This is a genomic window from Nocardiopsis xinjiangensis YIM 90004 (assembly GCF_000341145.1).
In the GTDB taxonomy this organism is placed as follows: domain Bacteria; phylum Actinomycetota; class Actinomycetes; order Streptosporangiales; family Streptosporangiaceae; genus Nocardiopsis; species Nocardiopsis xinjiangensis.
Genome location: NZ_ANBE01000029.1, coordinates 1 through 50,171 on the forward strand (window position 1 = coordinate 1; position 50,171 = coordinate 50,171).

General features: G+C 70.4%; 42 protein-coding genes and 1 pseudogene. 21 read left to right on the forward strand and 22 right to left on the reverse strand.

The window, feature by feature from the left end:
* The 5 genes from sucB to D473_RS0114390 all read left to right on the forward strand — a co-directional run.
* A partial coding sequence (gene sucB / locus D473_RS0114370; RefSeq protein WP_017609760.1) for a 2-oxoglutarate dehydrogenase, E2 component, dihydrolipoamide succinyltransferase occupies positions 1-1,516 on the forward strand: 1,516 nt, incomplete at its 5' end.
* A gap of 175 nt (positions 1,517-1,691) precedes the next feature.
* On the forward strand, positions 1,692-2,255 hold the full coding sequence (locus tag D473_RS0114375; RefSeq protein WP_017609761.1) for an NADPH-dependent FMN reductase: 564 nt from the start codon (positions 1,692-1,694) through the stop codon (positions 2,253-2,255).
* A gap of 424 nt (positions 2,256-2,679) precedes the next feature.
* The gene (gene lipB / locus D473_RS0114380; RefSeq protein WP_017609762.1) at positions 2,680-3,384 is read left to right on the forward strand and encodes a lipoyl(octanoyl) transferase LipB; all 705 of its coding nucleotides are present in this window, start codon (positions 2,680-2,682) and stop codon (positions 3,382-3,384) included.
* 93 nt (positions 3,385-3,477) lie between these two features.
* Positions 3,478-4,425 carry a lipoyl synthase gene (gene lipA, locus D473_RS0114385; protein ID WP_017609763.1) on the forward strand — a complete coding sequence of 316 codons (948 nt, stop codon included), beginning with the start codon at positions 3,478-3,480 and terminating at the stop codon, positions 4,423-4,425.
* 208 nt (positions 4,426-4,633) lie between these two features.
* Positions 4,634-5,359, forward strand: coding sequence for a DUF4191 domain-containing protein (locus D473_RS0114390; RefSeq protein WP_017609764.1), 726 nt, complete (start codon positions 4,634-4,636; stop codon positions 5,357-5,359).
* A gap of 134 nt (positions 5,360-5,493) precedes the next feature.
* Here the strand turns inward: D473_RS0114390 and D473_RS0114395 are convergent, their stop codons facing one another.
* The 5 genes from D473_RS0114395 to D473_RS0114415 all read right to left on the reverse strand — a co-directional run bounded on the left by D473_RS0114395 (position 5,494) and on the right by D473_RS0114415 (position 10,299).
* Positions 5,494-5,754, reverse strand: a complete 261-nt coding sequence (locus tag D473_RS0114395; RefSeq protein WP_017609765.1) for a helix-turn-helix domain-containing protein — start codon at positions 5,752-5,754, stop codon at positions 5,494-5,496.
* Positions 5,754-6,407 carry a DUF2975 domain-containing protein gene (locus D473_RS0114400; protein ID WP_152436856.1) on the reverse strand — a complete coding sequence of 218 codons (654 nt, stop codon included), beginning with the start codon at positions 6,405-6,407 and terminating at the stop codon, positions 5,754-5,756. The genes D473_RS0114395 and D473_RS0114400 overlap by 1 nt, the downstream gene beginning before the upstream one ends.
* A 150-nt stretch (positions 6,408-6,557) precedes the next feature.
* Positions 6,558-7,976: an LCP family protein gene (locus tag D473_RS0114405; protein ID WP_017609767.1), complete on the reverse strand. Its 1,419-nt coding sequence runs from the start codon at positions 7,974-7,976 to the stop codon at positions 6,558-6,560.
* Between the two features lie 189 nt (positions 7,977-8,165).
* Positions 8,166-9,602 (reverse strand): LCP family protein, encoded by a 1,437-nt coding sequence (locus D473_RS0114410; RefSeq protein ID WP_017609768.1) that lies wholly within the window; start codon positions 9,600-9,602, stop codon positions 8,166-8,168.
* A gap of 187 nt (positions 9,603-9,789) precedes the next feature.
* Entirely contained in the window at positions 9,790-10,299 is a 510-nt protein-coding gene (locus tag D473_RS0114415; protein WP_017609769.1) for an RDD family protein, read from the reverse strand.
* A gap of 327 nt (positions 10,300-10,626) precedes the next feature.
* Here D473_RS0114415 and glnA (D473_RS0114420) point away from each other — a divergent pair, with 327 nt between their 5' ends.
* Positions 10,627-12,051, forward strand: coding sequence for a type I glutamate--ammonia ligase (gene glnA, locus D473_RS0114420; protein ID WP_026126954.1), 1,425 nt, complete (start codon positions 10,627-10,629; stop codon positions 12,049-12,051).
* 127 nt (positions 12,052-12,178) lie between these two features.
* Here the strand turns inward: glnA (D473_RS0114420) and D473_RS0114425 are convergent, their stop codons facing one another.
* Positions 12,179-12,667, reverse strand: a complete 489-nt coding sequence (locus tag D473_RS0114425; RefSeq protein WP_017609771.1) for a glutathione peroxidase — start codon at positions 12,665-12,667, stop codon at positions 12,179-12,181.
* Between the two features lie 137 nt (positions 12,668-12,804).
* Here D473_RS0114425 and D473_RS0114430 point away from each other — a divergent pair, with 137 nt between their 5' ends.
* Positions 12,805-15,873 carry a bifunctional [glutamine synthetase] adenylyltransferase/[glutamine synthetase]-adenylyl-L-tyrosine phosphorylase gene (locus D473_RS0114430; protein WP_017609772.1) on the forward strand — a complete coding sequence of 1,023 codons (3,069 nt, stop codon included), beginning with the start codon at positions 12,805-12,807 and terminating at the stop codon, positions 15,871-15,873.
* 122 nt (positions 15,874-15,995) lie between these two features.
* Here the strand turns inward: D473_RS0114430 and D473_RS0114435 are convergent.
* From D473_RS0114435 to D473_RS0114445, 3 genes and pseudogenes are all read right to left on the reverse strand, one after another.
* A pseudogene (locus D473_RS0114435) lies at positions 15,996-17,495 on the reverse strand (alpha-amylase); the annotation flags it as partial.
* Between the two features lie 246 nt (positions 17,496-17,741).
* Positions 17,742-18,080: a hypothetical protein gene (locus tag D473_RS0114440; RefSeq protein ID WP_017609774.1), complete on the reverse strand. Its 339-nt coding sequence runs from the start codon at positions 18,078-18,080 to the stop codon at positions 17,742-17,744.
* A gap of 134 nt (positions 18,081-18,214) precedes the next feature.
* On the reverse strand, positions 18,215-18,838 hold the full coding sequence (locus tag D473_RS0114445) for a DUF11 domain-containing protein (RefSeq protein WP_026126955.1): 624 nt from the start codon (positions 18,836-18,838) through the stop codon (positions 18,215-18,217).
* A gap of 222 nt (positions 18,839-19,060) precedes the next feature.
* On the opposite strand from D473_RS0114445, the gene D473_RS0114450 reads away from it, so the two are divergent.
* The 5 genes from D473_RS0114450 (at position 19,061) to D473_RS0114470 (ending at position 23,897) form a co-directional block, all read left to right on the forward strand.
* Positions 19,061-19,636 (forward strand): dihydrofolate reductase family protein, encoded by a 576-nt coding sequence (locus tag D473_RS0114450; RefSeq protein WP_017609776.1) that lies wholly within the window; start codon positions 19,061-19,063, stop codon positions 19,634-19,636.
* 246 nt (positions 19,637-19,882) lie between these two features.
* The gene (gene glnA / locus D473_RS0114455; RefSeq protein WP_026126956.1) at positions 19,883-21,244 is read left to right on the forward strand and encodes a type I glutamate--ammonia ligase; all 1,362 of its coding nucleotides are present in this window, start codon (positions 19,883-19,885) and stop codon (positions 21,242-21,244) included.
* Positions 21,245-21,414: 170 nt separating this feature from the next.
* Complete coding sequence (locus D473_RS0114460; RefSeq protein ID WP_017609778.1) at positions 21,415-21,684, forward strand: metal-sensitive transcriptional regulator; 270 nt, start codon at positions 21,415-21,417, stop codon at positions 21,682-21,684.
* 136 nt (positions 21,685-21,820) lie between these two features.
* Positions 21,821-23,194, forward strand: coding sequence for an MBL fold metallo-hydrolase (locus D473_RS0114465; RefSeq protein ID WP_017609779.1), 1,374 nt, complete (start codon positions 21,821-21,823; stop codon positions 23,192-23,194).
* A 112-nt stretch (positions 23,195-23,306) separates the two neighbouring features.
* Positions 23,307-23,897 (forward strand): rhodanese-like domain-containing protein, encoded by a 591-nt coding sequence (locus D473_RS0114470; protein WP_017609780.1) that lies wholly within the window; start codon positions 23,307-23,309, stop codon positions 23,895-23,897.
* A gap of 161 nt (positions 23,898-24,058) precedes the next feature.
* On the opposite strand, the gene D473_RS28550 is transcribed toward D473_RS0114470, so the two are convergent.
* From D473_RS28550 to D473_RS0114485, 4 genes are all read right to left on the reverse strand, one after another.
* Positions 24,059-25,612: a LuxR C-terminal-related transcriptional regulator gene (locus D473_RS28550; RefSeq protein WP_338044153.1), complete on the reverse strand. Its 1,554-nt coding sequence runs from the start codon at positions 25,610-25,612 to the stop codon at positions 24,059-24,061.
* Between the two features lie 41 nt (positions 25,613-25,653).
* Positions 25,654-26,997, reverse strand: a complete 1,344-nt coding sequence (locus tag D473_RS26685) for an ATP-binding protein (protein WP_083918014.1) — start codon at positions 26,995-26,997, stop codon at positions 25,654-25,656.
* A gap of 52 nt (positions 26,998-27,049) precedes the next feature.
* Entirely contained in the window at positions 27,050-28,237 is a 1,188-nt protein-coding gene (locus D473_RS0114480) for a globin domain-containing protein (RefSeq protein WP_017609782.1), read from the reverse strand.
* Between the two features lie 198 nt (positions 28,238-28,435).
* Positions 28,436-28,915 carry an RrF2 family transcriptional regulator gene (locus D473_RS0114485; protein WP_017609783.1) on the reverse strand — a complete coding sequence of 160 codons (480 nt, stop codon included), beginning with the start codon at positions 28,913-28,915 and terminating at the stop codon, positions 28,436-28,438.
* Positions 28,916-29,191: 276 nt separating this feature from the next.
* Between D473_RS0114485 and panB the strand changes: the two genes are divergently transcribed.
* Positions 29,192-30,046, forward strand: a complete 855-nt coding sequence (panB, locus tag D473_RS0114490) for a 3-methyl-2-oxobutanoate hydroxymethyltransferase (protein ID WP_017609784.1) — start codon at positions 29,192-29,194, stop codon at positions 30,044-30,046.
* Positions 30,047-30,280: 234 nt separating this feature from the next.
* Positions 30,281-31,321: an LLM class F420-dependent oxidoreductase gene (locus tag D473_RS0114495; RefSeq protein ID WP_017609785.1), complete on the forward strand. Its 1,041-nt coding sequence runs from the start codon at positions 30,281-30,283 to the stop codon at positions 31,319-31,321.
* 67 nt (positions 31,322-31,388) lie between these two features.
* Here the strand turns inward: D473_RS0114495 and npdG are convergent, their stop codons facing one another.
* On the reverse strand, positions 31,389-32,087 hold the full coding sequence (npdG, locus tag D473_RS0114500) for an NADPH-dependent F420 reductase (protein WP_017609786.1): 699 nt from the start codon (positions 32,085-32,087) through the stop codon (positions 31,389-31,391).
* 50 nt (positions 32,088-32,137) lie between these two features.
* The gene (locus tag D473_RS0114505) at positions 32,138-32,329 is read right to left on the reverse strand and encodes a hypothetical protein (protein WP_026126957.1); all 192 of its coding nucleotides are present in this window, start codon (positions 32,327-32,329) and stop codon (positions 32,138-32,140) included.
* 128 nt (positions 32,330-32,457) lie between these two features.
* Between D473_RS0114505 and map the strand changes: the two genes are divergently transcribed.
* The 4 genes from map to D473_RS0114525 all read left to right on the forward strand — a co-directional run bounded on the left by map (position 32,458) and on the right by D473_RS0114525 (position 36,965).
* On the forward strand, positions 32,458-33,309 hold the full coding sequence (map, locus tag D473_RS0114510) for a type I methionyl aminopeptidase (protein WP_169336008.1): 852 nt from the start codon (positions 32,458-32,460) through the stop codon (positions 33,307-33,309).
* A 237-nt stretch (positions 33,310-33,546) separates the two neighbouring features.
* Positions 33,547-34,380 (forward strand): M55 family metallopeptidase, encoded by an 834-nt coding sequence (locus tag D473_RS0114515; protein WP_017609788.1) that lies wholly within the window; start codon positions 33,547-33,549, stop codon positions 34,378-34,380.
* Between the two features lie 152 nt (positions 34,381-34,532).
* On the forward strand, positions 34,533-35,918 hold the full coding sequence (locus tag D473_RS0114520; RefSeq protein WP_017609789.1) for a M20/M25/M40 family metallo-hydrolase: 1,386 nt from the start codon (positions 34,533-34,535) through the stop codon (positions 35,916-35,918).
* A gap of 66 nt (positions 35,919-35,984) precedes the next feature.
* Positions 35,985-36,965: a S66 peptidase family protein gene (locus D473_RS0114525; protein WP_017609790.1), complete on the forward strand. Its 981-nt coding sequence runs from the start codon at positions 35,985-35,987 to the stop codon at positions 36,963-36,965.
* Positions 36,966-37,119: 154 nt separating this feature from the next.
* On the opposite strand, the gene D473_RS0114530 is transcribed toward D473_RS0114525, so the two are convergent.
* Positions 37,120-38,049 carry a polysaccharide pyruvyl transferase family protein gene (locus D473_RS0114530; protein ID WP_017609791.1) on the reverse strand — a complete coding sequence of 310 codons (930 nt, stop codon included), beginning with the start codon at positions 38,047-38,049 and terminating at the stop codon, positions 37,120-37,122.
* 147 nt (positions 38,050-38,196) lie between these two features.
* Between D473_RS0114530 and D473_RS0114535 the strand changes: the two genes are divergently transcribed.
* Positions 38,197-40,173 (forward strand): acyl-CoA dehydrogenase family protein, encoded by a 1,977-nt coding sequence (locus D473_RS0114535; RefSeq protein ID WP_026126958.1) that lies wholly within the window; start codon positions 38,197-38,199, stop codon positions 40,171-40,173.
* Positions 40,174-40,241: 68 nt separating this feature from the next.
* Here the strand turns inward: D473_RS0114535 and D473_RS0114540 are convergent, their stop codons facing one another.
* The 6 genes from D473_RS0114540 to D473_RS0114565 all read right to left on the reverse strand — a co-directional run bounded on the left by D473_RS0114540 (position 40,242) and on the right by D473_RS0114565 (position 48,268).
* Entirely contained in the window at positions 40,242-40,841 is a 600-nt protein-coding gene (locus D473_RS0114540) for a hypothetical protein (protein WP_017609793.1), read from the reverse strand.
* Positions 40,842-40,966: 125 nt separating this feature from the next.
* Positions 40,967-41,578 (reverse strand): TetR/AcrR family transcriptional regulator, encoded by a 612-nt coding sequence (locus D473_RS0114545; RefSeq protein WP_017609794.1) that lies wholly within the window; start codon positions 41,576-41,578, stop codon positions 40,967-40,969.
* Between the two features lie 70 nt (positions 41,579-41,648).
* A complete protein-coding gene (locus D473_RS0114550) occupies positions 41,649-42,821 on the reverse strand; it encodes an acyl-CoA dehydrogenase family protein (RefSeq protein ID WP_017609795.1) in 1,173 nt (390 codons plus the stop codon).
* On the reverse strand, positions 42,818-44,848 hold the full coding sequence (locus D473_RS0114555; protein ID WP_017609796.1) for an ATP-binding protein: 2,031 nt from the start codon (positions 44,846-44,848) through the stop codon (positions 42,818-42,820). Before D473_RS0114555 ends, D473_RS0114550 begins: the two co-directional genes overlap by 4 nt.
* Before the next feature lie 70 nt (positions 44,849-44,918).
* Positions 44,919-46,520 (reverse strand): acyl-CoA carboxylase subunit beta, encoded by a 1,602-nt coding sequence (locus D473_RS0114560; protein WP_017609797.1) that lies wholly within the window; start codon positions 46,518-46,520, stop codon positions 44,919-44,921.
* The gene (locus D473_RS0114565) at positions 46,517-48,268 is read right to left on the reverse strand and encodes an acyclic terpene utilization AtuA family protein (protein WP_017609798.1); all 1,752 of its coding nucleotides are present in this window, start codon (positions 48,266-48,268) and stop codon (positions 46,517-46,519) included. The genes D473_RS0114560 and D473_RS0114565 overlap by 4 nt, the downstream gene beginning before the upstream one ends.
* A gap of 150 nt (positions 48,269-48,418) precedes the next feature.
* On the opposite strand from D473_RS0114565, the gene D473_RS0114570 reads away from it, so the two are divergent.
* Both D473_RS0114570 and D473_RS0114575 read left to right on the forward strand, forming a co-directional pair.
* The gene (locus D473_RS0114570; protein ID WP_017609799.1) at positions 48,419-48,904 is read left to right on the forward strand and encodes a hypothetical protein; all 486 of its coding nucleotides are present in this window, start codon (positions 48,419-48,421) and stop codon (positions 48,902-48,904) included.
* Positions 48,905-48,983: 79 nt separating this feature from the next.
* On the forward strand, positions 48,984-49,577 hold the full coding sequence (locus D473_RS0114575) for a hypothetical protein (RefSeq protein WP_017609800.1): 594 nt from the start codon (positions 48,984-48,986) through the stop codon (positions 49,575-49,577).
* Positions 49,578-50,171: the final 594 nt, after the last annotated feature.

The following is a 50,171-nucleotide window of genomic DNA, read 5'->3' on the forward strand; positions in this document are numbered from 1 at the left end:
GGAGACCGGCGCCCCGGCCGAGCCCGCCGCCGAGAGCGAGCCGGAGCCGGAGCCGGAGCAGGCTTCCGAGCCCGAGCCCGAGCCGGAGCCCGAGTCCGCGCCGGAACCCGAGCAGCCGGCGGAGCCCGAGCCCGCCTCGAGCTCCCCCGAGGGCCCCAAGACTTCCGTTTCCATGCCCGGCCTCGGTGAGAGCGTCACCGAGGGAACCGTCACCCAGTGGCTGAAGAACGTGGGTGACACCGTCGAGGTGGACGAGCCGCTCCTCGAGGTCTCCACCGACAAGGTGGACACCGAGATCCCGTCCCCGGTCGCCGGCGTCCTCAGCAAGATCCTCGTCGACGAGGACGAGACCGTCGACATCGGTGCCGAGATCGCCGTCATCGGCGGCGAGGGCGGCGAACCGCCCATGGACTCCGAGGCGCCCGCGCCGGCCCGCGCAGAGCCCACGCCCGAGCCCAAGAGCGAGCCCGCGGCCGAGACGAAGAGCGAGCCCGAGCCCGCCGCCCCGGCCCCCGAGGACCGCAAGTCCGAGGAGAAGGAGACCGAGAGCGCCCCGTCCGTGGACGTGGGGACGCTCAGCGGTACCGGGCAGTCCTCGGGTACCGACGCGCCCACCGAGGCTTACGTGACGCCGCTGGTGCGCAAGCTGGCCGCCGAGCACGGTGTGAACCTGAGCCGGGTCGAGGGAAGCGGTGTGGGCGGACGTGTGCGCAAGCAGGACGTGCTGCGCGCGGCCGAGGAACAGAAGTCGACCGCCGCCCCGGCAGCCTCGTCGGCTCCGCGCAAGGTCGCCGCCGACACCTCGCTCCGCGGCAAGACCGAGAAGCTCTCGCGTCTGCGCCAGTCCATCGCCGACCGCATGGTCGAGTCGCAGCGCGTGGCGGCCACCACCACGCAGGTCGTCGAGGTCGACGTCAGCAGGATCGCGAACCTGCGCAAGCAGGCCGCCGACCGCGACGGCTCCGCTCCGGACTTCTTCGCCTTCTTCGCGATGGCCACCATCGAGGCACTGCGTGTGCACCCGAAGCTCAACGCGGTCGTCGACGGTGAGAAGCAGCAGGTGACCTACCACGATGTGGAGAACCTGGCCGTGTCGGTCGACACCGAGCGCGGCCTGCTCGCCCCGGTGGTCAAGGACGCTGCTTCCCAGAACCTCATGGATCTGGCCCGTACGGTCACCGACCTGACCGAGCGCGCGCACACCGCCGCGCTGGGCCCGGACGAGCTCACCGGCGGCACGTTCACCATCACCGAGACCGGTGCCACCGGTGCGCTGTTCGACACCCCGATCATCAACCAGCCGCAGGTGGCGGCCCTGGGCACCGGCGCGGTCGTCAAGCGCCCGGTCGTGGTCGAGGACGCCATGGGCGGCGAGGTCATCGCGGTGCGGTCGATGGTCTACCTGTCGCTGGGCCACGACCAGCGCCTGATCGACAGCGCCGACGGCGGCCGTTTCCTCCAGGCGGTCAAGGAGCGCCTGGAGAAGGGCGCCTTCGACAGCGAGCTGGGCCTGTAGGTCCGTTCCCGTCGAGCTGACGCGGGGCCGGGCACCGTTCGCGGTGCCCGGCCCCGCGTCGTCGTGCGGGTACCCCGGAGGTGAGGACGGTCACGGCCACCCGAATTGACCTGAAGTTAAGTTGAGGTCTTAACGTGGCCACGTTGCCCACAGCAGGACGAAGGATCCTTTACTCATGAACGACCTACGGATCGCGGTGATCCTGGGCGCCAACCGCAACGGCCGAACAGGACCTGCGGTGGCACGCTGGTTCCTGGATCGTGCATCCGAACACGAAGGCGTCGACCTGGACATCGTCGACGTCACCGATCTCGGCCCCGGGGACGGGCACGGAACGCCTCTGGCCGGCTTCGCGGAACGCGTCGCGGCCGCGGACGGCTTCGTGGTCCTCACACCCGAGTACAACCACGGATACCCAGGGCCGCTCAAGGCCGCGATCGACTCCGCACGCCGGGAATGGTTCGCCAAACCGGTCGCCTTCGTCTCCTACGGCGGGATCTCCGGAGGCCTGCGCGCGGTGGAGCAGCTGCGAGCCGTCTTCTCGGAACTGCACGTGACCACGGTCAGGGACACGGTGAGTTTCCACGACGCCCAAGCGATGTTCGACGCAGACGGGGCCCCGACGACGCCGTTGAAGGGCGCGGAGGCCGCCGTGGAGGCTCTCATGGGCCAACTGTCCTGGTGGGCGGTGTCCTTGCGGGAGGCGCGGAACAAGCGCCCCTATCCGGGCCTGGACTGACCATTCCCCCCGCGGCGACCACGGAACGGCGGACGGGGCGGTGCCGAGAACGGCACCGCCCCGTTTTTACCCCACCAATCACCATCCCCTGATGATCCCCATCATCAAAGGCCTGCGGGCGGGGCCACGTCGGTCGAACGACAACCAGTGGCCCCGGGTGACTCCGCGCTGACGCGGAGTTCCATCTCCCACACTCAAAGTAGAAGAACCCGGGGTCCCCCCGCAGGGCTTTGGCCGAAAAAGACAAAAAAATCTGTGGGGCAGCAGAGGGCCATGGGATCTGAGGGTCACGGGTTCCGCGCGCGAGGCGGCCGAAAACACCTCGACCGTGCGTGCTATTCCCCGGAACGCCCCATTCGGCAAGGTGCGCCATCCGACATCCTGGGATGACCCTCGCGTTCTGCCGGGGCGTAAGGTGGGTTGTGTGAGTGATCTCGTTTACGCATGGCTGGGCGACGTCCCTGTCCCGTACCACCAGGGATGGGATCTCCAGAGGCGGCTCCACGAGGGCCGCGTCGCCGACCAGGTGGCCGATACCGTCCTGTTCCTCGAGCACGAACCCGTGTACACGGCAGGCAAACGCACCGGGAGGTGGGATCGTCCGATCACCGATCCCGGAGCCCCCGTCGTGGACATCGATCGAGGCGGGAAGATCACCTGGCACGGCCCCGGACAGCTGACGGTGTACCCCATCGTCAAGCTGCCGGATCCCGTGGACGTGATCGCCTACGTCCGGGTCCTGGAGGAAGCGGTGATCCGCACCATCGCGGAGTACGGCCTCACCGGGCACCGGACCGAGGGCCGGACCGGGGTGTGGCTCGATCCCGACCCCGAGCGCGGCCTGATCGAACGCAAGATCGCCGCGATCGGCTGCCGGATCGCCCGCGGCGTCGGTATGCACGGACTCGCGTTGAACTGCGACAATGACATGTCGTGGTTCGACCGCATCGTCCCGTGCGGCATCTCCGACGCAGGGGTGACCTCCTTGACGGCCGAGCTGGGGCGCGACGTCACCGTCGCCGAGGTGCGTCCGCTCCTGGAACGGCATCTGGCCGACGTCCTCGGCGCGGACGGGTTCAGCCACACCGACGGCGCCGAACTGCTCTCCGGCGCCACCGCCCGTGGATGACACACCACACCATGAGCTGTCCCCACCGGGACACCGCCCCCACCCGGGGCACGAGGGTCCCCGTCACGGGGCACAGAAGGGAACGGGTTCACGTTGACCATCGCTCCTGAGGGCCGCAAGCTGCTGCGCGTGGAGGCCCGCAACAGCGAGACCCCCATCGAGAAGAAGCCGCCGTGGATCAAGATCAAGGCGAAGATGGGCCCGGAGTACTCCGAGCTACAGGCCTTGGTCAAGAAGGAGGGCCTGAACACGGTCTGCCAGGAGGCCGGATGCCCCAACATCTACGAGTGCTGGGAGGACCGCGAGGCCACCTTCCTCATCGGCGGTGACCAGTGCACGCGCCGCTGCGACTTCTGCCAGATCGCCACGGGCAAGCCCAGCCCTCTGGACCGCATGGAGCCCACCAAGGTCGCCAACTCGGTCCGGACCATGGGACTGCGCTACGCCACAGTGACCGGCGTGGCCCGTGACGACCTCGAGGACGGCGGGGCCTGGCTCTACGCGGAGACCGTCCGCAAGATCCACGAGCTCAACCCGGACACCGGCGTCGAGCTGCTCATCCCGGACTTCAACGCCGACCCCGACCAGCTCGCCGAGGTCTTCGGTTCACGTCCGGAGGTGCTCGCGCACAACACCGAGACGGTGCCGCGGATCTTCCGCCGTATCCGTCCCGGGTTCCGCTACGAGCGCTCCCTGGACGTGATCACCCAGGCCCGCAACGACGGCCTGGTGACCAAGTCCAACCTGATCCTGGGCATGGGTGAGACCCGCGAGGAGATCAGCGAGGCCATGCGCGACCTCGTCGAGGCCGGCTGCGACCTGCTCACCATCACCCAGTACCTGCGTCCGTCCAAGCTCCACCACCCCATCGACCGGTGGGTGAAGCCGGAGGAGTTCGTGGAACTGGGCGAGGAGGCCGAGGAGATCGGTTTCGCCGGTGTCATGTCCGGTCCGCTGGTGCGCTCGTCCTACCGTGCCGGCCGCCTGTACAAGCAGGCCAAGGCCAAGCACGAGGCCGAGAACGCCAAGACCGAGGCATAACGGGCCTTTCGCCCGAGTCGTGATCAAGCTGGAACGGTGGCCCGCGGGCCACCGTTCCGCATTCCACGGCACGTCCACTTATCCTGGGGTGGAGGCGCCCACACGCGGCGCCGATGCGCCATAGGTTGACCGCAAAGAGGAGGCAAGGCGGAACAGGAACGCGTGTGTTCCCGTCGGCGCGGGCCGACGTACCCCGCCTGACAGCACGATGGCCAAGAAGCCCAAGGGTTCCGAGAACACGACCAACGCGCAGGGCGGCGAGAAGGAGCCGGGCCGCCTCAAACAGATGGGGATGGTCGCCAAGATCGTCCGCCAGCAGAGCCCGCGGACGATCCCGATCGCGGTGATCGTCGCGTTGCTGATCTTCGCCGTCTTCGTCGGGATCGGCATCTGGACCGGATCCTGGATCCTGTGGCCACTGACCGGTCTGCCCCTGGCCTTCCTGGTCGGTTTCATCATCTTCACCCGCGCGGCCCAGCGTGTGCAGTACCAGATGCTGGAAGGACGCATGGGCGGCGGCATGGTGATCCTGCAGAACATGCGCGGAAACTGGTCCGTCGAGCCCGGTGTGACCGCCAACAAGCAGATGGACGTGGTCCACCGCGTCGTGGGCCGCCCCGGGGTGGTCCTGGTCGGCGAAGGCGACCCGGGCCGGCTGCGCCCACTCATCGCCGGGGAGAAGAAGCGTGTGGCCCGCGTGGCGCACGACACCCCCATCTACGACGTGAAGGTCGGCACCGGCGAGGACCAGGTACCCGTCGCCAAGCTCCAGAAGACGTTGGTGAAGCTGCCGCGGAATCTGGACAAGGCCGGGACCGCCCAGCTGAACTACCGGCTCAAGGCTCTGCCCGCCTCGACGCAGATGCCCAAGGGCCCGATGCCCAAGGGCGCCAAGATGCCCAAGGGCATGCGGGGCAACCAGGCCAGCGGCTGACCTCCTCTCTCCACCCGGTCTTCCACAGAGTCCGGCGGGGCCGTCGCACCCACGCGGTGCGGCGGCCCCGTCGTCGTTTCCGGACGCGCGTCTTCTTCGTTGACGTGCCGCCGTGGCCTGCTGAGGGGACTCGGTCAGGGCTCGATGTTCGCCCCCTCGGCCTCGGTGCCGAGGCCGGGTCCGTGGCTGATGAGGTCGCCGGGCTGGCAGTCGAGCTCCCGGCAGAGCGCGGCGAGTGTGGAGAAACGGACCGCCTTGGCCCGACCGTTCTTGAGGACGGACAGGTTGACGACCGTGACGCCCACCCGTGCGGCCAGTTCGGTGAGGGTGATCCCCCGTTCGGCCAGGAGCTCGTCCAGGTGGACCCGGATACCCGTGGCCTCCTCCGAGGGCATCAGACCAGCCCGTCGACGTCGTCACGCATCTGGCTGCCCCTACGGAAGACCTCCGCGAGAGCGACCAGGACCAGGGAGAGCAGGACCCCGGCCAGCGGCCCCGAGCCCGGATTCAGCGTGAAGCTGACGAGGGCCACCTCGCTGGGTTCGACCACCCCGTGCCGGAGCGCGATGCCGCAGAACGCCCCGACCATCGGCAGCAAGAGCGATCCGAACAGGACCAGGGCCGCCAGGGTGTAGACGCGGCGCACGTTGGCCGGGACGAAGGGGTCGCCCTCTCGGAGGCTCCGCAGCAGGTTCAGTACCACGAGGACCACGGCCAGGGCGAGCGCGTTCCACAGCAGGACCGGCGCCGCGAGCAGGAGGCGTTGCCTGAGACCGGGATCCTGGAAGAGGAGGACCACCTCCTCGCTGCTCCGGATCTCGGCGTCGTCCGCGAGGACGGTCACCTCGGGTACGGCCGAGGGTACGTGGGGCGTGTGGTGCGCGGGCACCTGGTTCAGCCAACCCGTCAGGCCGGAGGGAACGGCGAACAGCGCCCAGACGAGCGTGACGAACGTGGACAGGGAGACCAGGAAAGCCACCGCTAGCAGGACCCCCTGCATGATCACCGAGTCCGCCCGCGTCCAGCGGAGCCGCATCAGGAATGCCACATGAACCCCTTGCTATCGTTTTTCGATAATAACGATAAACGATAAACACGAAGCCGCAACCCCGGGCGCGACAAAGGGCGGCGACCCGTGGAGGTCGCCGCCCTCAGTTCGTGTTCCTCGGATCGATCCGCGCTCGGGAGCGGTCGGGTATCACTCGCAGACGGCCTCTTCGTCGGCGGCCGTGGTGCCGCCCAGTTCGTCGAGGTCGGAGCCGCCGGATCCGCCCTCGTCCAGGCCCACGACCGGGCCCCAGTCGGCGCCGCCCATGACGAGCTCCAGACCGCCCTCCAGATCCGGGACCTCTTCGGTGGTGGCGGTGGTCAGCGCGGAGGCCACCAGCTCGGCCTCGGCCTCCTGGCCGGGCCCGTGGTAGACGGTGGTGGCGTCCGGGGCGCGCTCCTGCGGATTACCGGTGCCGGTGACCGTGAAACCCTCGGCGTTGAGCAGGGTCTCGACCTCGGTGGCCAGACCGTTCCGGCCGGTGTTGTTGAGCACCTGCAGGGACACGTCGCCGGGTTCGGCCTCACCACCGCCCTCGCTGTCCGAGCCCCCGTCACCGCTGTCGGAGCCTTCCTCGCCGGAACCCCCGTCACCGCTGTCGTCGGAACCGGGCAGGGCCTCACCCGCTGCCAGGGCACCGAGCAGGTCCTGGGCGGCGGGCTCCTGGAAGAGGACCTTGTTCGGGTCGGTCGGGTCGTCCTTGACCGGGACGGTGACCATGTGCATGTTCTCCAGGTCCACCTCCCGCATGGCCCCGGCCAACTCCATCATCACGTCCAACGTGAAGCCCTGGTCGGTGACCATGCTGTCGGTGACGGAGTCCAGGAAGTCACGCAGAATGTCGGGCTTGGTGAGGATCTCACCGCTCTGGACCTCGCGCAGGATCGCGCCGATCATCCGCTGCTGGTTCTCGATCCGGCCCAGGTCACTGCCGTATTCGGTACTGGCACGCGAACGGGCCAGCCCCAGGGCCTCGGAGCCGTCCAGGCGCTGCTCCCCCGCCTCCAGCTGCAGGTGGGCCTTGGGGTCGTCGATCGGCTCGGGCACACACATCTCGACGCCGCCGACGCTGTCCACCATGTTCTTGAAACCGGCGAAGTCGATGGAGAGCATGTGGTCGAGGTGGACACCGGTGACGCTCTCCACGGCGTTGCCCTGGCAGTCCAGTCCGCCGTAGCGCATCGCGTGGTTGAGTTGGTCCTCGCCGCCCGCGGAACCCGCGTACTCCTCACCGTTGCCCTCGCACGCGGGCAGGTCCACGACGAGATCACGCGGAAGGTTGACCATGGTCGCACCGCCGTTGTCGACGTCGATGCTGGCGATCATCAGCACATCGGGGCGGATGCCGTTCGCGTCGTTGTAGGAGGCGTCGTCACCGGCGCGCTCGTCCGTACCCAGCACCAGGATGTTGTGGGTGCCGTCGACGCTGGCGGGCCGGTCGCCCCAGGCGTCCGGCTCGATCGACTCCGTCTCGTAACTGAGCGCATCGCCGACCGCCGCGTAGGCGGCGAGGCTGCCCGCGATCACCACACCCGTGGCACCGACCGCCGCCCACTGCCCAAAAGACATGCCGCGTCTGAGGGCCGTTTTCTTTCCTTGAGCCAAGAGGGACACCTGCGATTCGCTGTGGGGCTTGGGGAGAGGACCGCCCTGGGAGGGGAAGAGCGCCCGCGGACACCGGCGGACGTATGGGGCCGGATGGTACCGGACCCGGTCGTTCCCTGTCAGATCACCGTCGGCCAGAGTACTGACCCTGGATCAGCACGCGTTCTCGCCTTCCTCCTCTGCGGTCGCGCCGTCGAGTTCCTCGGCGATCGCGCCGTCGGCATCGGAGCCGTCCCCGTTGCCGGCGATGCCTTGCCAGTCGGCACCGATGACCAGTTCCAGCGTCTGGTCCAGGCCTTCGGCCTCCTCGGTCTGGGCCTGGCCGATGTAGTCGGCGAGCAGCTCGGCGGAGGCCTCGTCGCCGGGGGTGTGGTAGACGGTCGTGGCCTCGGGGAGACGCTCCTGGGGGTTGCCGGTGGAGGCGACGTCGTAGCCGGCCTCGGCCAGGACCGCATCGACCTCGGAGGCCAGCCCCTCGATGTCGGTGTTGTTGAGCACATCGAGGCTGATGTCGGAGGGTTCGGGACCCTCAGTGCCGTCCTCGGGAGCTTCCTCGCTCCCGCCGGAGCCGGTCATGTCGGCGCCCTCGTTGATCCTCTCGAAGAGCTCCGCGGCGGGCTGCTCATCGAGGATGATGCGGTTCTCGTCCGCCGGGTGGGCACCGTTGGGCACCGTCACGAACTGGACGCGGTCGAGGTCGACCTCGCGCATGGCCATGGCGATCTCGCTCATGTTGTCGGCGCTGAGGTCCTCGTCGGTGGTGATGGAATCGGTGACCGCGCCGATGAAGTTGGTGATGGTCGGGGGGCTGGTCATGACCTCGCTGTCGAGGACCTCGCGCAGCATCGCGCCCATGAACTCCTGCTGGCGTTCGATACGCGACAGGTCACTGCCGTCGCCCTGGGCGTAACGCGACCGCACGAACCCGAGGGAGTCCTCACCGTCCAGGGTCTGTTCACCGGCCTCGAGTTCCAGGTGGGCCTTGGGGTCATCGATGGCTTCGGGGATACACATCTCCACCCCGCCGATGGCGTCGACCATGTCGATGAACCCGACGAAGTCCATCATGAGGAAGTGGTCCAGGTGCACGCCGGTGACGTGCTCGACCGCCTTCCACTGGCATCCGACGCCGCCGAAGGTCATCGCGGAGTTGAACATGCCGCTTTGGGCGTCCATACCCTCATATCCCTCGGCGGGGTCGCATGCGGGCAGGTCCACGAGCAGGTCGCGGGGCAGGTTCACCAGAGTGGCCGCACCGCTGTCGATGTTGACACTGGCGATGAGCATGGTGTCGGGGCGCTCCCCCTCGGCCTCGCCGTATTCGGCGTTCTCCCCCGAGCGCACGTCCGAGCCGAGGACGAGGATGTTCTTGACCCCCTCCACGTTGTTGGGACGGTCCCACTGATCGGTGTCGACCTGGGCGGTGCTGATGTTGCCCCACAGGGAGGCGTACCAGCCGTAGGCGCCCAGACTCGCGATGATCGCGAGCACTGTGACGGCAGTGGCGACCCACTGCCCGGGCGACATTCGGACGGCGTCCAGAGCTCCGGAGGAGCCGGAGGAGAGGCGGGCGGAACGTTTTCCAGCCATGAGGAGAGGAACTTTCGACGGTGCAATGCCTGGGGAGAGGGGGATCGGGGGCATCGCGTCCGTGGGATCGACGAGGCCCCAGGGAGATGTGATGAACGGATGCTAACAGCAGGTGGGCTCCAGAACGCACGCCCTCGGTGACGATCGTGACCGTCCCGGAACACCCCCGTGAGGTTGCTTCCGGTCCTCAGAAGCGCGTGGTGACAGTGCCTGCGGCACGATCGTGCAGGCCCCGGGTGTCGCGGTCGTAGACGACCGCGGGAATGACCAGGCACAGCAGCAGAGTGCGTACGGTCATGGAGACGAACCAGGGCCAGGAACGCTCCCCGGTGGCGGTGATGCCCACACCGGCGAGGCGGCGGCCCACCGAGGTACCGAAGAGTGTGAGCAACAAGATGTTCACGGCCGCGAAGACCACGAGAGTGGAGAGCGTGGTGAAGTTGGTCAGCGCCAGGGCCTCGGGTTCACCGCCCCGGTCAGCGGCGAGAGCGAGCTCCTGGCCGATGAGGCCCACGTTGATGGCGCCCATGACGACGAGGGTGGCGAGGATCCAGTCCAGCGCCAGGCCCACGAGCCGCCGCATCACGCCGGGCACGGAGCCGGGGCCGCTCTCCGGAAGACCGAGGCGGTTGCCCCGGTACAGGAAGTCGTCATCGGGGTCGGCGGCCGCGGCGCCCGACCGGCTCTCGTCGCTCATGTTCCTCACGTTATCGGCAGGCCGCGGCCGCCCGCGCCGGGGTGAGCAGAGGGAGAGGAAACCCCCTCGAAAAGGGCATGGCGCATGCCACACCGAAGAACTCGGAAACACACCGATCCGCCCGCGTGGAAGGGCAACCACAGGATCCGTGCAGGTGAGTTCCGGGACAGCGGAGTCCGTAACATGCGAGAAACAATCGAGACATGGAGTGGAAACCGCGCCCTCCTAGCTTCGGATACGAAGCCGGGAGACGGATGCGATCCGAGGACGTCCGCGATGGAGCGGACCCGGCTCCACCGTCTCAGCTACCTGCACGGAGGTTCCGTTTTGTTCAGCAACGTCGGCGAGGTTCTCGCCTACATCCAGAAGGAGGACGTCAAGTTTCTCGACGTCCGGTTCACGGACCTGTTCGGTGGCGTGAACCACGTGACCCTGCCCGTCGAGAACGTCGACTCGTCCACGTTCACCGAGGGCCAGATGTTCGACGGTTCCTCGATCCGCGGATTCCAGGCCATCCACGAGTCCGACATGCTCCTGCTCCCCGATCTGAGTACGGGTGTCCTGGACCCCTTCCGCAAGCACAAGACGCTGAACATGACGTTCTTCGTGCACGACCCGATCACACTGGACTCCTACAGCCGTGACCCGCGCAACATCGCCCGCAAGGCCGAGGCGTACCTGCGCGGCTCGGGTGTGGCCGACACCGCCTTCTTCGGTGCCGAGGCCGAGTTCTACATCTTCGACGACGTCAAATTCGAGACCCGCGCCAACACCGGTTACTACGAGATCGACTCGATCGAGGGCGCCTGGAACACCGGTTCCACCATCCAGGGCGGCAACCGCGGTTACCGTCCCCGTTACAAGGGCGGGTACTTCCCCGTCGAGCCGGTCGACCACTACAGCGACCTGCGCTCGGACATGGTCCGCAGCCTCATCGACTCGGGCATGGAGGTCGAACTCCAGCACCACGAGGTCGGCACCGCGGGCCAGGCCGAGATCGGCATCAAGTTCGGCACCCTGCTCCACCACGCCGACCGCATCCAGCTGTACAAGTACATCGTCAAGAACGTCGCGAACGAGGCCGGCAAGACCGCCACGTTCATGCCCAAACCGCTCTTCGGCGACAACGGCTCCGGCATGCACTGCCACCAGAGCCTGTGGAAGGACGGCGAGCCGCTGTTCTTCGACGAGTCCGGCTACGGCCAGCTCTCCGACATGGCCCGCCACTACATCGGCGGTCTGCTCAAGCACGCCCCGACGCTGCTGGCCTTCACCAACCCCACGGTGAACTCCTTCCACCGCCTGGTGCCGGGTTACGAGGCCCCGATCAACCTGGTCTACAGCCAGCGCAACCGCTCGGCCTGCATCCGCCTGCCGCTGACCGGGGCCAACCCCAAGGCCAAGCGCATCGAGTTCCGTGTTCCGGACCCGTCGGCCAACCCCTACCTGGCCTTCTCCGCCATGCTCATGGCCGGCATCGACGGCATCAGGAACAAGATCGAGCCGCCGGAGCCGATGGACAAGGACCTCTACGAGCTGCCGCCGCAGGAGGCCAAGGCCGTCAAGACGGTGCCCGCATCGCTGGACGAGGCCCTGAACGCCCTGGAGGCCGACCACGAGTTCCTGCTCGAGGGCGGTGTCTTCACCAAGGACCTCATCGAGACCTACATCGACTACAAGCGCACCGAGGAGATCGACTCCCTGCGTCTGCGCCCGCACCCGCGTGAGTTCGAGCTCTACTACGACATCTGATCCGGGCGGTCCGTGCGGCTCTGGCCGAGGCCATCGACGGCGTTCGTGCAACCGTCGGTGGCCTCGATCGTCTCCAGTGGCCCCAGCGCTTGCCCCGGGGCCGGGCCCTGGCCCCTCCCCGGCCTCGTCAGAGGGGCAGCACGGCCTCGATCGCCTTGACGACCTCCTCCGATCCGGGCTCGGTCTGCGGGGCGAAACGCGCCGCGACCGTGCCGTCGGGGGCGACGAGGAACTTCTCGAAGTTCCAGCGCACGTCACCGTTGTGGCCCTCGGCGTCGGCGGTTGAGACCAGCTCGGTGTAGAGCGGGTGGCGGTCGTCGCCGTTGACCTCGACCTTCTCGGTCATCGGGAAGGTCGCCCCGTAGGTGGTCGAGCAGAAGGTGGAGATCTCCTCGGCGGTTCCGGGTTCCTGGCCCATGAACTGGTTGCACGGCACACCCACGACAGTGAAGCCGCGGCCTGCGTAGCGCTGCTGCAGCTCTTCCAGAGCCGTGTACTGCGGGGTCAGGCCGCATCTGGAGGCCACGTTGACGACCAGGACGGCCGTGCCGCGATGGCGGTCCAGCTGTGCGGGGCCGCCGTTGAGGGCACCGATCTCGACGTCGAAGACGGACATGTCACTCCCTTGGCTGTACGGATTTCGGCACTCGCAACCGTATGCCGGAGCCGCCCCGGTCCCGCCGCGCGGTCCGGCGCGGGTCCCCGGAGCGGCCCGGCTAACGTGGACGCGTGGGCAGGAACGAAAGTACCGACATGACAGCAGGCACGCTCGCCAGGCGCGGTTTCAGCGACAGTCCCCGGGCCCTGGGCCTGATGGAGGAGGCCGGGCTCGACGCCCGGGACGACGTCGCCGTCGTCGACGCCCTGGCGGCGGCCCCCGACCCCGACCAGGCCCTCCTGGGCCTCCTGCGCGTGCTCGAGGTCGACCCCTTCCCCGACGAGGTGCTCACGGCTTTGCGGGAGGAACCCGACCTGCGGGCGCGGCTGTGCCACGTCATGGGCACCAGCAGCGCCCTGACCGACCACCTCGTGCGCCACCCCGGTGACTGGCGCGAGCTGCGCGGCCCGGACGCGGCGCGCTCGCCCGCCCCCGAGGAGGTACGGCGCGGGTTCCTGCACACCGTCGGGGCCGACCCCGACGTGCCCGCGCCGACCGCCGCCGAGTTCGAGGACGGCTCCAGCCAAGACCTCGAGCACACGTTGCGTGTGGCCTACCGGCGCCGCGTGCTGCGCCTGTCCGGGCGCGATCTGACGGGCGCGGCGGCTGTGGAGGAGGCCTCCGCGGAACTGGCCGCCCTGGCCGCCGCGCTGTTGGAGGCCTCCCTGGCCGTGGCCCGGGCCGGCCATCCCGCCGACGCGGCGCTGTGCCGTCTCGCGGTCATCGCCATGGGCAAGTGCGGGGGACGCGAGCTCAATTACGTCAGCGACGTGGACGTGGTCTTCGTGGCCGAGCCCGCTCAGGACTCCGAGGGTGAGCCCGTGGCCGAGAGTGTGGCGTTGGCGGCCGCGACGCGCCTGGCCACCGAGATGATGCGGGTGCCGTCGGCGACCGGCTCCGAGGGAACCCTGTGGGAGGTCGACCCGGCGCTGCGTCCGGAGGGGCGCAACGGCCCCTTGGTGCGTCCGTTGTCGGGACACCTTGCCTACTACGAGCGTTGGGCCAAGACGTGGGAGTTCCAGGCGCTGCTCAAGGCCCGTCCGATCGCCGGCGACCCCGACCTGGGCCGCTCCTACATGGAGGCGATCAGCCCCATGGTGTGGGAGGCCTCGGCGCGCAAGGACTTCGTGGAGGACGTGCAGGCCATGCGGCGGCGCGTGGTCGCGCACATCCCCGCCGGCCAGGGCGAGCGCGAGTTGAAACTGGGGCCGGGCGGCCTGCGCGACATCGAGTTCTCGGTGCAGCTGCTCCAACTCGTGCACGGCAGAGCCGACGAGCGGCTGCGTTCGGCCAACACCCTCGAGGCGCTCACAGCGTTGTCGGAGCACGGGTACGTGGGGCGCCAGGACGCGGCCGGGTTGGCAGAGGCGTACCGGTTCCTGCGCCGGGCCGAGCACGTGTTGCAGTTGGACCGGCTGCGGCGTACGCACCTGATGCCCGACCCGCGCGCGCAGGAGGGGCCCGCGCAGCTACGGCGCCTGGGCCGGGCTCTGGGGTACAGCGCGAACCCGGTCACGGAGTTGACCGAAGCGCGCAAACAGGTGTCGGCGAAGGTGCGGCGTCTGCACGAGAAGCTCTTCTACCGTCCGCTGCTCAACGCGGTCGCGCAGCTGCCCGGGGAGGAGGCGCGCCTGACCCCCGGCCAGGCCCGGGCTCGGTTGGAGGCCCTGGGTTTCGCCGATCCGGCGGGGGCGTTGCGCCACTTGGAGGCGTTGACCACGGGTCTGTCGCGGCGGGCGTCGATCCAGCGGACCTTGTTGCCGGTGATGCTGGGTTGGTTCGCCGACTCCCCCGATCCCGACTCGGGGCTGTTGGGTTTTCGCCAGGTCAGCGATGCCCTGGGCACGACCCCGTGGTACCTGCGCCTGCTGCGCGACGATGTGCGGGTGGCCGAACGGATGGCGTGGCTCCTGGGCACGAGCCGGTACGTGACCGAGCTGCTGTTGCGGGCTCCCGACGCGGTAGCGCTGTTCGACGACGACGATGACCTGGTGCGCCGCACAACCGAGGTGCTCACGGCCGAGGCCGACGCGGCGCTGCGCCGTTACCACACGGACGAGGAGTCGGTGTCGGCGGTGCGGGCCCTGCGCCGCCGTGAACTGCTGCGTACGGCCGCGGCCGACCTGTTGGGGATGTCCTCGGTGACCGAGGTCGGTTCGGCCCTGACCGACATCGCCCAGGTCACCGTGGACGCGGCCCTGAGGGTGGCGTGGTCCCGTGTGGTGGAGGCCGACGGGGGCCAGGAACTCACCCGCGTGTGCGTGGTGGCGATGGGTCGCTTCGGTGGGCAGGAGCTCACCTACGCCAGCGACGCCGACGTGATGTACGTGCACGACCCGCTCCCGGGGGTGGAGACGGGGTCGGCGTCCAAACAGGCGATGGCGATCGTACGCGAGCTGGCGCGGTTGTTGGAGATGCCTGCCGCCGAGCCACCGCTGAAGATCGATACCGACCTGCGTCCGGAGGGCCGCAGCGGTCCGATGGTACGGACCCTGGATTCGTACACGGCCTATTACCGTCGCTGGTCGCAGGTGTGGGAGAGCCAGGCGCTGCTGCGGGCCCGCCCCATCGCGGGCGACCGGGAGCTGGGGGCGGACTTCCTGAAGTTGGTGGACCCGATCCGTTACCCCGACGGCGGCCCGGAGCAGTCGGCGGTGTTGGAGATCCGCAAGCTCAAGGCACGGATGGAGGCCGAACGGCTCCCGCGCGGGGCCGATCCGACCCTGCACACGAAGCTGGGACGCGGCGGGCTCTCCGACGTGGAGTGGGTGGTCCAGCTCCTGCAGCTCCGGCACGCCCGTGACCACCCGGACCTGCGCACGACGCGGACGTTGGAGGCGCTGGACCGGCTGGTCGCGCACGGGATGATCGCGGCCGACGACGGTGTGGTGCTCGAACACGCCTGGCGTCTGGCCTCGCGGGTACGCGGCATGGTCATGCTGGTGCGGGGCCGCAGCGGGGACTCGCTGCCCTCGGACCTGCGGGTACGCGGGGCGTTGGCCGAGGCGATGGGTTTCGGTTCCGACGACGGCGACGAGGACAGGGAGGAGCTCGAGCACGGGGTGGCCGGGAGCGAGGGGCCCTCGGAGCAGCTCACCGACGAGTATCTGCGTTCGACGCGGCGGGCGCGTGCGGTGATGGAGCGTGTCTTCTACGACGACTGAGCCCCGGCGGCCGCGGACCGGCGGTGGGGTGGCGCCCCGCGTGTGCGGGGGCGCCACCGATGCGGGGGCGGTCCCGTCGGAGACGGGGACGGACCCGGTCTCCGCGGTCAGGACACCCGATCGCCGGTGTGCAGGGCCACGGCGCCGTCCGCGGGCACGGTGGCCTGCACCTGTCCGCCGGAGACGGTGACGGTGCCCGGTCCCGCGGCGTTGGGGTACTCGCCGTCGGACAGGGAGGTCTCGGCGTCGAGCTCCCATTCGGAACCGTTCGCGTTGAAGGCCGCGAAGCCCTCCTTACCGCGGTCGAAGGCCACTCGGGACTCGCCGTCGCGGGCCCGCTCTTCCAGCCCGGTACCGGCCGTGGCGGTGCGGAAGGCCGCCATCCCGGCGACCGCCTCGTGGCGGTGGTCGCAGGTCCACCCCGAAGAGCCGTCGCAGTCGGCGTGCTCGGTGATCGCCCCGGCCGGGTTGCCCTCTTCCACGCCGGTGCTGGGCGGCCCCTGGGCTTCGTTGCCGCCGAAGTCGTAACCCGACATCACCTTGGGTGTGCCGTAGGGGTGGGCGAGCATGAACGCGGTGGCCAGGTAGTAGCGCTCACCGTCCTGATGGGTCAGGATCGGCTCGGAGCGCTGGGTGTCGTGGTTGTCGACGAAGACCACGGCCTCGTCCGAGGTCAGGCCGCCGTGGTCGGGCATCTCGGTGAGGTCGGCGATGGAGCCGTCGGCGAACCGGTTGGACAGGTCCCGGTGGTAGTCGAAGTTCGTGATCTGCCCGTGGTCGGTGTAGTCGGTGTAGGGGATGGTGCCGTCGCCGATGACCTCGTGGTAGACGTGCGGCCGGCCTCCCCCTCCGGGGACGTCGTCGAGCTGGGAGAAGACGGCGTCGATGTGTTCGACCTGCACGTGTTTGGTGGCGTCGACGCGGAACCCGCCCACGCCCATGCCGACGAGGCCGTTGAGGTACTGCACGAGGCGGTCCTGGACGTAGGCGCTGCCGGTGTCCAGGTCCGACAGCCCGAGGAGCTCGCACTCCTGGACCTGCTGCCGGTCGTTCCAGTCGGTGATCTCGTCGAAGCAGGGGCCGAAGTCGTTCTCCCGGCTGTAGCCGTACTCGCCGTCCCCGTGCAAGTCGGGGTACTCGTACTTGCTCCATTCGGTGCCGTTGCTGCCGGCGCCGGCCTCGGGCCCGGTCATGTGGTTGATCACGGCGTCGACGTAGATGCGCACGCCGTTGTCGGCGCACGTGTCGACCATGCCCTGGAAGTCCTCGACGGTGCCGCGCCGGGTGTTGTCCAGCTGGTAGGAGACGGGTTGGTAATCCTGCCACCAGGGGTATTCGGCGCCCTCGTCGTACTCGACGACGACGTGTTCCTGGGGCGGGGAGACCTGGACCCCGGTGAAGCCTTCGGGGCCGAGGAAACTCTCGCACTCGTCGGCGACGGCGTCCCAGGACCATTGGAAGAGGTGGACGAGGGTGCCGTCCTCGGGGGTCTGCTGTAGCTGCGGGGCCTGCGGTTGCGAGGTGGGTCGGGCCTCGCTCGGGGCGGAGGGGCCCGAGACCGCCGTCAGCCCGGCCCCGAGGACCAGTGCTCCGGCGATCGCGCCGATCCGGAGGGTTCTCATCGTGCGCTCCTTCGGGAGATGGGCGCCGGGGGCGGTACCACCCTCGACGTCGTTTCCTTGCATAATTTGCAAGCATTTGCGCGCGAGTGACGAAGATAACAGACCGATGTGCCTCTGTGAACGGGGGAACACGCGTGGAAATCCACGCAAGCCCACGCAAGAAAAACGGGGGTGGCACGGACCTGCGGGTCCGTGCCACCCCCGTCGGGAGAAGGACGCGGTGTGCGGGCACCGCGCGGGCGGATGTCACCAGAAGACGGCGATACCGATGTTGAGGACACCGAGCACACCGGCGGCCGCGGCGAGCTTCGTGACCGGGTTGCGCTTGTTGAGGAAAGCGACGACCACCACCGCCAGAGCGATGGCGAGCTTGATGCCGATCTTCATGTGGTTGACGTCGGCGAGGTCGCCCATCTCCTGGACGCCCACGAGCAGGAGGCCGCTGACGAACTGCAGCAGGGAGCTGTGCAGCAGGACCTTGACCGATTTCGCGTTGTCGGTCATCAGCTGCATGAGGACACCGGCGAGGATGCCCGCCAGTCCGATCATGTGCAGGAAGAGGAGGAAGGATGCGAGGATGCTCATACGCCCAGAGTACTACGACACGTAGTAGCCGCAGGAACCGCCCGGCAGAGCAGAAACGCATCCGAAGGGGAGCTCACAGCGTGGGCGAGGGGCCTTTCGCACCCCAGGACCGAAGGCCCGTCAGAGCACAGATCCTAACGCTCCAGCAGCATCCCCCGGCGGCGCCAGAACACCCACAGCAGCAGGACGACGAGGACCGCCCCCGCCACGCGCAGCATGTTCTCGCCATCGGCCACAGCCGCGAGGCCGACGCCCCGGCCCTCCCCCGCCACCGCGAGGTTCTCGGTCGTGCACGCGGCGGGCTCGGCCTCGCGCTCCAACAGCAGGCACGCGGTGCTGCCCAGCTGCCTTCCGGGGCGTACCTCCTCGTCCAGGCGTGCCGTCACGGTGTACTCGACGTCCTCGCCCGCTGGTACGTCCACCACCCAGTTGGCGATGTTCTGCTCGATCACGCCCTCGCTCCCCGCGGACACGAGCTCCATACCCTCGGGTACGTGCTGAGCCAGGACCGCCCCTTCCACCGGCCTGTCCTCGCCGTTGGCCACGGTGATATCGAACGTGACCTCCTCCCCCGGCCCGGTCGCCTCCTCGACCCCGTCGAGCGAGATCCCCACCGAAGGCGTTTCGTTGCTGCCGGGGCCCTCGCGCTCGTCGGGTGCGGCCACCGCCGGGGCCGAGACCGCCACCAGGAGCCCCGTCGCGCCCGCTCCGACCCAGCCGGCCACCGGGCTCCAGTTCCTCCGCGCGATCCGAGCCATCCTGCGCCTCCTGTCTCAGCACTCCGAACAGGACCAGACAACTATGGGTGCGCGAACAAACACCTCCGGTGACACGCACCTCCGCCAGAAGTGTTGCTCCCCCGCCACCGCCCTGAAGCTCTTTGTTCGCATTCGGCCGCTTTCGGGCGACCCCGGCCGCCCCCGTGCGCGGTCCGGACATGGCATGCTGCGACGGTCGACCACCGACCCCCTGGAGGCACAGTGCGCACCCTGACCTACTTCGTGGCCCTCACCCTGGACGGGTTCGTCTGCGCGCCCGACGGCGCGTTCGACTTCTTCCCGGAGAGCCCCGAGACCGGCGACCACCTGATGCGCAGCTGGCCCGAGCTGGTGCCCTCACATCTTCGCTCCCGCTTCGGCATCGACGCGCCCAACCGCAACTTCGACACGATGGTCCAGGGCCGGGGCTCCTACCAGGTCGGTCTCGACGCAGGTGTGAGCAGCCCCTACGGGCACATGCGCGAGTACGTCTTCTCGCGCTCCCTGCGCTACGACGTCGACCCGAACGTGACCGTCGTGGCCTCCGACCCGCTCACCACGGTGCGCGAACTCAAGCAGGAGGAGGGTGGGATCGGCATCTGCCTGGTGGGCGGACCCACCATCGCCGGCGTGCTGCTGCCCGAGATCGACGAGCTCCTGCTCAAGCGTTATCCCGTGGTGGCGGGCTCGGGACGGCCGCTCTTCGAGCACGGCTTCGCACCGCAGGCGTTCCGGCGGGTGGAGAGCACCGTGTTCTCCGACGGCAGCGACTACACCCTCTTCCGTAGGGCCCGGTAGGCCGGAAGTGCCCGCGTCGCTTCGATGCCGGCCGTGGCGATTCGCCCCGCGCGGTGCGAGTGAGGCACCCTTACCGCAGGCCATCCCGTGTGCGAAGAAGCCACGGATCCGGCAGGACGGACTCGCGGGTCCGGAAACCCGGCGGAAATATCCACACGGCAGACTGGCGATGGGACACGAGGTCCGGCCGGCCCGCACGCCCGTGGACCAGCCACCCGGACCGACCGGCATCGAGGAAGGTTGAACGTGAATCGACAGCAGGAATTCGTGCTCCGCACACTGGAGGAGCGCGACATCCGGTTCGTGCGGCTGTGGTTCACCGACGTGCTCGGGTACCTCAAGTCCGTGGCGATCGCGCCCGCCGAGCTGGAGGCCGCCTTCTCCGAGGGCATCGGCTTCGACGGTTCGGCCATCGAGGGGTTCGCGCGCGTCTACGAGGCGGACATGCTCGCCCAGCCCGATCCCTCGACCTTTCAGCCCTTGCCCTGGCGCGACGAGCCGCACGGGACCGCGCGCATGTACTGCGACATCCTGATGCCCGACGGCTCTCCCTCGCCCGCCGACCCGCGCCACGTGCTCAAACGCCAGCTCGGTAGGGCCTCCGACCTCGGTTTCACGTTCTACACCCACCCCGAGATCGAGTTCTACCTGCTCAAGAAGATGCCCGAGCACGGGGAGTTCCCCGAGCCCAACGACCTGGGCGGCTACTTCGACCACACGCCGCACAACAGCGCACACGACTTCCGGCGCAACGCCATCAACATGCTCGAGGCGATGGGCATCTCGGTGGAGTTCAGCCACCACGAGGCCGGGCCGGGGCAGCAGGAGATCGACCTGCGTTACGCCGACGCGCTCACCACCGCCGACAACATCATGACCTTCCGGCTCGTGATGAAGGAGGTGGCGATGGAGCAGGGTGTCTACGCCACCTTCATGCCCAAGCCCTTCACCGAGTTCCCGGGGTCGGGCATGCATACCCACTTGTCGCTGTTCGAAGGCGACCGCAACGCCTTCTACGAGCCCGGGGCCGAGTACCAGCTGTCCAAGGTCGGCCGGGGATTCATCGCGGGCCTGCTGCGGCACGCCGACGAGATCACGGCCGTGACCAACCAGTGGGTGAACTCCTACAAGCGTTTGTGGGACGACCCGGCCGCATCGGCCGGCGCGGGCGGGGAGGCACCCGCCTACATCTGCTGGGGGCACAACAACCGCTCCGCGCTGGTGCGGGTGCCCATGTACAAGCCGGGCAAGTCCAACTCGAGCCGGATCGAGATCCGCTCCCTGGACTCCTCCTGCAACCCCTACCTCGCCTATGCGGTGATTCTGGCCGCTGGCCTCAAGGGCATCGAGGAGGGCTACGAGCTGCCCCCGGGCGCCGAGGACGACGTATGGGCCCTGACCGACGCCGAACGGCGCGCGCTGGGAATCCGCCCGCTGCCGCAGAGCCTGGACGAGGCGCTGCGCATCATGGAGAACAGCGAGCTGCTCGCCGAGACCCTGGGCGAGCACGTCTTCGACTTCTTCCTGCGCAACAAGAAGGCGGAGTGGACCTCCTACCGTCGCCAGGTGACCCCGTACGAACTGCAGCGGTACCTGCCCACGCTCTGACAGCCCGGTCGGCGGCCCGTGGCAGGCCACCCGGGTGCCCGCTGTCGTCGGCCGGGAGGTCGGCGTGGCCGGGGCGTCCGTGCTGTCGGCCGCACCCAGGTGGCCGACAGTACACCGGAGCCGGAATATATACAGGTGGGGGTATGCTGAACGAGACGAGGTGATGACAGATGGAACTCAAGCCGGAGATGGTCGGCGACGCTCTCCCCCGCCTGCGCCGCGCACAGGGGCAGCTGTCCGGGGTGATCGACATGATGGAGCAGGGCGAGGACTGCACGGAGGTGTTGCAGCAGCTCGCTGCGGTCTCGCGCGCTCTGGACCGGGCCGGGTTCAAGATCGTTTCCAGTGGCCTGCGCCACTGCAACGCCGCGCGTGAGCGCGGTGAGGACCCCGGGATGACCGACCAGGAACTGGAGAAACTCTTCCTCGCCTTGGCCTGACCACCCGGGGCCGACCGGCCTCGGGCTTTTTTCTGTTTCCGGGATACCCCCGGGGGCACCTGTAGCATCCAGATACCCCTTGGGGTACCTCGGGGCGTCTGCCCCGGGTTTCGAACAACGACGAAGGAGCACAAGAGTGATCCTCACCCAGTACTACCTCGACTGCCTCTCCCAGGCCTCCTATCTCATCGGCGACGAGACCACCGGGAAGGCGGTCGTGGTCGACCCGCGCATCGACGTGGACGAGTACCTCGACGATGCCCGTTCCCGAGGCCTCGACGTCGTGGGAGTGGTCAACACCCACCTGCACGCGGACTTCATCTCCGGCCACTTCGAGATCGCCGAGCGCACCGGGGCCTGGATCGGGTACGGCGAGACGGCCGAGGCGGAGTTCGGTTTCCGAGGGTTGGCCGAAGGCGAGCGCATCGGACTGGGCGAGGTCGAGCTGGAGGTCCTGCACACGCCCGGCCACACCCCTGAGTCCATCAGCCTCGTGGTGTACGAACGCGCGGGTGACACGGTGCCCTACGGGGTCCTGACCGGAGATGCCCTCTTCATCGGCGACGTGGGACGCCCCGACCTGGCCGCCTCCTTCGGGCACACACCGGACGAACTCGCACCGAAGCTCTACGACTCGGTACACAACAAGCTCATGACCCTGCCCGACCCCACACGGCTCTTCCCCGGACACGGCGCGGGCTCGGCGTGCGGCAAGAACATCTCCACCGAGCGGCAGTCCACGATCGGCGACCAGAGACGCACCAACTACGCGGTCCAGCCGATGAGCGAGGCGGAATTCGTGGAGCTGGTCCGGGAGGGGCAGGAAGCGATCCCGGCCTATTTCTCCTACGATGCCGCCCGCAACCGGCAGCGGCGCGATCCGGTCGACGTCGAGGGGCTCGCGAAGCCGTTGGCACTGGAGGAGTTCCTGCGCCTGCGCTCCGAGGGCGCGGTGGTCGTGGACGCCCGTGACCACCAGTCCTTCTCCGCCGGGCACCTGCGCGGGGCCCTGAACGTGGGAACCGACGGCCGGTTCGCCGAGACCTCCGGAATGATGGTCGAGCCCGGGAGCACGATCCTGGTCGTGGCCGCCACGGGACAGGAACAGGAGACCGTGATGCGTCTGGCCCGGGTGGGGCTGGACACGGTCGCAGGGTACCTGGAGCACCCGGAGGCCGCCATGGCCTCTGTCCCCGGCGAGGTCACCCGGGCACCGCGGGTGGGGGCCGCCGACCTGGCCCGCCTCCTCGAGAGCGAGGAGGCCCCCGTGGTCGTGGACGTCCGCAGCTCGGCCGAGCGCGAGGGCGGTGTGATCGAGGGCGCGGTGCACATCCCGCTGGCGCACCTGCCCGAACGCGGTGGGGAACTGCCCGCCGACCGCCCGGTGGTGGTGCACTGCGCGGGCGGTTACCGCTCCAGCGTTGCCGCCAGCCACCTGCGCGCACGGGGCCACGCCCAGGTCTCGGACCTCGTCGGCGGCTACCAGGCCTACCGGATGTCGACCTCCTGAACCTCGCACGCACCATGATCCGCGGGGACGTGCGCGCTTTACATACTCCCGGGAGTACCTTGTTCCCGCGCACGTCCCCATCCGACCGATTCTCTCGAAACCGGAGTTCCTCATGACCCACAGCAGCACCGATGTCCCCTCCGTGCGCGCCCTCCTCGAGCGCGACCCCGGCACCCTCGTGGTCGACGTGCGCACACCCGCCGAGTACGAGAGCTCCCACATCGATGGGTCGGTGAACCTGCCCCTGGGCCGGGCCGAACCGCACCTGGAGCGCCTCGCCGCAGACGCACGCGGGCCCATGGTTCTGGTCTGCCAGGCCGGCCCGCGCGCCGAGCAGTTCCGCGACCGGCTCGCCGAGGCCGGGTCCACCCATGCCACCGTCATGGCCGGGGGGATGAACGCCTGGGAGGCAGACGGTGCCCCGGTGGTGCGCGGTAGGGAGCGCTGGGCCCTGGAGCGCCAAGTGCGCCTGGTGGCCGGCAGCATCGTCCTGCTGTCGGTACTGGCGAGCCTGGTTTGGCAGCCGACGGTGTGGGTTGCGGCCTTCATCGGTGCCGGACTGACCTTCGCCGCGGTGACCAACACGTGCGGTATGGCGATGGCCCTGTCCAAACTGCCCTACAACCAGCCCCGGAACGCGGTGGACGTGGACGCCTCGGTGAACCGTCTGACCGGATCCGACGGCGGAAACGCACGCCGATGAGCGCCGGCCCGTCCGCCCCCGTCGCCTGCCCCGCCCGGCCGCGGACGGGTGCGGCACACCTGGCTCTACTGCTGGGGTGGCCGACCGCCCAGGACCGGCGCCTTGCCCCACCACACGGGCACAACGCCCTTCGAGCGGGTCCCGGGTGAATGTGCCGGAAATCAGGCGAGACCGAGGTCACGGGCGCGGGCCGCGGCGGCGTTGCGGTTGGCGACCCCGAGCTTGCCCATCAGGTTGCTCATGTGCACGCTCACCGTCTTCGGCGAGATGAACAGCGCCTCACCGATCTCACGGTTGGTCGCGCCCGAGGCCAGGCGCACGAGGACCTCCTGTTCCCGCCGGGTCAGACCGGCCGGAGCAGCACCCTCCGGCTCGCCGAGGGCGGCGCGGAGCGGGGCGAGGTGGTGCCGGTACAGGGCGGCGCCGTTGTCGCAGGAGCCGACCGCTTCCTCACCCAGCGCCAGAAGGCGCCGTGCGGCACTCTCGTCCCCGGCCTCCAGGGCAGCAGAGGCGGCACGGCCGAGCACAGCGAGGCGCTGCACGGGAAAGCCGACCTTTCCCAGGGCGTGGGCGTACTCCTCCCAGCGGGAACGGGATTCTTCCGGATCGGAGGCGAGCCAGGCGCGGCTCTCCTGTTCCCGCAGGTGGCCCCACGGAGTGTGGAACCAGAACCGTCCTCGGCGGAAGAGGTCCAGCTCGGACCGGATCTCCTCGGCCGCGACCCGGTGCCGGGGTTCCTCGCTGCGCCGCAAACGGTGGATGGTCTCGGACAGGCGGACGAGGCCGTTGAGGCTGCTCTGGGTGGCGGCCTTGGTGCGTTCGGTATCGATCACGCTGCGCGCCACGGGCACCGTCGCGTCGAGGTCCTCCTCCTCGGCCAACAGGAACAGGCGGGCGTGGTCCAGCATGCTGCGGTAGTCGGTCGAGGGTTCCGCGGTTCCCTGGAGCTCGACGAGATCCCCGAGCAGGCTGCGGGCCGTGTCGATGTACCCGTGCCACAGAGCGATCTCTACGGCGATGTGGGTCTTCTGCCTGCGGGCGGGCAGGTCACCGCCGGGGAAACGGTCGAACAGGCGCAGAGCCTCGCCGGTGTGCCCGATGTTGGCCAGGGAGGCGGCGAGGTTGCCGGCGGCCTCCGGGCCCCGGGTGCGTGCCAGGCCCAGTTCGGTGAGGCGTGCCATGGCCCGGCGGGAGACCTGCACCGCGCCTTGCAGGTCGAGCCGGAAGTGCAGGCACACCTGGAGGTTGTTCCAGCCACGCAATTCGGTCTGCACGTGTGCGATGCGGGCCGCCAGTGCGATACCACTGCGCAGCAGCCCCTCGCGCTCGTCCATGTCCTCCCCGCTCCAGAAACTTCCGAGGGTGACCAGCGCGTCGGCCTCGCTGTGGAGGTCACCGGCGCGTCGGGAGCGCTCCAGGACGGCACGGGCGATGGGTTCGGCCTCCTCCTCGCGTCCCCGGACGTTGAGAGCGGCGGCGTGGGCGGCATCGACTGCGATCCGGCCGGTGTGTTCCTCCCCGAACAGGGCCGCGGCCACGGCGAGATCCTCCAGGTCACCGCCCTGACCGAGGTTGCGCAGGGCACGGCCCCGCACCAGCCTCAGGAAGGCCGCGGTGAGGCTGTCCTCGGGCTCGGGCGCGGTGTCCCCGTCGGCGCCGATCTCTGCCAGGCCCGCCGTGGCATGGTCGCGGGCGCGGCGGGCGCGACCGGCCATGTGGGCGGCGCTGCCGGCGCGGTGGAGCAGGCAAGCACGGGTCACACCGAGCTCCTCGGCGGTGCCGGGGACCAGTTCGTACAGTTCCAGGAGGCGTTCGAGCAGGCCGAGCTGTTCGTGGTGGCCCGAACTGTGGGCGGTGTGTTCGGCGGCGGCCCAGGTGGCCCGGAACGCGCGGGAATGGTCGTGGATGCGGGTGGCGTGCCTGGCCAGGCGCAGGTCGCGTTCGTGGTCGGTGAGCTCCGGGACCCCGGCCTCCAGGGCATCGACGAGTCGGCGGTGGGCCCGGACGCGTTCGCCGGGGAGCAGGTCCTCCCGTACGGCCTCGGCCAGGAGGGCGTGCCCGAAGGCGTACCCGTCACCGTCCACTTGCAGGACCCGGGCGTCGACGGCCTCGCGCAGGGCGGCGTCCAGGTCCTGCTCCCCCACACCGGCACGTCCGGCGGCCGCGGCCAGGAGCGGGTGGGGCACGCGTGCGCCGATGAGCGCAGCCGTGCCCAGGATCCCCGGGTGGTGTCGGAGAGGGACTCGACACGGCGCAGCATGAGCTCGCGCGGCCCTTCGGGCAGGCCGGCACCGTCGCCTCCGCCCCCGGCCAGCAGCGCTTCGACGAAGAGCGGGTTTCCGCCGCTGCGTTCGTGCAGGAGCTCCGCCTCGGCGTCGGCGGGTGCCCGTCCGCGCAGGGACGCGACCTGCGCGAACACCCCGGACACGTCGAGGGGACCGAGGTCCGCGGTGCCCACTCGGGGCAGGCGGACCATGTCGGGGACGAGCCGGCGCAGGGGATGGGTACGGTGCACGTCGTCGGTGCGCACGGTCATCACGAGCTGGATCGGGGCCCGGCCCAGGTTCCGTAGCAGGAACAGCAGCAGGTCGCGGGTGGAGGCGTCGGCCCAGTGCAGGTCCTCCAGGACCACGGCCAGGCCGGGGCGGGTGCCGTCGCCGGTCTCGGCGCAGCGTTCCAGGAAGGTCAACACCGACTCGAACAGGCGGGTGCGCCCGTCGTCGGGCACGGTGGAGACCTCACCGAGCTCGGGCAGGATCCGGGCGAGCTCGCGGGCCTCCACGGGTGTGGGTGCGTGGTCGCGGGTCAGGGGCCGCAGCACCGAGGTGACGGGGGCGAAGGCGACCGTGTCGGTTCCGGACTCCACGCAGCCGCCGACCGCGTGGGCGCCGAGGGGTGAGCGCCGCAGGTACTCGGTGGCCAGGCGGGTCTTGCCGACCCCGGCCTCGCCCCGCACGAACACCGCGCGGGCTCCGTCGGACAGCACCTCCCGGGCGTCGTCGAGCAGGGCGGCGACGTGGCGCTCGCGTCCGACGAAGACGGCACGGCCGTCGGTGCGGGGCGGGACCGGTCGGAGGGAGGGTTCTTCGTCGGGGGGCATGGCCTCAGTATGTCGGCCGGAACCGGTTCCGGACACCGGTTGTTCGGGTTCCTCAGGCAGTGCCGAGCCACATGTCGGGGCCGAAGACCTCGTAGTGGATGTGGCGCGGCGCAACACCGGCGTCGAGGAACTGGGAACGGACCTCGCTCATGAACGGCAGGGGCCCGCAGAGGAAGACCTCGGCCCCCTCGGGCACCGTCACCTCCGACAGGTCCATGAGGCCGCGGTGGTCGCCGTCATCGCTGTTCTCGTACCAGGTGCGGGAGACGGCACCGGGCAGGTTGCCGAGGAGTACCGCCGTCTCGTCGCGGTGGGGGTGTTCGGCGGGCCCGTGGTCGGCATGCAGGACGAGGATCTCGCGTGTGCTTCCGGTCTCGGCCAGGTGGTGCAGCATCGCGACCATGGGTGTGCAGCCGATCCCGGCCGAGACGAGCACGACCGGGTGGTCGCCGTCGGGCACGGTGACGTCCCCGGCCGGAGTGGAGACCATGAAGGTGTCCCCCGGGGAGGCGGAGTCGTGCAGCAGGGTGGAGACCTCACCCGCCGGGGTCTCGCCCGCACGCAGGCGCTTGACGGTGATGCGGCGCCGGCGGCCGTCCCAGCCGGTGAGGGAGTACTGGCGGGCCTGGCGGACCCCGCCGTCGGGCAAGCGCACCTGCACGCTGACGTACTGGCCGGCGCGGAAGGCGGGTGCGGGGTCCCCGTCCTGCGGTTCGAGGTCGAGGGAGACGGTGTCGGGGGTCTGCTGGGCACGGTCGGTCACGCGCCAGGGCCTCCAGACGTCGCGTCCTGTGGAACCGCTCTGGTGGTAGAGGCGGGCCTCGATGGCGATGAGCGCCCCGGCCATGAGCCAGTAGACCTCGTCCCAGGCGGCGACGACGTCGGGGGTGGCGGCCTCCCCGAGGACCTCGGCGATGCCCCGGAAGAGGTACTTGTGCACGATCACGTACTGGTCCTCGGTCACTCCGAGGGACACGTGCTTGTGCGCGACGCGCGAGAGCATCGTGTCGGGGCGCTCGTCGGGGTTCTCGAGCAGGGCGGTGGCGAAACCGGCGATGGAGGCGGCGAGGGCCTTGCGTTGGTCCCCGTTGGCCTGGTTGGCACGGTTGAACAGGCCGTCGAGCAGCTCGGGGTGTTCAACCAGCATCCCGTCGTAGAACCGGGCGGTGATGGTGTCGAGGTGCTCGGCCACGGCCGGAAGGGTTGCGCGGACGGTGGCTGCGGACTCTTGGGAGAGCATGCGTCCTCTTTCTTCGGGGTGCCCCGAACCAGATAATTAGCATCTGAAATGCATATTAAATCCGGGCCGCGGGGCCGCCCTCCGGGGGTGCCCTCAGGACCCCCCGCACCCCCAGGGTCCTGCGCGAGCGCCCGGATCAGGCAGGGCCATCAGGACCCACGCGACAGAGCGCGGGTCCTACCGGTGAAAGGCACTTCGTCAGGTCTGTGCAGGGCCGTCCGGCCCAGGGCCTCGGCCCCCGGCCGGAGGTTCGCGCAACAGGGCCAGGGCCCGGCGTGCGGGAGGCGCCACCAGCGATTCGACGGTGACCTGGTCCAACGAGGCGTAGAAGGCCTCCCGCGCCCGGGCCAGAGCGGCCCGCAGGCGGCAGGCCTCACGCAGCGGGCAGGGCGGGTCGTCCTCACAACCCGCGAGATCTCCGTCACCTTCGAGTTCGCGCACGATCGCCCCGACGGAGGAAGCACGGCCGGCCTCGGTCAGCAGCAACCCTCCCCCTCGGCCTCGCCGGGCTTCCACCAGCCCCATCTCGGACAGGCGGGCCACGGCCTTGGCCATGTGCGTGTAGGGCACGGCGAGCATGCCGGCCGCGGCCCGCGTGGTCAGGCGTTCGCCGTCGTCGGCCACGGCCAGCCGCATGACCAGGCGGAGGGACACGTCGGTGAAGGCGGTCAGGCGCATGCCCCCAAAGGTACGCGGGCCGCATCATTTCGAACGAGTAGCGGCCCCCCGGGCACTGGGCCTGCTCACCCCGGTCTCTTCAGCATCACCGGAATCGGACCGGCGGTTACACACGCTGCGGGGATGAACGGGGGCCGCATTCGGGTTTCACCCGACGAAAGGCGCACGAGGACACCCGTGCGATGATGCGGACACCGCGCGCGGCGCGGACCACGACAATCGTCCACAACGCCCGGGGACACCCGCGAGGTGCCTCGAGGCAACGGAGGAACGATCATGAACACCACGACCACGACCCCATCGAACGGCGGCGCCCTCTACGGCGGGATCACCAACCGGCGTGTCACCGTACGCGACCTGGCCCTGGCCAAGGGGCGCGGCGAACGCTGGCCGATGCTGACCTCCTACGACGCCATGAGCGCGCGGATCTTCGACGAGGCGGGCATCCCGGTCCTGCTCGTGGGCGACTCGGCCGCCAACGTCGTCTACGGCTACGACACGACCGTTCCCGTCTCGGTCGACGAACTCCTCCCCCTGGTGGCGGGGGTGGCCCGCTCCACCAGCCGGGCCCTGGTGGTGGCCGACCTGCCGTTCGGCTCCTACGAGGGTTCGCCCCAGCAGGCCCTGGCGAGCTCCGCCCGCTTCATGAAGGAGGGGCGCGCCCAGGCGGTCAAGCTGGAGGGCGGCCAGGAGGTCGTCCCGCAGGTGGAGCTGCTGGTCCGGGCCGGTGTGCCGGTCATGGCGCACGTGGGCCTGACCCCGCAGTCGGTCAACACCCTGGGCGGGTTCCGTGTCCAGGGCCGCGGGGAGGCCGCCGAGCAGCTGATGAAGGACGCCAAGGAGATGGAGCGCGCGGGCGCCTTCGCGGTCGTCCTCGAGGCGGTGCCGGCGGACCTGGGCGCGCGCGTGACCGAGCAGTTGGACATCCCCACGGTCGGGATCGGGGCGGGCTCCTCGACCGACGCGCAGGTGCTGGTGTGGCAGGACATGGCCGGTCTGAGCGACTGGACCCCGAAGTTCGTCAAGACCTTCACCGACCTGCGCTCGTCCCTGCGTGAAGCGGCCGAGACCTACGCCGACGAGGTCCGGGACGGGACCTTCCCGCAGGAGCAGCACTCCTACGGAGGCTGACCCGGTGCCGTGAGGGCACGGTGGACTCGGAACAGGACCGCCGACCGGTGCGCCGGTCGGCGGTTCGTCGTGTGCGCGCTCCTCCCCCTGCCGGGCTTCCCGTGCGCTCCTTTTCCTGTGACGCAGGCAACAACCGAGACATTACTCGGTAGTACAGTGACTGGGGACCGAGCAGCGGCCGGTGCAACGGGCCCCGGGCGCCGCGGGAACGCCCTCCGGAAGGGATCAGGACACATGCGCATCTCGACGCAGCTCCAGTACGACGGCGACCCGAAGGCGGCCGCCGACTCGGTGGTCGCACTCGAGAAGGCCGGGCTCGACACCGTCTGGGTCGCCGAGGTCTACGGGTTCGACGGCCCCACCCTCATGGGGTATCTCGCCGCACGCACCGAGCGGGTGAAGATCGCGTCCGGCATCCTGCCCCTGTACAGCCGCACCCCCTCCCTCATCGCGATGACCGCCGCCGGGCTGGACAACATCTCCGACGGCCGGGCGGTCCTGGGCCTGGGCGCGAGCGGTCCGCAGGTCATCGAGGGTTTCCACGGGGTGCCTTACACCAAACCGCTGACCCGCACGCGCGAGACCATCGAGATCTGCCGCAAGATCTGGGCCCGGGAGGAGCGCCTGACCCACGACGGGAGGGCTTTCCAGCTCCCGCTTCCCCCCGAGGAGGGCACCGGGTTGGGCAAACCCCTCAAGATCATCAACCACCCCGTGCGCAAGAACATCCCCATCCACGTGGCGGCCCTGGGTGTGAAGAACGTGGCGATGACCGCCGAGATCGCCGACGGCTGGCTGCCGCACCTGTTCATCCCGGAGAAGGCCGACCGGGTCTGGGGCGAGTCGCTGGCCGAGGGCAAGGCCAGGCGCGACCCGTCCCTGGGCGAGTTGGAGATCAGCGCCGGGGGCATGCTCGCCATCGGTGAGGGCGAGGACACCAAGAAGCTCCTGGACTTCATGCGTCCGATGATCGCGCTCTACGTCGGCGGTATGGGCGCCAAGGGCAAGAACTTCTACAACACGGTGGCCCAGCGGTACGGCTTCGAGGAGGCCGCCGCCGAGATCCAGGACCTGTACCTGGACGGCAAGAAGGACGAGGCAGCCGCAGCCGTGCCGGAGGAGTTCGTGGAGCTGACCAACATGGTCGGCCCCGAGTCCTACGTGCGCGAACGTGTGGAGGCCTTCCGCGCCGCCGGGGTCACCCAGCTGAACGTGACCCCCGTCGGTGAGAACCCGGCAGCTCTGGTGGAGAAGGTCAAGGGCTGGGTGAGCTGACCGCTCCACCCCGCGGCCTTGCTACCGGCTCCGGGTCCGGCGATGGCCGGTAGCAAGGTCCATGCGGTCACAGGCCGGTGATGCGGATCCCGGCGTGGGTCTTGTAGCGGCGGTTCACGGCGATGAGGTTGGCGGTGAGCGCCTCGACCTGGTGGGCGTTGCGCAGCCGGCCGCCGAAGACGCCCCGCACACCGGGGATGCGGTCGGCCAGAGCGCGCACCACGTCGGTGGCGGCGCGGTCCTCGCCCATGACCAGCACGTCCAGGTCGACCTCGGCCACCTCCGGGTCGAGCAGCAGACGGGCCGAGACGTGGTGGAAGGCGGCGGTGACCCGGCTGTCGGCGAGAACCTGCTCGGCCTGCTGTGCAGCGCTGCCCTCGGGTACCTCCAGCGGGAACGGACCGCGTTTGTCGAACCCGAGCGGGTTGACGCAGTCCACGACGATCTTCCCCGCCAGGGGCCCGACCAGCCCCTCCAGCAGTTCGCGGTGGCCCTCCCAAGGCACGGCGACGACGACGATGTCGCCCTCGGCCGCGGCGGCCGCGTTGTCGAGGCCGCGTACGTCGACCTCGGTGGAGTCGGCCTCCACGAGCTCGGCGGCGGCCTTCTGGGCGCGTTCGGCGCTACGGGAGCCCAGGACGACGGTGTTGCCGGCCAGGGCCAGGCGGCGGGCCAGGCCCCGGCCCTGGTCGCCGGTGCCGCCCAGGACCGCGACGGTCGCAGTGGCGACGTCGACCTCGGGGGTGCTGTCTTCGGTCGTAGTCATGGAGCGATCCTGCCATGAGGGCCCCGGGCAGGGTCGAGCGGCCCGCGGCCTCAGGTGTCGCGCTCCTCGTCTTCCTGTTCGTCCCACTGCTCGTTGCGGCGGGCGGCGATGTTCAGCGCGTTCGCGGCCGTGGCCTCGTCCGGGTAGGGACCCATGCGCTGCTTGTTCGGGCAGCCCGCCCCGTGCTCGACCCGGTTGTGCTTGAGGCAGTACCACCAGTTGTCGCCCTGTACGTCACTCATGTCGGCCTCCTGTCGCAGTCTGTCGGGGTCCCCGGGGCCGAGCATGCCCGCCTGGCTCGGCCCGAAGCCTCTCACGCCACACTCGGCTCAGCCCCGCGGCCGCCGCACACGAACTACAATTCGTACCCATGACTTCTCCGCTGGTTCCTGGGCGAATCTCGCCACAACGTTCGGTCCCCTCGTACATCGTCCGGCCGGAGTACGTCGGCCGTAAACAGCCTGCCGAAGGGCTCTTGGGCGACGTCCAGACCCCGGAGACCATCGAGCGGATCCGCGAGGCCGGCCGGATCGCCGCGCAGGCCCTGCAGGAGATCGGCAAGAACGTCCGTCCGGGCGTGACCACCGACGAGCTCGACCGCATCGGTCACGATTTCCTGCTGGACCACGGTGCTTACCCGAGCACCTTGGGTTACAAGGGCTATCCGAAGTCGCTGTGCTCCTCCCTCAACGAGGTGATCTGCCACGGCATCCCCGACGACACCGTGCTCTCGGACGGCGACATCGTCAACATCGACATCACCGCCTACAAGGACGGCGTGCACGGCGACACCAACGCCACGTTCCTGTGCGGCGACGTCTCCGAGGAGCACCGCCTGCTGGTGGAACGCACCGAGGAGGCCACCATGCGGGCCATCAAGGCGTGCCGCCCGGGACGGCAGCTCAACATCATCGGCCGCGTCATCGAGTCCTACGCCAAGCGGTTCGGTTACGGCGTGGTGCGCGACTTCACCGGCCACGGCGTGGGTCCGGAGTTCCACTCCGGCCTGGTGGTGCCGCACTACGACGACCCGCGCGCGAACACGGTCATGGAGCCGGGCATGACGTTCACGATCGAGCCCATGATCACCCTGGGCGGGGTGGACTACGACCTGTGGGACGACGGCTGGACCGCCGTGACCGCCGACCGCAAGTGGACGGCGCAGTTCGAGCACACACTCGTCATCACCGACACCGGCGTGGAGATCCTCACGCTGCCCTGAGTGCTCCTCGCGAGCCCGGGCCCCGGTTCACCTCTCCGGGGCCCCTCGTGAAGGTCATCGAGCTGCTGCTGGGCAGCCTCGTCCCATTCGATGCGGTACACCTACAGCCCCGACCGCTTCTTGACCTCGCTCCATGGTGTCGTGGAGACCCCTTCGCCCTTTCCGCTCTGTCCGCAGCCCGCCGCCCCTCCGGACGAGCCATGGCGATCGGGGCCGCGCCCGCGTAGGATCGGCCCCGTGAAGATCCTCGTCTCCGCCGACATGGAAGGCGCCACCGGCGTCACCTGGCCCGCCGACTGCGAACCCGGGACGGAGCAGTGGCAACGCTGCCGGTCCATGTTCACCAGCGATGTCAACGCCGCGATCGGAGGGCTCTTCGACGGCGGCGCGCACGAGGTGTTCGTCAACGAGGCCCACGCGACCATGCGCAACCTGCTCCTGGAGCGCTTGGACGAGCGCGCCACGATGATCACCGGCCGCCACAAGGAACTCTCCATGGTCGAGGGAGTCCAGTCCGGCGACGTCGACGGCATCGTGTTCCTCGGATACCACTGCGGGGCCGGGGAGGAGGGCGTACTCGCCCACACCTATCTGCCCAACGCCTTCACCGGGGTGTGGCTGGACGGCGCGCCCGCGAGCGAGGGGTACCTGAACGCGGCCGTGGTCGCGGAGTTCGGCACCCCCGTCGTGCTGGTCACCGGCGACGACCGTGCCTGCGAGGACGCCGGGTCCTACGCCCCGTCGGCGCGCAAGGTCGCGGTCAAGGACCACGTGAGCCGGTACGCGGCCCGGTGCCGTCCGCCCGCGCGCACCGCCGCCGCGATCAGCGCGGCCGCCAAGAGCTCCATGGAACTCGCCGGGTCGGTGGAACCGGCCGCACCGCGCTCCATGGTGCTGGAGGTCGAGGTCGACTCCGCGCACCTGGCTCAGGCCGCAGCGATCGTCCCGGGGGTGGAACGCACCGATGTGTGCCGCGTGCGCTACACCGCGCCCGACGCCTACGAGATGATCCGCTGCTTCAAGACGATCGCCACCCTCGTCTCGCAGGCGATGGAATCCCAGTACGGTTAGGGCCGGGGCCTGGGCCCCGGCCGTTCCGGACGGTGGCCCGTGGCCGGTGAACCGATCGCCCCGGAACGAGTCCGAAGAGAGCGTAGGACCCCGGTGCGGACGACGGAACCCCCGTGCCCGGGGTGAAAGCCGTGTGAGAGTGAGGCCGAGCCGTGGGCCACCCATCTGCGACCGTTTCCGAAGCGGACACCGGGCTGCGTGAGGCCGGCGCCGAGGCCGTCGACCTGGCCCGGGACCTGATCCGGCGCGACTCGACCAATCACGGCGGCGGGGACGGCGACGAACGCGGGGTCGCCGAGTTCGCCGCCGAGGCCCTGAGCACCGGCGGGCACGTCCCACAGGTCCTGGAGTCGGCCCCCAGGCGGGCCAACACGGTGCTGAGGATCCCCGGCACCGACCCGGCCGCGCCGGCGCTGCTGGTGCACGGGCACCTGGACGTGGTTCCGGCGGCCGCCGAGGACTGGACGGTCCCGCCCTTCTCCGGAGAGATCGACGACTGCCCCGTCACCGGTGAACCCGCCCTGTGGGGGCGCGGGGCCGTGGACATGAAGAACACCGTCGCGCAGATCATCGCGGTCGTGCGGTACTGGGCCCGGTACGGTCTGCGGCCGCGCCGCGACGTCGTCATCGCGCTGGTGGCCGACGAGGAGGACAGCGCCCGCTACGGCGCCGACTTCCTGGTACGTGAACACCCCGAACTGTTCGAGGGGTGCACGGTCGGTATCGGTGAGGGCGGCGGGGAGACCATCCACGCCACCACGGTCTCGGGCCGCCCGGTACGCCTGTACCCGGTGGGGGCGGCCGAGCGCGGCAGCGCCTGGTTGGACCTGCGCGCCGAGGGCACCGCCGGGCACGGGTCCCGGCCCCCGGGCGACAACGCGGTGACGTCGCTGGCGGAGGCGATCTCCCGCATCGACCGGCACGAGTGGCCGCTGCACTTGACCCCGGTCACCCACTCGGCCATCGACGCGATCGCACGCGCCCTGGAGGTGGAGCGCTCCCCGGGGGACACCGACACCTACGCCGCCGTCGCCGAACTGGTGGAGCGCTTCGGCCGGGCGGCCCCGCTCATCGGCCCGACGGTGCGCAACAGCGCGGCCCCGACCATGCTCTCGGCCGGTTACAAGGTCAACGTGGTCCCGGGCGAGGCGCTCGGCGGTGTGGACGGCCGGGTCCTGCCGGGCGCGGAGGAACAGTTCACGCGTGCCATGGACGAGCTCACCGGGGAGCGTGTGTCCTGGGACTTCGCCCACCACTCGCCTCCGGTGTCCGCCCCGGTGCACTCCCCCGCGTTCTCGGCGATGCGCGAGGCGCTGGTGCAGAGCGATCCCGAGGCGTACGTGGTTCCGGTGTGCCTGGCCGGGGGCACCGACGCGAAGGTCTTCGCGCGCCTGGGCATCGACTGTTACGGGTTCTCTCCACTGCTTCAGAGCGCGGACATGGACTACACGAGCCTGTTGCACGGTGTGGACGAGCGTGTGCCGTTGGAGGGTCTGCGGTTCGGGGTGCGCGCCCTGGACACGTTCCTGCGTTCTTGAGCGGAGCGGCAGCAGGAGGGTGGCCCGCGGCCCGCAGGGGGCGCGGGCCCGGACGAAGGGTGAAGAATGGGTGAGACGGCGGCCGGGGTCCGGGCGGGACGACAGATCCCCGTGGAGGTGCCCGTGCTGGAACGCCCGCCGCGGTTGTCGCAGGGCTCCCGGGTGCGCCTGGTGGCGCCGTGCAGCCCGGTGCCGCCGGAACAGCTGGAGGCCGCGGCGGCGGTGCTGTCCGGGTGGGGGCTCGAGGTCCGGCTCGCCCCGCACGTACGCGACCACCATCCCCGCCTGCCCTACCTGGCCGGTCTGGACGCCGACCGTGCCGCCGACCTGCAAGAGGCCTGGTGCGACCCGGAGGTGGAGGCGGTCCTGTGCGTGCGCGGAGGCGACGGCGCCCACCGGACGCTCGACCTGTTGGACTTCGAGGCGATGCGGGCGGCCGGCCCCAAGGTGCTGGTGGGGTTCAGCGACATCACGGCGCTGCACGAGGCGTTCGCGGTGGAGCTGGGTGTGGCCACGGTGCACGGCCCGGTGGTGGGAACCAAGTACTTCGTGGGTGATCCGGTCGCCCAACACGAGCTGCACAGCACCTTGTTCTCCCCGGAACAGCGGACGGTTCTGACCTCCCCGGAAGCGCACGCCCTGGTTCCGGGCCGGGTGGAGGGTGTGACCTTCGGCGGGAACCTGAGCCTGCTCAACGACGGTCTGGCGACCCCGCACAGCCGGCCTTCGGCCGCCGGCGGGATCCTGGTGCTGGAGGACATCAACGAGGACGTGGCACGCCTGGACCGGATGCTCACCCACCTGATCCGTTCGGGGTGGATGGACGGTGTGGCCGGGGTGGTGCTGGGCACGTGGACCGACTGCCCGCCGGACCCGGGCACGATCGCCGACCTGATGCGCGACCGTCTGGAGCCGCTGGGCGTACCGGTGCTGTGGGGACTGGAGTTCGGCCACTGCGCCGCTCAGCTCACCGTCCCGCTCGGGGTCCGGGCGCAGCTGGACGCCGAGGACGGGGTTCTGCGCCTCATCGAACCCGCGCTGGCCTGAGGCCGGTCACCGCCGGGCCTCGGCCCGAACGCGCTCGAGGGTGCCGGTTCCCGGTGTGGGCGAGGCACCCGCCGGGAGTCGGGGGCCGATCATGTTCCTGCCGCGCCTTGCCGGTTTCGTGCATCCGCCCTCCCCTTCCGCGTGAACTGCCGGTTCACCGCGAGGACAGCGCTGCGCCCAAGACTGCCGTGAGTTCCCCGGCCAAGGGCGAGGCGGGCTCGGCGGCCCGGGAACGAGCGGCCTGGTGGCCCTCGCTGCGGCACCAGTGCCACAGCCGATCCAGGTCCCCGGTGTCGGGACCGTGTTCGGAATCGTCAACCGTGACCACCGGCCAGTCCCAGGCCCCGCCCTGGGCAGCCACCTTCGCTCCGCCGGCGACCGGGTCGACCGCGAGGGCCGGTACACCGTTGCGCAGCGCGAGCACGAGCCCGTGCAGGCGGGTGGTGAGGACCAGGTCCGTGCGGGCGACCAGGGCGTCGAACTGGGCCGTGTCGGCGCAGTGCAACCCGTCACGGGTGTCGAGCCGGGTGTCCAGGGGCACCCGCGCGCAGTCCTTGCCCACCAGCCACCGGCCGAGCCGCCGGTGGACCCCCTCGTGGGCCGAACGCGCTCCGTACTCGGGCTGACCGGGGGCCTGGACGATCCCCACCACGGGCACGTCCCGTCCCGTCGGTGCCCCCGGTGCCAGGTCACGCTGCCCGCCCCGCCCCTCCACGTCGCGGGGCAGGAGCGTGTGGAAGCCTCGGGCCGCGGCGTCGTCCGGGTCGACCACCGAGACCCCGACCGCGACCCGGTGACAGTGCCGGAAACTCCGGTGCAAACTGCGGACCTGGGGTCCACTCACCGGCCCGCACACGAACACCAGGTCGGTGTGGCCGCGTTCCCGGGCCTCGTCGAGGCCGAGGCCCTCGGGGCGGAAACGGGGGCTCCATGCCGTCTCGTGGGTGATCCCGGCGGCGGCCAGTTCGGCGCACACGGCCTCGGCCGCACCGACATCGCCGGCGGTCGCCTCGCCGTCGACGAAGGAGAACCAACCGGTGACCAGGACCCGTGCCTGCCCGTCGGCGCCCTCTCGCGTGCCCACTGCCTCACCTCCGCGGGTCGGGTGGGTGCCGTGGGTGTGAGTACCTCGGCAGGCACCGGGGCAAACACCGGCCGGCAGGTGGCAGTCTGAGGTCCCCCGGTCCCTCCCCTACCGTTGGGACACAGGCGCAAGAAGGGGGACCGCATCATGAACGAACAGCCGCTACGAGTCGACGACGACGAGCTGCGGGGGCTGCTCGACGGTCAGTGGGCACACGTGCGCGAGCGTGCGCGCGACGTGCTCCAGGGGGAGGACTTCGCCCCCGTGACGGGGTTGTCGATGGAGGACCACCGTGCCCTGACCACCGAACGTCTCGGAAAGCTGGCCCAGACCGGGATGCAGACCTACGGCTTCCCGGAGGAGGTCGGCGGGTCCGGCGACGTGGGCGCCTCCGTGGTCGCCTTCGAGATGCTGGTCCCGGACCTGTCGCTCATGGTCAAGATGGGCGTGCAGTGGGGCCTGTTCGGCGGGGCGATCAGCGCGCTGGGCACCGAACGGCACCACCGCGAGTACCTTCCGGGCGTGATGTCGCTGGACCTTCCCGGCTGCTTCGCGATGACCGAGACCGGGCACGGCTCGGACGTGCAGAACCTGCGCACCACGGCCACCTACGACCCCAAGACCGAGGAGTTCGTGGTCCACACGCCCGACGAGTCGGCGCGCAAGGACTACATCGGCAACGCCGCGCGCGACGGGCGCGCGGCGGTGGTCTTCGCCCAGCTGCACAGCGCCGGTATCGACCACGGGGTGCACGCGCTCATGGTGCCGATCCGCAACGAGGACGGCGCTGCGGCCCCGGGTGTGACCATCGAGGACTGCGGCCACAAGGCCGGGCTCAACGGCGTCGACAACGGCCGCCTGTGGTTCGACCAGGTGCGGGTGCCGCGCACCGACCTGCTCAACCGGTACGGCGACGTGGGGCCCGACGGTGCCTACACCAGCTCGATCGAGAGCAAGAACCGGCGTTTCTTCACGATGCTCGGCACACTCATCCGGGGCCGGATCAGTGTGGCCGGGGGCGCGGGCAGTGCGGCCAAGGCGGCGCTGTCGATCGCGGTGCGCTACGGCGACACCCGGCGCCAGTTCACCCGCCCCGGGCCCGAGGGGGAACCGGAGCGGGAGGTGCGCATCCTCGACTACCTCGCGCACCAGCGCAAGCTCCTGCCGGCCCTGGCCCGCACCTACGCGCTGCACTTCGCGCAGGAGGAGCTGGTCACCCGCCTGCACGAACTGCACGGGGCCGAGGAGCGCGACGAGCACGCCCAGCGCGAGCTGGAGTCGCGGGCGGCCGGTCTGAAGGCGATGGCGACCTGGCACGCCGGCGACACCATCCAGACCTGCCGCGAGGCCTGCGGCGGGGCGGGCTACATCTCGGAGAACCGCATCCCGCAGCTCAAGGCCGACTCCGACATCTTCACCACGTTCGAGGGTGACAACACGGTCCTGCTGCAACAGCTCACCAAGGGCCTGCTCACCAACTTCCAGGACGCCTTCGGCGACCTCGACCAGCTGGGTCTGGCCCGGTTCATGGCGAGCAAGATGTTCGAGACCGCCATCGAACGCACCGCCGCGGTCCCGTTGATCGACCGGCTCATCGCGGCCGCTCCGGGCCGGGGCGGCAGCACGAGCCTGTACAACCGCGGTTGGCAGATCGAACTGTTGGAGGACCGCGAGAAGCACGTCGTCGAGGGCCTGGCCGCGCGTCTGCGCCGCGCGAGGAAGGACGGCGCCGACGCCTTCGAGGTCTTCAACCACGCCCAGGACCATGTGCTCCGGGCCGGCCGGGTGCACATGGAACGTGTGGTCCTGGAGGCGTTCGTCGCCGGGATCGACCGCTGCGGCGACACTTCCACCGCCAAGCTCCTCAACCGGTTGTGCGATCTGTACGTGATGTCGGTGGTCGAGGAGGACCGCGCATGGTTCCTGGAGCACGAGCGCCTGTCCACGGCGCGCGCCAAGGCCGTGACCGCGGCCGTCAACGAACTGTGCCAGGGGCTGCGCCCCTACGCGGTGCAGCTGGTGGACGCCTTCGGCTTGCGTGACGAGTGGCTGGCCGCGCCGATCGCCCTGGGGCGCGAGCACGACCGCCAGGGGGACACGGTGCCGGAGCGCGGCCGGGTGTGAATCCCGGGATGTGATGTGTCGTTCGGGCGCGGCCGGTCGCCGGCCGCGCCCGAAGACACGGGCCCGGGTCAATCCTCCGTGCGGGTCCCCTCCGGGGCCGTTCCGGTCTCGGAACCGGCGCCCTCGGGCGGCAGGTCGCCCTCCTCCTCCACGCGCAGGCGGACCGGCTCCCACCACCACCAGTGCGAGCGCGGGACCCAGGAGGGCACCTCCTCCTCTGTGGCGATACCGGCTTCGGCGGCCACCTCCGCCAGGGCCTCGTCGATGCGGGCGATGGCGTCGAGGTCCTGGGGACGCAGGACCGCGGTCCAGGGCACGAACTCCTCACCGAGGACCTGCAGCATCGAACGCCGCCAGCAGGCGGGCCGGTACCCCTCGTGCCGACCGTTCTCGGCGGCGGTCTGGCTGCGCACCACGTACAGGCCCAGGCGGTCGGGGTTGTTTCCGCCCGCCAGCAGCTCGGCCAGGTCGGTGGTGAACTTGCGGCCGGCGGGGGGCNACTGCCGCTGCGCCGGGTTCGTGGCCCGGTACAGGTCGAACAGGGCCGCGAACGCCGAGTCCATGAGGGAGTCGCGGTCCCTGGTCCGCGAGGCGCTCTCCGCGAAAGCACTCAACGCCCGTCCGGCCAGGCCGGGGAGGTCCCTGCCCGTCTCCGCACTCACCGTCACACCGCCTTGTCCAGTTGGATCGCTTTACTCCGCGTTGGTCCGTGCCGACCGGTTCGATGATAAGCCTCCTGGACACGGCGCTCCACCTCGGGACCTTCGACCCCGGCGGGTTTCCGGCACGCCCTTCAGACGGCGAGACGCGGTCCCAACTCGCGTTCGAGCATCGCGGCCCACTGGCGTGCGATGCGGTGGCGGCGGGCCGTGTCGTCGGTGAGCAGGTTGGCCAGCCCCAGGCCGCGTGCCAGATCGAGGGTGGCCTGCACGGTCTCGCGCACACCGGGCACGGACTCCTCGGCCCCCAGCACCTCGACGGCGGTGCGGTGGGCCTCACGCCCCACCCGCTGCTCCAGCGGCACCACCCGGGGATGGAGATCGGGGTCGCTGGCCGCGCTCGTCCACAATTGCAACGCCGCCTGGAACTCGGTCCCGCTGAAGACGTCGAAGAGCAGCACCACCATGGTCTCGACCCGCCCCGGCCCCTCCGGCAGGTCCTCCATCAGGCGGCGCAACCCCGCGATGAGCCCGTCGGCCATGCTGTCGAAAGCGGCCACGAACAGGTCCTCGCGGGTCTGGAAGTGGTGCTGGGCCGCTCCGCGCGAGACCCCCGCGCGCTCGGCGACCGCGCCCACCGTCGTGCCCGGGACCCCGCGCTCGGCCAGACAGGCCACGGCGGCCTCCAGCAGACGGGCCCGAGTGGCCCTGCTGCGCTCCTGTCTGGGTTCTCTGTCGGTCTCCACGGGCGCGCCTCCCACGTGTGGTGGCCGCCCGGGCGCGGATCGGTGCGCCCGGGCGGGCCGGTGTCCTCGGTCAGTACGACTTGGGCAGGCCGAGCGACTGCTGCGCCACGTAGTTGAGGATCATCTCCCGGCTGACCGGGGCGATCCTGGACAGGCGTGCGGAGGTGAGCGCAGCTCCCAACCCGTACTCGCCCGCCAGGCCGTTGCCGCCCAACGTCTGCACCGCCTGGTCGACCGTGTGCACACAGGCCTCGGCGGCGGCGTACTTGGCCATGTTCGCGGCCTCGCCCGCCCCCGCGTCGTCGCCGGAATCGTAGCGGAGCGCCGCGAACTGCGTCATGAGCCGCGCTTGCTCCATCTCGATCTTCACCTGCGCCAACGGGTGGGACAGGCCCTGGTGCGCGCCGATGGGGGTATCGCGCCAGACCACCCGGTCCTTGGCGTAGTCCACCGCCTGGTCGAGCGCGTGCCGGGCGGTACCGGTGGACATGGACGCGGCCATGATGCGCTCGGGGTTGAGCCCGGCGAAGAGCTGCAACAGGCCGGCGTCGGGGTCGCCGACCAGGGCGTCGGCGGGCAGGCGCACGTCGTCCATGAAGAGTTGGAACTGGTGGTCGGGGCTGAGCAGGTCCATCTCGATCTGCTGTCTTTCCAACCCGGGGGTGCCGGTGGGCACCGCGAACAGCGCCGCGGACAGGCGACCGGTGCGTTCGTCCTCGACCCGGCCGACCACGAGTACGGCGTCGGCCACGTCGACCCCGGAGATGAAGGTCTTGCGGCCGTTGAGCACCCACTCGTCGCCGTCCTTGCGGGCGGTGGTGGTCAGGCGGTGGGCGTTGGAACCGGCGTCGGGTTCGGTGATGGCGAAGGCCATGACGGTGGAGGCGTCGGCCAGCCCCGGGAGCCACCGCTGCCGCTGCTCGGGTGTGCCGAAGCGGGAGAGGACGGTGCCGCAGATGGCCGGGGAGACCACCATCATCAGGGTCGGGCACCCGGCGGCGCTGAGTTCCTCCAGGACGGCGGCCAGATCGCCGATGCCGCCGCCCCCGCCGCCGTACTCCTCGGGGATGTTGACGCCGAGATAACCGAGCTCGCCGGCGGCCTTCCACAGGTCGGTGAGGTAGGCGCCCTCCTTGGCGCGGGCGCGGTAGTACCCCTGCCCGTACTCGGAGGCGAGGGCCGACACGGCGGCCCGCAGTTCGGTGCGTTCGGTCGGTTCGGTGAAGGCCATGGCGCCGGTCAAGAGTCCTGCCCTTCGTGGTCGAGTACGGCCAGAGGTGTTCCGGCCGCCACTTTCTGTCCCTCCGCGACCGGGATCTCCCGGACGGCACCGGCGGCCGGGGCGGTGACGCGGTGCTCCATCTTCATCGCTTCCATGCGCAGCAGGGTCTGGCCCTCGGTGACCTTCTCCCCCGCTGCCACGTCGACGGAGGTGACGGTGCCCGGCATGGGTGCGGGCATGGCACCGGGGTCCACGAACGCCTCGGGTGGGGGCAGTGGGTCCACGGGGGTCAGGGCCAGGGAACCGAGCGTGGAGTCCACGTACACCTGGTCGGATCCGGGAGGGTTGTGCACCTCGAAGGCGCGGCGGACCCCTTCGGACTCCAGGACCACGTGTCCGGGTGCGGCCGAGAGCACGCGCACCTCTTCCTGTTCGGGCAGGTAGGTGCCGCGCGAGGTGCGGTAGGCGGTGGTGAGCTCGTGGCCGTCGTCGGTGGTGTGGCGGCGTGTGTGCGCCTGGGAGGTGAGGTTGCGCCAGTTCGCGGTGATCCCGGCGGGCACGGGGGTGGAACTGCGGGCCGCCTCGGCCGCCGACAGGCTCGCGGCGAGGGCGGACAGGCGCTCGGTGGCCCGGTCGGCCCACGGCCGGGCCAGGTCGGTGAGCCGGTCACCGGACAGGAATCCGGTGTGGGGTGCGCCCTGGAGCATGGCGGGATGGCGCAGGATCCGCACGAGCAGATCGCGGTTGGTGCCGACCCCGTGCACCCGCGCCCCGGCCAGGGCGGCGCCGAGCCTGCGCAGCGCATCACGGCGGTCGCGGCCCACCGCCACGACCTTGGCGAGCATCGGGTCGAAGTCGGCGCCGACGGTGTCCCCGGTGGCCACACCGCTGTCCAGGCGCAGGCCGGGTGTGGTCAGGGGGGTGAAGGCGCAGGTGGCGGCCGGGACATCGAAGGCGTGCAGGGTTCCGGTGCGCGGGCGCCAGTCGTTGCGGGGGTCTTCGGCGTACAGGCGTACCTCGACGGCGTGACCGCTGGGCGCGGGCGGGCCTCCCTCGGGCAGGGCCTCACCCTCGGCCACACGGATCTGCCACTCGACCAGGTCCAGTCCGCTCACACACTCGGTGACGGGGTGCTCGACCTGCAGGCGGGTGTTCATCTCCAGGAAGACCGGGGCGCCGGGGCGGCCCTGTTCGTCGACGGGCAGGAGGAACTCGGCGGTGCCGGCGCCCACGTACCCGATCCTCTCGGCCATACGGCGCGCGGCCCCGTGCAGGTTCTCGCGCAGTTCGGGGCCGATGCCGGGTGCGGGGGCCTCCTCCACGACCTTCTGGTGGCGGCGCTGGACCGAGCAGTCGCGCTCGCCCACCGCCCAGACGGTGCCGTGGGTGTCGGCCAGGACCTGTACCTCGACGTGGCGGCCGCGCTCGACGTAGGGCTCGCAGAACACGGTGGGGTCGCCGAAGGCGGAGGCGGCCTCGGCGGAGGCGCGTTCGACCTCCTCGGGCAGGCTCTCCAGGTCGCGGACCACCCGCATGCCGCGGCCGCCGCCCCCGGCGGAGGCCTTGACGAGCACGGGCAGATGGAAGGCTTCGACCCGGTCGGCGGTCAGGGCCTCGGAGACGGGGACGTCGGATTCGCGGGCGAGCTCCTTGGCGCGGGTCTTGGCGCCCATCTCCCCGATGGCTCCGGGCGGGGGCCCGACCCAGGTCAGTCCGGCGTCGAGGACGGCGTGTGCGAAGGCGGCGTTCTCGGACAGGAATCCGTAGCCGGGGTGGACGGCGTCGGCCCCGGCGGTGCGGGCCGCAGCCACCAGGGCCTGCGGGTCGAGATAGGTGTCGACGGCGCCGCGCCCCTCGGGCACGGTCATGCACACGGCCGCGTCGGCGTCGGTGACGTGGGGGGCTCCTTCTTCACCGGGGGTGTACACGGCCACGGCCGTGATGCCCAGCTGTCGGCAGGTACGGGTGACGCGGCGGGCGATCTCACCGCGGTTGGCCACGAGGAGGGTGGTGACGGGCCGGGTCGGTGGGGTGGGGTGTGTGTTCAACTCGTGCTCCCGGACGGGGCCCGGCGGCGGGCCGGGCCGGCGGACGTGAGGGTCGGGGCCGGACCAGGGTTCACATCCGGAAGACCCCGAAGGCGTCGGTCCCCTCCACCGGTGCGTTGTGGGCGAAGGACAGGCACAGGCCCAGGACGGTGCGGGTGTCGCGGGGGTCGATGACACCGTCGTCGTAGACCCGTCCGGACAGGAACAGGGGCAGGGACTCGGCCTCGATCTGGTTCTCGACCATCTCGCGTACGGCGGCGTCCTGGTCCTCGTCGTAGGGTTGGCCCTTCTTCTCCGCCGACTGCCGGGCGACGATCGACAGCACCTCGGCGAGCTGCTTGGGGCCCATGACCGAGGAACGTGCGCTGGGCCAGGCGAAGAGGAACCTGGGATCGTAGGCGCGCCCGCACATGCCGTAGTGGCCGGCCCCGTAGGAGGCGCCGATGAGCACCGAGAAGTGGGGGACGGTGCTGTTGGAGACGGCGTTGATCATCATCGATCCGTGTTTGATGATGCCGCCCTGCTCGTACTCGGCCCCGACCATGTACCCGGTGGTGTTGTGCAGGAACACCAGCGGGGTGTCGGAGCGGTTGGCGAGCTGGATGAACTGGGTGGCCTTCTGCGCCTCCTCGCTGAACAGCACACCGTTGTCGTTGGCGAGGACGCCGACGGGATATCCGTGCAGGGTGGCCCAGCCGGTGACCAGACCGGTCCCGTAGGCGGGTTTGAACTCGTCGAACTCCGATCCGTCCACGATGCGGGCGACGACCTCGCGCGGGTCGACGGGCACCTTGAGGTCGGGGGGCATGATCCCGGCCAGTTCCTCGGCCGGGTAGAGGGGTTCGGCCGCCTCGGTGCGGACGGGGACGCCGCCGGCCTTGCGGTGGTTGAGGCGGGCGACGATGCGGCGGCCGATGCGCAGTGCGTCGTGTTCGTCCTCGGCGAGGTGGTCGGCCAGCCCGGACTGCTCGGCGTGCATGCGCGCGCCGCCCAGGGACTCGTCGTCGCTCTCCTCCCCGGTGGCGGCCTTGACCAGGGGCGGTCCTCCCAGGAACACCTTGGAGCGCTCGCGGACCATGACCGTGTGGTCGCTCATGCCGGGGATGTAGGCGCCCCCGGCGGTGGAGTTGCCGAAGACCAGGGCGATGGTGGGCACACCGGCGGCCGACAGGCGGGTCAGGTCGCGGAAGGTGCGCCCGCCGGGGATGAAGATCTCCTTCTGGCTGGGCAGGTCGGCACCGCCGGACTCCACCAGGCTGATCATCGGCATGCGGTTCTGCTCGGCGATCTCCCCGGCCCGGTGGGTCTTCTTGAGGGTCCAGGGGTTGGAGGCGCCGCCGCGCACGGTGGGGTCGTTGGCCAGGACGACGCACTCGGTCCCGGAGACCACACCGATGCCGGTGATGACACTGGCGCCGACGTTGTACTCACTGCCCCAGCCGGCCAGCGAGGACAGCTCGAGGAAGGGGCTCGCCTCGTCGAGGAGGAGTTCGATGCGTTCGCGGGCAAGAAGTTTGCCGCGGGAACGGTGGCGGTCGATGTACTTCTCACCGCCCCCGTCGACGGCCTTGGTGTGCTCGGCGTCGATCTCGGCGATTCTCTCCAGCATCACGCGGCGGTTCCGGGCGTGGTCGGAGGAGGCGGGATCGATCCGTGAGGTCAGGACTGTCATGGCAGCAGTGCCTCCGGGAGGTCGGTCCGTCGGGCTCGCAACCATTCGCCGAGCCCCTTGGCCTGGGGGTCCTGGCCCTCGCGGCGTGCGGTGCCGGGGGCGAGCATCCCCTCGATCCAGAAGTTGGCGGCGCGCAGGTTGGGCAGCAGGTGCCGGGTGACTTCCAGATCGGCGGTCTCGGGCAGCAGTTCCTGGATCCGTTCGGCGGTCAGCTCGTGGGCCAGCCAGGCGAAACCGGCGTCGTCGCGGACCCACACGCCGAGGTTGGCGTCGGCTCCCTTGTCGCCGCTGCGGGCCCCGAGGACGGTGCCGAGGGGAGCACGGCGGCGCGGACCCTCGGGCGGGAGCGGGGGCAGCGGCGGTTCGGGGACGGGGGCCAGGTCCTGGAAGCGGTCCGAATGGGCGATGGCGATCCGGTCGCCGTCGGGCAGGATCGCGGTGTGCTCGACCTCCTGCACGGGGACGAGCTCGTGGGTGGCGGCGATCCCGTCCGGGCGGGCCGGGCTCGGGGGCGCGCTCATGTGGAACCCGGCGTACCCGGCGAGGGCGATCTCCACGGCGGCGGCACCGAAATTCCGGCCGATGGCGCGGGCGTCGTGGTCGCGGGCGGTCACGCGCAGGCGGGCGGTGGCCCGGTCCTGGGTGTGGCCCCCGGGGTCCTCGGCGGGGCGGAGGTCGAACCGCAGATCGCTGGGTTTGCGATGGGCGAGGGCGGCACGGATCTGGCGTTGGGCCCAGGCGGCCTTCTCCTCGGCGCCGTCCCCGGTGATGAGCAGGTCGTACTCGTTGCGGAAACCGGTGAGCCCGGTCAGACCGACCTTGAGGGTGGGCGGGGGTGCCTCGCCCCGGGTACCGCTGAGCCGGACCCGGTCGGGACCCTCCTGGGCCAGTTCCACGGTGTCCAGGCGGGTGGTGACGTCGGGGCCGGGATAGCGGGCGCCGACGATCTCGTAAACGAACTGGGCGGTGACGGTGCCGGTGGTGACCGCTCCCCCGGTACCCGGGTGTTTGGTGACGACCGCGCTGCCGTCGGCCGAGATCTCGGCGAGGGGGAACCCGGGGTGATCCAGGTGGTGTCCGTCGGCGACCAGGTCGGGGGCGAAGGCGTAGTTGCCGCCGGTGGCCTGGGCGCCGCACTCGATGACGTGCCCGGCAGCGGTGGCCCCGGCCAGGGCGTCGAGGTCCTCTCGTGTCCAGCCGAAGTGGGAGATCGCCGGGCCCACGGCGAGGGAGGCGTCGGTGACCCGGCCGGTGACGACGATGTCGGCGCCGGCGTCCAGGCATGCCGCGATCCCGAAACCGCCCAGGTAGGCGTTGGCGGTCAGGGGTGTACCCAGGCCGAGCTCCTCGGCCCGGTGCAGCAGGTCGTCGCCGGTCACACACGCGATGCGGGGTTGGAGGTCCAGCTGCTCGGCGAGTTCGGTGAGCTGATCGGCGAGGCCGCGCGGGTTGAGGCCCCCGGCGTTGGTGACGACCTTGGTCCCGCGTTCCATGACGAGTTGGAGGGTCTCGCGCATCTGGCGCAGGAAGGTCTTGGCGTAGCCGCGCCCGGGATCGGAGAGCTGATCCCGGCCGAGGATGGCCATGGTGAGTTCGGCCAGGTAATCACCGGTGAGGACGTCGACGGGCCCTTCGGTCAGCATTTCGTGGACGGCGGCGAAACGGTCTCCGTAGAAACCGGAGGCGTTCCCGACCCACAGCGGTGGCGCTGGTGTCGCAGTCATGGAGACGAGAGTGACACCGGCCACACGAAAAAACAAGCACGTGTGATTGTTTTTCTCGCGGACAAGACCGGGGCCGCCCGCACCGGGCAGAGCTGCCCCGAGTGACCGGAAGTGGCCACGGAGCGGACGCCCCCACTCGTCCACGCGCGCCCGGCACCCAGTAGTTTTGGGGCCGTGAGTACCTCCCGAGAAGACGGCGTCACCGACAGCGCCATCGACGAGACCCCTTCCCCCGAGAGCCGGGAGACCGACAGCCCCGAGGAGGGTGCCGTCGAAGGCGGCACCGACTTCCTCCACGGCTCCCACCCGAAGTCCCCGCCCAGGGGCGGTGGTGTGTTCTCCCCCGAGGCCCTGTCCGTGACCGGTCTTCTTCTGCTCCTGCCGGTGCTGGTGGGCGGTCGGCTCCTGGAACGCGTGGCCTGGTTCGGCATCGGCTCCGGCGTTGCCGACGCGGGACAGCTCGCGCTGCTGCGGGCCGAGATGCTGACCACCGGCGCCGTCGCCGCCGTCGCCGTCCTGCTGGCCTCGGTGTCGCTGTTCACCGGCAACGACCGCACACGTGCCTGGGCCCGCTGGTCGGCCTCCGCGGTCGTGCTGGCCGGTGTGCTCAGCCTCCTGATGTGCCTCCTCGCTTTCGTCGGCATGGTGTCGGCGGGCTGACCTGCCCTGGAACGGCGACACGGGCGCGCAGACCCCTCCTTAGGCGCCGTTTAACCAGGTCGAGGGGTACGTTGGCCGAATGGGCAACGACAACACCAATCCCACGGACCCCACGGACCCCACGGACCGTCCGGAGGGGGCCGAGGGCCAAGACCCCGCTTCCTCCGAGGACACGTCCGTCGACACCCCGAACGAGGACCCGCGCTGGTCCGGGCCCCACGACGAGGCCGAGGTCGGTGCTGACCAGGACCTCTCCGGAGCCCCGGTCAGCGCCGGTGCCGCCGCCTACGGGCCCCGCCCCGGTGGGCTGCTCGGTTCGGAGACCTTCGCCCTCACCGCGGTGTTCCTGCTCGCTCTGACGCTGCTCTCCAGCCAGATCGTGCAGCTGTTCAGCACCGTCCTGCAGATCGGTGACCAGCCCGTCCCGCACGATCAGGTCGCCCAGCTCTCCAACCAGGCCGTGGTCGGGGGCGGCCTGGCGCTGCTCACCGTGCTCTTCGCCGCCCTGGCCCTGGTACTCACCAACATGGGCACCCGTCCCTGGGCCCGCTGGCTCGCCATGGCCAACGTCATCGTGGGCGTGCTGTTCGTGATCATGGCCGTTCTGACCTACGTCATGATCCCGGCAGGCACCGAACCGCAGATGCCGCAGATGCCCTCCGTCCCGCAGTAACTCCGGCGCTCTGCCCGCCCCTCCGGGCGGGACACGTTCGGTGGGCAGCTCCCTCGTCCGCCGGACACGCCAATGACGGATCTTCGCCCCCGGCGGCCGCGCACGCGGTCGCCGGGGGCGTTCGTGCGTCGGGGCGCTCGTGTGCCTGCCCGGGCCTGCCCGGGGCGGGATCAGGCGCTGTCTCCGTACGCACTCCTCCTTACTATTTCTTTGCGGGGAAGAGGTCGACCGGCCCTGGGTCGGTGGCCGGGGGCTTCGAGCGGTGGCTGGAGGCTCCGGGTCGAGGGCTTGTGACGCTGGTGTGGGGTGGTGTTCGTCGGAGCGTCGAGCTTAGCCCGGCCGGGGCTTCCCGCAACCCGCTTCGGCGCCACCCCCACTCCTGTCCCTGGGTGGGGATGGTGACGGCGTTGTGGTGGGTCGGGGTGGGGCGCCTCGGGGTGTGCGGTCCGCCCCTTGACGCCGGGCTGTTGCGCTCTCGCCGCCGAACACCTAACGGCCGGCCCCCTCATCCGCCGAAGAAGTGGGGGTCCCAACTGCCGACCCTGTAAGTCTGTTCGTGGCTGGCCTGGGGCCGGCTGGCAGGGTAGTACCTGT

Bases quoted from the DNA above. Each gene is read 5' to 3' on its own strand.
- D473_RS0114375 (WP_017609761.1), top strand. From the start codon at position 1,692: ATGAACGACCTACGGATCGCGGTGATCCTGGGCGCCAACCGCAACGGC.
- D473_RS0114390 (WP_017609764.1), top strand. From the start codon at position 4,634: ATGGCCAAGAAGCCCAAGGGTTCCGAGAACACGACCAACGCGCAGGGC.
- D473_RS0114395 (WP_017609765.1), bottom strand. From the start codon at position 5,754: ATGCCCTCGGAGGAGGCCACGGGTATCCGGGTCCACCTGGACGAGCTC.
- D473_RS0114405 (WP_017609767.1), bottom strand. From the start codon at position 7,976: ATGTCTTTTGGGCAGTGGGCGGCGGTCGGTGCCACGGGTGTGGTGATC.
- D473_RS0114410 (WP_017609768.1), bottom strand. From the start codon at position 9,602: ATGGCTGGAAAACGTTCCGCCCGCCTCTCCTCCGGCTCCTCCGGAGCT.
- D473_RS0114415 (WP_017609769.1), bottom strand. From the start codon at position 10,299: ATGAGCGACGAGAGCCGGTCGGGCGCCGCGGCCGCCGACCCCGATGAC.
- D473_RS0114425 (WP_017609771.1), bottom strand. From the start codon at position 12,667: ATGTCCGTCTTCGACGTCGAGATCGGTGCCCTCAACGGCGGCCCCGCA.
- D473_RS0114430 (WP_017609772.1), top strand. From the start codon at position 12,805: ATGACAGCAGGCACGCTCGCCAGGCGCGGTTTCAGCGACAGTCCCCGG.
- D473_RS0114440 (WP_017609774.1), bottom strand. From the start codon at position 18,080: ATGAGCATCCTCGCATCCTTCCTCCTCTTCCTGCACATGATCGGACTG.
- D473_RS0114445 (WP_026126955.1), bottom strand. From the start codon at position 18,838: ATGGCTCGGATCGCGCGGAGGAACTGGAGCCCGGTGGCCGGCTGGGTC.
- D473_RS0114460 (WP_017609778.1), top strand. From the start codon at position 21,415: ATGGAACTCAAGCCGGAGATGGTCGGCGACGCTCTCCCCCGCCTGCGC.
- D473_RS0114470 (WP_017609780.1), top strand. From the start codon at position 23,307: ATGACCCACAGCAGCACCGATGTCCCCTCCGTGCGCGCCCTCCTCGAG.
- D473_RS28550 (WP_338044153.1), bottom strand. From the start codon at position 25,612: ATGGCCGGTCGCGCCCGCCGCGCCCGCGACCATGCCACGGCGGGCCTG.
- D473_RS26685 (WP_083918014.1), bottom strand. From the start codon at position 26,997: ATGCCCCCCGACGAAGAACCCTCCCTCCGACCGGTCCCGCCCCGCACC.
- D473_RS0114480 (WP_017609782.1), bottom strand. From the start codon at position 28,237: ATGCTCTCCCAAGAGTCCGCAGCCACCGTCCGCGCAACCCTTCCGGCC.
- D473_RS0114485 (WP_017609783.1), bottom strand. From the start codon at position 28,915: ATGCGCCTGACCGCCTTCACCGACGTGTCCCTCCGCCTGGTCATGCGG.
- panB (WP_017609784.1), top strand. From the start codon at position 29,192: ATGAACACCACGACCACGACCCCATCGAACGGCGGCGCCCTCTACGGC.
- D473_RS0114495 (WP_017609785.1), top strand. From the start codon at position 30,281: ATGCGCATCTCGACGCAGCTCCAGTACGACGGCGACCCGAAGGCGGCC.
- npdG (WP_017609786.1), bottom strand. From the start codon at position 32,087: ATGACTACGACCGAAGACAGCACCCCCGAGGTCGACGTCGCCACTGCG.
- D473_RS0114505 (WP_026126957.1), bottom strand. From the start codon at position 32,329: ATGAGTGACGTACAGGGCGACAACTGGTGGTACTGCCTCAAGCACAAC.
- map (WP_169336008.1), top strand. From the start codon at position 32,458: ATGACTTCTCCGCTGGTTCCTGGGCGAATCTCGCCACAACGTTCGGTC.
- D473_RS0114525 (WP_017609790.1), top strand. From the start codon at position 35,985: ATGGGTGAGACGGCGGCCGGGGTCCGGGCGGGACGACAGATCCCCGTG.
- D473_RS0114535 (WP_026126958.1), top strand. From the start codon at position 38,197: ATGAACGAACAGCCGCTACGAGTCGACGACGACGAGCTGCGGGGGCTG.
- D473_RS0114560 (WP_017609797.1), bottom strand. From the start codon at position 46,520: ATGACAGTCCTGACCTCACGGATCGATCCCGCCTCCTCCGACCACGCC.
- D473_RS0114575 (WP_017609800.1), top strand. From the start codon at position 48,984: ATGGGCAACGACAACACCAATCCCACGGACCCCACGGACCCCACGGAC.